This is a genomic window from Micromonospora sp. CPCC 206061 (assembly GCF_036906915.1).
Classification (GTDB): domain Bacteria; phylum Actinomycetota; class Actinomycetes; order Mycobacteriales; family Micromonosporaceae; genus Phytohabitans.
Genome location: NZ_JBAKHX010000038.1, coordinates 1 through 57,671, shown reverse-complemented (window position 1 = coordinate 57,671; position 57,671 = coordinate 1). Strand labels below are relative to the sequence as shown.

General features: G+C 71.1%; 48 protein-coding genes, 1 tRNA gene and 1 other RNA gene (1 of these 50 running past the window's edge). 23 read left to right on the top strand and 27 right to left on the bottom strand.

Annotated features, from left to right (window positions below; translation table 11 throughout):
* Window positions 1-730: the 3' portion of a lipoyl synthase gene (gene lipA / locus V6V89_RS24015; RefSeq protein WP_334621546.1), read on the top strand. The gene continues 197 nt to the left of window position 1, outside the view; 730 of the gene's 927 nt are visible here — the last part of the coding sequence; its start codon lies off the left edge, out of view; the stop codon is at window positions 728-730.
* Window positions 731-779: 49 nt separating this feature from the next.
* Here the strand turns inward: lipA and V6V89_RS24010 are convergent, their stop codons facing one another.
* Together V6V89_RS24010 and V6V89_RS24005 are read right to left on the bottom strand one after the other, a co-directional pair.
* Window positions 780-3,656, bottom strand: coding sequence for a helix-turn-helix transcriptional regulator (locus tag V6V89_RS24010; RefSeq protein ID WP_334621545.1), 2,877 nt, complete (start codon window positions 3,654-3,656; stop codon window positions 780-782).
* A gap of 41 nt (window positions 3,657-3,697) precedes the next feature.
* Entirely contained in the window at window positions 3,698-3,868 is a 171-nt protein-coding gene (locus tag V6V89_RS24005) for a hypothetical protein (RefSeq protein WP_334621544.1), read from the bottom strand.
* A gap of 133 nt (window positions 3,869-4,001) precedes the next feature.
* Between V6V89_RS24005 and V6V89_RS24000 the strand changes: the two genes are divergently transcribed.
* Together V6V89_RS24000 and V6V89_RS23995 are read left to right on the top strand one after the other, a co-directional pair.
* On the top strand, window positions 4,002-4,691 hold the full coding sequence (locus V6V89_RS24000; protein ID WP_334621543.1) for a DUF4191 domain-containing protein: 690 nt from the start codon (window positions 4,002-4,004) through the stop codon (window positions 4,689-4,691).
* A 2-nt stretch (window positions 4,692-4,693) separates the two neighbouring features.
* Window positions 4,694-5,794 (top strand): amidohydrolase family protein, encoded by a 1,101-nt coding sequence (locus tag V6V89_RS23995; RefSeq protein WP_334621542.1) that lies wholly within the window; start codon window positions 4,694-4,696, stop codon window positions 5,792-5,794.
* Here V6V89_RS23995 and V6V89_RS23990 read toward each other — a convergent pair.
* Window positions 5,779-6,180: an RDD family protein gene (locus V6V89_RS23990; RefSeq protein WP_334621541.1), complete on the bottom strand. Its 402-nt coding sequence runs from the start codon at window positions 6,178-6,180 to the stop codon at window positions 5,779-5,781. The genes V6V89_RS23995 and V6V89_RS23990 overlap by 16 nt on opposite strands.
* Before the next feature lie 238 nt (window positions 6,181-6,418).
* Here V6V89_RS23990 and glnA (V6V89_RS23985) point away from each other — a divergent pair, with 238 nt between their 5' ends.
* On the top strand, window positions 6,419-7,843 hold the full coding sequence (gene glnA, locus V6V89_RS23985; protein ID WP_334621540.1) for a type I glutamate--ammonia ligase: 1,425 nt from the start codon (window positions 6,419-6,421) through the stop codon (window positions 7,841-7,843).
* A gap of 173 nt (window positions 7,844-8,016) precedes the next feature.
* Here the strand turns inward: glnA (V6V89_RS23985) and V6V89_RS23980 are convergent, their stop codons facing one another.
* Entirely contained in the window at window positions 8,017-9,438 is a 1,422-nt protein-coding gene (locus tag V6V89_RS23980) for a pyridoxal phosphate-dependent decarboxylase family protein (protein WP_334621539.1), read from the bottom strand.
* Window positions 9,435-10,622 carry a glycosyltransferase 87 family protein gene (locus V6V89_RS23975; protein ID WP_334621538.1) on the bottom strand — a complete coding sequence of 396 codons (1,188 nt, stop codon included), beginning with the start codon at window positions 10,620-10,622 and terminating at the stop codon, window positions 9,435-9,437. Before V6V89_RS23975 ends, V6V89_RS23980 begins: the two co-directional genes overlap by 4 nt.
* Window positions 10,623-10,636: 14 nt before the next feature.
* Here V6V89_RS23975 and V6V89_RS23970 point away from each other — a divergent pair, with 14 nt between their 5' ends.
* The gene (locus V6V89_RS23970; RefSeq protein ID WP_442935203.1) at window positions 10,637-12,232 is read left to right on the top strand and encodes a hypothetical protein; all 1,596 of its coding nucleotides are present in this window, start codon (window positions 10,637-10,639) and stop codon (window positions 12,230-12,232) included.
* Window positions 12,233-12,242: 10 nt separating this feature from the next.
* Here the strand turns inward: V6V89_RS23970 and V6V89_RS23965 are convergent, their stop codons facing one another.
* Entirely contained in the window at window positions 12,243-15,182 is a 2,940-nt protein-coding gene (locus V6V89_RS23965; RefSeq protein ID WP_334621536.1) for a bifunctional [glutamine synthetase] adenylyltransferase/[glutamine synthetase]-adenylyl-L-tyrosine phosphorylase, read from the bottom strand.
* Between the two features lie 139 nt (window positions 15,183-15,321).
* On the bottom strand, window positions 15,322-16,056 hold the full coding sequence (locus V6V89_RS23960) for a type 1 glutamine amidotransferase (RefSeq protein ID WP_334621535.1): 735 nt from the start codon (window positions 16,054-16,056) through the stop codon (window positions 15,322-15,324).
* 83 nt (window positions 16,057-16,139) lie between these two features.
* Here V6V89_RS23960 and V6V89_RS23955 point away from each other — a divergent pair, with 83 nt between their 5' ends.
* Both V6V89_RS23955 and V6V89_RS23950 read left to right on the top strand, forming a co-directional pair.
* A complete protein-coding gene (locus V6V89_RS23955; RefSeq protein WP_334621565.1) occupies window positions 16,140-17,018 on the top strand; it encodes a S66 peptidase family protein in 879 nt (292 codons plus the stop codon).
* Window positions 17,019-17,113: 95 nt separating this feature from the next.
* Complete coding sequence (locus V6V89_RS23950) at window positions 17,114-17,656, top strand: SPW repeat protein (RefSeq protein WP_334621534.1); 543 nt, start codon at window positions 17,114-17,116, stop codon at window positions 17,654-17,656.
* Between the two features lie 5 nt (window positions 17,657-17,661).
* Here V6V89_RS23950 and V6V89_RS23945 read toward each other — a convergent pair whose 3' ends face one another.
* Window positions 17,662-18,357, bottom strand: coding sequence for a helix-turn-helix transcriptional regulator (locus V6V89_RS23945; protein WP_334621533.1), 696 nt, complete (start codon window positions 18,355-18,357; stop codon window positions 17,662-17,664).
* Window positions 18,358-18,558: 201 nt separating this feature from the next.
* Between V6V89_RS23945 and V6V89_RS23940 the strand changes: the two genes are divergently transcribed.
* A complete protein-coding gene (locus tag V6V89_RS23940) occupies window positions 18,559-19,050 on the top strand; it encodes a hypothetical protein (RefSeq protein WP_334621532.1) in 492 nt (163 codons plus the stop codon).
* Window positions 19,051-19,116: 66 nt separating this feature from the next.
* Here the strand turns inward: V6V89_RS23940 and glnA (V6V89_RS23935) are convergent, their stop codons facing one another.
* On the bottom strand, window positions 19,117-20,469 hold the full coding sequence (glnA, locus tag V6V89_RS23935; RefSeq protein WP_334621531.1) for a type I glutamate--ammonia ligase: 1,353 nt from the start codon (window positions 20,467-20,469) through the stop codon (window positions 19,117-19,119).
* 169 nt (window positions 20,470-20,638) lie between these two features.
* Here glnA (V6V89_RS23935) and V6V89_RS23930 point away from each other — a divergent pair, with 169 nt between their 5' ends.
* From V6V89_RS23930 to panB, 3 genes are all read left to right on the top strand, one after another.
* Window positions 20,639-21,403: a hypothetical protein gene (locus tag V6V89_RS23930; RefSeq protein WP_334621530.1), complete on the top strand. Its 765-nt coding sequence runs from the start codon at window positions 20,639-20,641 to the stop codon at window positions 21,401-21,403.
* Window positions 21,370-23,088 carry an NAD+ synthase gene (locus tag V6V89_RS23925; RefSeq protein WP_334621529.1) on the top strand — a complete coding sequence of 573 codons (1,719 nt, stop codon included), beginning with the start codon at window positions 21,370-21,372 and terminating at the stop codon, window positions 23,086-23,088. Before V6V89_RS23930 ends, V6V89_RS23925 begins: the two co-directional genes overlap by 34 nt.
* 109 nt (window positions 23,089-23,197) lie before the next feature.
* Window positions 23,198-24,028 (top strand): 3-methyl-2-oxobutanoate hydroxymethyltransferase, encoded by an 831-nt coding sequence (gene panB, locus V6V89_RS23920; RefSeq protein WP_334621528.1) that lies wholly within the window; start codon window positions 23,198-23,200, stop codon window positions 24,026-24,028.
* A 139-nt stretch (window positions 24,029-24,167) separates the two neighbouring features.
* On the opposite strand, the gene npdG is transcribed toward panB, so the two are convergent.
* Both npdG and V6V89_RS23910 read right to left on the bottom strand, forming a co-directional pair.
* Window positions 24,168-24,860 (bottom strand): NADPH-dependent F420 reductase, encoded by a 693-nt coding sequence (gene npdG, locus V6V89_RS23915; RefSeq protein ID WP_334621527.1) that lies wholly within the window; start codon window positions 24,858-24,860, stop codon window positions 24,168-24,170.
* A 42-nt stretch (window positions 24,861-24,902) separates the two neighbouring features.
* Window positions 24,903-26,321, bottom strand: coding sequence for an RNB domain-containing ribonuclease (locus tag V6V89_RS23910; RefSeq protein WP_334621525.1), 1,419 nt, complete (start codon window positions 26,319-26,321; stop codon window positions 24,903-24,905).
* Between the two features lie 82 nt (window positions 26,322-26,403).
* On the opposite strand from V6V89_RS23910, the gene V6V89_RS23905 reads away from it, so the two are divergent.
* Window positions 26,404-27,438: a hypothetical protein gene (locus tag V6V89_RS23905; protein ID WP_334621524.1), complete on the top strand. Its 1,035-nt coding sequence runs from the start codon at window positions 26,404-26,406 to the stop codon at window positions 27,436-27,438.
* A gap of 184 nt (window positions 27,439-27,622) precedes the next feature.
* On the opposite strand, the gene rnpB is transcribed toward V6V89_RS23905, so the two are convergent.
* From rnpB to V6V89_RS23875, 6 genes are all read right to left on the bottom strand, one after another.
* Window positions 27,623-28,024, bottom strand: an RNA gene (gene rnpB / locus V6V89_RS23900) — RNase P RNA component class A.
* Between the two features lie 73 nt (window positions 28,025-28,097).
* A complete protein-coding gene (locus V6V89_RS23895) occupies window positions 28,098-29,183 on the bottom strand; it encodes a bifunctional RNase H/acid phosphatase (protein ID WP_334621523.1) in 1,086 nt (361 codons plus the stop codon).
* A 46-nt stretch (window positions 29,184-29,229) separates the two neighbouring features.
* Window positions 29,230-29,970, bottom strand: a complete 741-nt coding sequence (locus V6V89_RS23890; RefSeq protein WP_334621522.1) for a zinc ribbon domain-containing protein — start codon at window positions 29,968-29,970, stop codon at window positions 29,230-29,232.
* The gene (locus V6V89_RS23885) at window positions 29,967-30,770 is read right to left on the bottom strand and encodes a Nif3-like dinuclear metal center hexameric protein (protein ID WP_334621564.1); all 804 of its coding nucleotides are present in this window, start codon (window positions 30,768-30,770) and stop codon (window positions 29,967-29,969) included. The genes V6V89_RS23890 and V6V89_RS23885 overlap by 4 nt, the downstream gene beginning before the upstream one ends.
* 90 nt (window positions 30,771-30,860) lie before the next feature.
* On the bottom strand, window positions 30,861-31,427 hold the full coding sequence (locus tag V6V89_RS23880) for a flavoprotein (RefSeq protein ID WP_334621520.1): 567 nt from the start codon (window positions 31,425-31,427) through the stop codon (window positions 30,861-30,863).
* 4 nt (window positions 31,428-31,431) lie between these two features.
* Window positions 31,432-32,664, bottom strand: a complete 1,233-nt coding sequence (locus V6V89_RS23875) for a helix-turn-helix domain-containing protein (RefSeq protein ID WP_334621519.1) — start codon at window positions 32,662-32,664, stop codon at window positions 31,432-31,434.
* Between the two features lie 248 nt (window positions 32,665-32,912).
* On the opposite strand from V6V89_RS23875, the gene V6V89_RS23870 reads away from it, so the two are divergent.
* Window positions 32,913-33,623 (top strand): bifunctional DNA primase/polymerase, encoded by a 711-nt coding sequence (locus V6V89_RS23870; RefSeq protein WP_334621518.1) that lies wholly within the window; start codon window positions 32,913-32,915, stop codon window positions 33,621-33,623.
* A 330-nt stretch (window positions 33,624-33,953) separates the two neighbouring features.
* Here the strand turns inward: V6V89_RS23870 and V6V89_RS23865 are convergent, their stop codons facing one another.
* A complete protein-coding gene (locus V6V89_RS23865) occupies window positions 33,954-35,177 on the bottom strand; it encodes a DUF1501 domain-containing protein (protein ID WP_334621517.1) in 1,224 nt (407 codons plus the stop codon).
* A gap of 373 nt (window positions 35,178-35,550) precedes the next feature.
* Window positions 35,551-37,566 carry a DUF1800 domain-containing protein gene (locus V6V89_RS23860; RefSeq protein WP_334621516.1) on the bottom strand — a complete coding sequence of 672 codons (2,016 nt, stop codon included), beginning with the start codon at window positions 37,564-37,566 and terminating at the stop codon, window positions 35,551-35,553.
* 335 nt (window positions 37,567-37,901) lie between these two features.
* Here V6V89_RS23860 and V6V89_RS23855 point away from each other — a divergent pair, with 335 nt between their 5' ends.
* Window positions 37,902-38,156 (top strand): DUF3040 domain-containing protein, encoded by a 255-nt coding sequence (locus V6V89_RS23855; protein ID WP_334621515.1) that lies wholly within the window; start codon window positions 37,902-37,904, stop codon window positions 38,154-38,156.
* On the top strand, window positions 38,153-38,605 hold the full coding sequence (locus tag V6V89_RS23850) for a DUF6098 family protein (RefSeq protein WP_334621514.1): 453 nt from the start codon (window positions 38,153-38,155) through the stop codon (window positions 38,603-38,605). Before V6V89_RS23855 ends, V6V89_RS23850 begins: the two co-directional genes overlap by 4 nt.
* Before the next feature lie 129 nt (window positions 38,606-38,734).
* Here the strand turns inward: V6V89_RS23850 and V6V89_RS23845 are convergent, their stop codons facing one another.
* The 7 genes from V6V89_RS23845 to V6V89_RS23815 all read right to left on the bottom strand — a co-directional run bounded on the left by V6V89_RS23845 (window position 38,735) and on the right by V6V89_RS23815 (window position 45,272).
* Window positions 38,735-39,331 (bottom strand): hemerythrin domain-containing protein, encoded by a 597-nt coding sequence (locus V6V89_RS23845; protein WP_334621513.1) that lies wholly within the window; start codon window positions 39,329-39,331, stop codon window positions 38,735-38,737.
* An 85-nt stretch (window positions 39,332-39,416) separates the two neighbouring features.
* Window positions 39,417-39,491 (bottom strand) — tRNA-Val (locus V6V89_RS23840).
* Between the two features lie 87 nt (window positions 39,492-39,578).
* Window positions 39,579-40,043, bottom strand: coding sequence for a peroxiredoxin (locus V6V89_RS23835; protein ID WP_334621512.1), 465 nt, complete (start codon window positions 40,041-40,043; stop codon window positions 39,579-39,581).
* Between the two features lie 87 nt (window positions 40,044-40,130).
* Window positions 40,131-40,568: a DUF3052 domain-containing protein gene (locus V6V89_RS23830; protein ID WP_334621511.1), complete on the bottom strand. Its 438-nt coding sequence runs from the start codon at window positions 40,566-40,568 to the stop codon at window positions 40,131-40,133.
* A gap of 109 nt (window positions 40,569-40,677) precedes the next feature.
* Window positions 40,678-43,026 (bottom strand): thiamine pyrophosphate-dependent enzyme, encoded by a 2,349-nt coding sequence (locus V6V89_RS23825; RefSeq protein ID WP_334621510.1) that lies wholly within the window; start codon window positions 43,024-43,026, stop codon window positions 40,678-40,680.
* A 995-nt stretch (window positions 43,027-44,021) separates the two neighbouring features.
* Window positions 44,022-44,420, bottom strand: a complete 399-nt coding sequence (locus tag V6V89_RS23820) for a hypothetical protein (protein ID WP_334621509.1) — start codon at window positions 44,418-44,420, stop codon at window positions 44,022-44,024.
* A gap of 192 nt (window positions 44,421-44,612) precedes the next feature.
* Window positions 44,613-45,272 (bottom strand): DUF6766 family protein, encoded by a 660-nt coding sequence (locus V6V89_RS23815; RefSeq protein ID WP_334621508.1) that lies wholly within the window; start codon window positions 45,270-45,272, stop codon window positions 44,613-44,615.
* A gap of 151 nt (window positions 45,273-45,423) precedes the next feature.
* Between V6V89_RS23815 and V6V89_RS23810 the strand changes: the two genes are divergently transcribed.
* Entirely contained in the window at window positions 45,424-47,067 is a 1,644-nt protein-coding gene (locus V6V89_RS23810) for an alkaline phosphatase D family protein (protein ID WP_334621507.1), read from the top strand.
* Window positions 47,068-47,070: 3 nt separating this feature from the next.
* Here the strand turns inward: V6V89_RS23810 and V6V89_RS23805 are convergent, their stop codons facing one another.
* On the bottom strand, window positions 47,071-48,645 hold the full coding sequence (locus V6V89_RS23805) for a mucoidy inhibitor MuiA family protein (protein ID WP_334621506.1): 1,575 nt from the start codon (window positions 48,643-48,645) through the stop codon (window positions 47,071-47,073).
* Between the two features lie 21 nt (window positions 48,646-48,666).
* Here V6V89_RS23805 and V6V89_RS23800 point away from each other — a divergent pair, with 21 nt between their 5' ends.
* The 7 genes from V6V89_RS23800 to V6V89_RS23770 all read left to right on the top strand — a co-directional run bounded on the left by V6V89_RS23800 (window position 48,667) and on the right by V6V89_RS23770 (window position 57,604).
* Window positions 48,667-49,071: a YjbQ family protein gene (locus V6V89_RS23800; RefSeq protein WP_334621505.1), complete on the top strand. Its 405-nt coding sequence runs from the start codon at window positions 48,667-48,669 to the stop codon at window positions 49,069-49,071.
* Window positions 49,072-49,200: 129 nt separating this feature from the next.
* Complete coding sequence (gene aceE, locus V6V89_RS23795) at window positions 49,201-51,975, top strand: pyruvate dehydrogenase (acetyl-transferring), homodimeric type (protein ID WP_334621503.1); 2,775 nt, start codon at window positions 49,201-49,203, stop codon at window positions 51,973-51,975.
* Between the two features lie 63 nt (window positions 51,976-52,038).
* On the top strand, window positions 52,039-52,491 hold the full coding sequence (locus V6V89_RS23790; protein WP_334621501.1) for a hypothetical protein: 453 nt from the start codon (window positions 52,039-52,041) through the stop codon (window positions 52,489-52,491).
* 41 nt (window positions 52,492-52,532) lie between these two features.
* Complete coding sequence (locus V6V89_RS23785; protein WP_334621500.1) at window positions 52,533-53,822, top strand: GH1 family beta-glucosidase; 1,290 nt, start codon at window positions 52,533-52,535, stop codon at window positions 53,820-53,822.
* Window positions 53,819-55,090: an MFS transporter gene (locus V6V89_RS23780; protein WP_334621498.1), complete on the top strand. Its 1,272-nt coding sequence runs from the start codon at window positions 53,819-53,821 to the stop codon at window positions 55,088-55,090. The genes V6V89_RS23785 and V6V89_RS23780 overlap by 4 nt, the downstream gene beginning before the upstream one ends.
* Window positions 55,087-56,496 carry a glutamate--tRNA ligase gene (gene gltX / locus V6V89_RS23775; protein WP_334621496.1) on the top strand — a complete coding sequence of 470 codons (1,410 nt, stop codon included), beginning with the start codon at window positions 55,087-55,089 and terminating at the stop codon, window positions 56,494-56,496. The genes V6V89_RS23780 and gltX overlap by 4 nt, the downstream gene beginning before the upstream one ends.
* Before the next feature lie 451 nt (window positions 56,497-56,947).
* The gene (locus tag V6V89_RS23770; RefSeq protein ID WP_334621495.1) at window positions 56,948-57,604 is read left to right on the top strand and encodes a hypothetical protein; all 657 of its coding nucleotides are present in this window, start codon (window positions 56,948-56,950) and stop codon (window positions 57,602-57,604) included.
* Window positions 57,605-57,671 lie beyond the last annotated feature (67 nt).

The following is a 57,671-nucleotide window of genomic DNA, read 5'->3' as shown; positions in this document are numbered from 1 at the left end:
TTGGGAAGACCGCGAGGCGACCTTCCTGATCGGCGGCGACCAGTGCACCCGGCGGTGTGACTTCTGCCAGATCGACACGGGCAAGCCGGCGGAGTTCGACGCCGACGAGCCGCGCCGGGTCGGCGAGTCGGTGGCGACGATGGGCCTGCGCTACGCGACGGTCACCGGGGTGGCCCGCGACGACCTGCCCGACGGCGGCGCCTGGCTGTACGCCGAGACCGTCCGCCAGATACACAAGCTCCAGCCGGGGTGCGGCGTCGAGCTGCTCATCCCTGACTTCAACGGCGACCCGCGCCAGTTGGGCGAGGTGTTCGACGCCCAGCCCGAGGTGCTCGCGCACAACGTCGAGACCGTGCCGCGCATCTTCAAGCGCATCCGGCCCGCGTTCCGATACGAGCGCTCGCTCGACGTGATCACCCAGGCGCGCTCCGCCGGGCTGGTAACCAAGTCCAACCTGATCCTCGGCCTCGGCGAGGAGCGGCACGAGGTGTCGCAGGCGCTGCGCGACCTGCACGCCGCCGGGTGCGAGCTGGTGACGATCACGCAGTACCTGCGGCCGACCCCGCGCCATCACCCGGTGGAGCGGTGGGTCAAGCCGGAGGAGTTCGTGGAGCTGAGCGCGGAGGCGGAGCAGATCGGCTTCGCCGGTGTGATGAGCGGCCCCCTGGTGCGCTCGTCATACCGTGCGGGTCGCCTGTATCAGCAGGCCCTGGCCGCCCGCGAGATTTAGGCAGGGTCTGCTGCCCTCGCTTCTCTCGGGCTCTCGCGCCGGAAGGCGCTCACTCCAGCAGGCCCAGGCGGTGCGCCACCGCCGCGGCCTCGATGCGATTCGCCACGTCGAGCTTCGCGATGATGCGCGACACGTGCACGCTCGCCGTCTTCGGCGAGATGTACAGCCGCTCGGCGATCAGCCGGTTGCTCAGTCCCGCGGCGACCAGCCGCAGCACCTCGCGCTCCCGCTCGGTCAGCAGCTCGGTCTCCGTGACCGTGCTGGACCGGCCGGCGGCCCGCAGCCCGACCCGCCGCGCGAGTGTGTCGAGCTCGTCCCGCAGGAGGCGCGCGTCGAGCTCTGATGCGATGGCGCCCGCCTCCTCGACCGCCTCGGCCACGACCGCCCGCTCGCCGGCGGCCGCTGCCGCCTCGGCCAGCCACAGCTGGGCGCGCCCCAGCTCGTAGGGCTGCCCATCGGCCCGCCGCGCCGCCACGGCGGCCCGCCACGCGGGAAGTGTGTCGGACCCCAGCAATGCCTCGACCTCCGCGCGGCCGGCAAGCTCGGCCGGGTGCCGTGCCTCGATGGTGGGTGCCAGGGCCTGGATCCGGGCGCGCAGCTCGTCGTCGTCGGCCAGCGCGGCGGCCCGTGCCGCCACGATGAGCATCCGCCAGACGTATCGCGGCACGTCGTCGAGGCCACCGAGTGCGACCGCCTCGCGGGCCGCGGTGACCGCGTCGGCGACGTTGTCGGCGGCGAGGGCGGCCTCGATACGCAGCTCGTGCAGCGGCAGCCCCAGCTGGTGGTCGAGGTAGGGCTTGGTCTGGAAGCCGAGGGCCCGCGCGATCAGCTCGTCGGCGCGCGGGTGCCCGCGGCGCAGCCGCAGCCGCGCGCGGATCTCCAGCCAGTGCAGCCCGAGCGTGCCGGGTGGGTCGACCCGGGCGGTCTCGGAGCAGAGCGCGTCGGCTTGGTCCCACTTGCCGAGCGCGACCAGCGCTTCGGCGTGGTTGGAGAGCAGGAAGGCGCCCTTGGACCGGCTGATGCCAACCCGTTTGGCCTCCGCGGTGCCCTCCTCGGCGACCCGGGCGGACTCGCTGTAGTTGCCCACCTCGAAGAACGCGTCGGAGATGTTGACCAGGGAGTGCACCAGCCGGTCGGCGTCGCCCGACGCGCGGGCCCTATCGGCGGCGCGCAGCATCTCGGCCATGCCTGTCTCGACCGAGATCCGCCGGCCGCGCACCCGGGCGAATGTGAGCGTGGCGGATATCCAGGACGCTTCATCGCCCAGCGTCTCCGCGGCGGTCAGCGCCTCGCGGGCGATGCTGGCGCCCATCTCCGGATCGGTGCGGCCGAGCTGGCTTGAGATGTCGGACAGCAGCCGCACCCGACTGGGGTCGTCGGGCACCCGCCTGACCAGCTCGTACGCCTTGCGCATCTCGTCGGCGCCGTTGCCCTTGCCCAGCACCCGGATCATCCGGCCACGCCGCTCCAGCAGCCGCGCGGCGCGCAGCGGCTCGGCGTCGCTGTCGACCTCGGCGAGCGCGGCACGGGTGAGGCTCATGGCCCGCGTGAAGTCGCCGGCTGTGGACGCGGCGCTGGAGGTCTGTTCGAGGAGCGCGAGGTGGTCCATGCCCAGCAGTTCGGCGGCGTCGGGCACCTGGTCCCACAGCTCGAGGACGCGTTCGAGCAGGCGGCTCTTCTCCGCGTACGCGTATCGCTCGCCCGCTGCCGTGGCCGCCGCCATCGCGGAGGTGAGCGCCCGCGCGTGGTCGTGCGCGCTGTACCAGTGGTGGGCGATCTCCGCAGGGGCGCGGCCGGCGCCCACGAGCTGCGGTCGGGCCTCGATGACCGCCGCGTACCGCGCGTGCAGCCGGGCCCGCTCACCGGGCAGCGAGTCTTCGTGCACCGCCTCGCGCACGAGCGCGTGCCGGAACTCGTATCCGCCTTCTTGATCGGCCACGACGAGCTGCGCGGCGACCGCTGCCCGGAGCGCCTCTTCGAGGGTCGTGTCGGGCACGTCGGCGACTGCGGCGAGCAGGTCGTGGCTGATGCGGGTGCCGCCCGCGGCGGCCATCCGCAGCACCCGCTGGGCCTGCTCGGGCAGCCGGTCGACCCGCGCGAGGAGCAGGTCTCGCAGCGTGTCGGGCAGGTCGGAACAGCCGCTGCCGTCGCCGATCGCGGCCAGCTCCTCGACGAAGAACGGGTTGCCCTGGGCGCGCTTGTGGATGGTGTCGACGACCGACGCCCGGGGCTCGGTGCCGAGCAGATCGGTGAGCATCTCGGCGGTGCCGTCGCGGTCGAGCCGGTCGAGGTCGACGCGCTCGACCCCACGAGCCCGGTCGAGCTCGGCCAGGTACGGCCGCAGCGGGTGCCCGCGGTGCAGCTCGTCGGAGCGGTAGGTGCACACGAGCAGCACCCGCGCGGTGCGCGCGGACCGGATGAGGAAGGCGATCAGGTCGCGGGTGGACCGGTCGGCCCAGTGCAGGTCTTCGACGATCAGGACCAGCGGTCGCTGCTCGGCCAGCCGACCGAACAGGCTCGCGACCATGTCGAAGAGGTAGCCCCTGTTGGCATCGGGGACGCGCTCGGGCCCCGCCGGGCCCAGCTCAGGCAGCAGCCGGGCGAACTCGCTCTCCTGCCCGCTGAAGACCCCGGGCCCGTCGCGGCGCAGCAGATCGCGCAGCGCGGCGGCGAAGGGCGCGAACGGCAACCCCTCCTCGCCCAGCTCCAGGCACTGGCCGGTGAGCACCTGAGCGCCGTCGCCCACCGCGACCCGCCGGAACTCCTCGACCAGCCGTGTCTTGCCGACCCCCGCTTCGCCACCGACAAGCACGGCTGCCGCCTCGTCGCCCCGCGCGCGCTTGAGCGCTTCGCGCAGGGCGGCGAGATCGGCGTCTCGGCCTACAAGGACAGTGCTGGTCGCACGGGCGGTCACGAGATCGAGCATGACACGCCCCTCCGACGATTCCGCACGCGTTTTCCCGGGACTCAGGACATCGCCGGTGCCCGGGTTGCGGCGCGTTGCCGCCGCCCGATCCGCGGCAGCCAGCGTGACCGCGGCACCTCGCGAGCAAGCCGCTCGCGGTCGGCCTCGGCGTACAGCTCGGCGGTGCGGTAGCGGTGAAGGGTCAGGACGGAGTGGACATCTGCTGTGTTCATGTCTTACACACTTCGCCTGAAGGCACCCCCGCCGCATGAGGGCGATGCCGCATATCCAGGTCCTGCGGGGTCCTTACCCGATCGTCCTACGCCGGTAAGGTACTTACTGACCGCGGCCACTAGACTCCGGGGCATGGCAAAGCCCGAGGAGAAGGTCTCGTTCGGCCAGCGGCTGAAGCAGATCGGGATGGTGTTCTCGTTCACCGCCAAACGCGACAAGTGGTTCATGCCCTTGGTCGCCGGGGCGGTGCTCATTCCCATCGCGCTGACGGTCGTCGCCGTCATCACCTGGGGCTGGCTGTGGCTGCCGGTGGGCATCCTGCTCACACTGCTCGCGGTGCTCATCGTGCTCAACCTGCGCTCCAACGCGGCGATGATGAACGCCGCCGAGGGGCAGCCGGGCGCCGCGGCCCAACTGGTGGAGAACATGCGCGGCGACTGGCGGGTGACCCCGGCCATGAGCTCCACCACGCAGATGGACATGGTGCACCTGGTGATCGGCCGCCCCGGAGTGATCCTGCTCGCCGAGGGCAACCCGCAGCGGGTGCGCAGCCTGCTCGGCCAGGAAAAGCGGCGGCTCTCCAAGGTGATCGGCAACGCGCCGCTCTACGACTACGTCGTCGGGCAGGGCGAAGACGAGCTGTCCGTCCGCAAGCTGCGGATGACGCTCATGCGGCTGCCGCGCAACCTCACGGGCAAGGACGTCAACGCGCTCGACAAGCGCATGAAGGCCCTCACCGCCCGTCCGCAGATGCCGAAGGGCGCGATCCCGAAGAACATGCGGCCGTCGAAGGGCGCCTTCCGCCAGATGCGCGGCCGCTGACCGTGGACCTGGCGGCGCTGCCGCTGGTCGACCACCACGTGCACGGCGCGCGGCGCGACGATCTGACGCGAGCCGAATTCGAAGACGCGATAACCGAGTCCGACCGGCCGGTGCCGGCGTGGATGAGCACGTTCGACTCGCCGCTCGGGTTCGCGATCCGGCGCTGGTGCGCCCCGCTGCTCGGCCTGCCGCCGCACGCCGACCCGGACGACTACCTCGCCCGCCGCCACGAGCTGGGCGCCGCCGAGGTCACCCGCCGGTTTCTCACCGCGAGCGGGGTGAAGCACTTCCTCGTGGAGACCGGCTTCCGGGCCGCCGAACTGCTCGACCCCGCCGGCATGGCCGCGGCCTCCGGCGCCGTCGCGGGCGAGGTGGTCCGGTTGGAGTCGGTGGCCGAGGAGCTAACCGGCGTCGCAGCCGCGGACTTTGCCATCCGGTACGCCGAGCGCCTGGCCGAGCGCACCGTCGCGGCGGTGGGCCTCAAGACCGTCGTCGCGTACCGGTACGGCCTGGACTTCGACCCGGCTCGTCCCAGCGTGGCCGAGGTTACCGAGGCGGCCGGCCGCTGGCTCGGCGCGGGCGGTGGCCGGCTGGCCGATCCGGTACTGCTGCGGCACGTCATCTGGGCGGGCGTCGACCGCGGCCTGCCCCTGCAGATCCACACCGGCTTCGGCGACCCCGACCTGCGCCTGCACCGGGTCGACCCGCTGCTGCTGACCGGGTTTCTCGAGCTGGTCGAGGCGCACGGGGTGCCGGTCCTGCTGCTGCACTGCTACCCGTTCCACCGGCACGCGGCGTATCTCGCGCAGGCGTACCCGCATGTGCACTTCGACGTGGGGCTCACGCTGAACTATGTCGGCGCGGCCGCCACCACCGTGCTGGCCGAGGCGCTGGAGCTGGCCCCGTTCGCGAAGCTGCTGTACTCCTCGGACGCGTTCGGCCCCGCGGAGCTGCACTACCTCGGCGCGGAGCTGTGGCGCCGCGCCCTGGGCGCGGTGCTCGGCGAGCGGGTCGACGGCGGCGAGTGGTCCGCCGCGGACGCTCGGCGGGTCGCCGAGATGATCGGGTACGGCAACGCGCGGCGGGTCTACGACCTGGGCTGAGCGTCCACGACGACCGAGCCGGCCGCCTTGTCGTGCAGCCCGCGCCGGTTGGGATCCATGATGAGCGCCGGCACCACGAGGCTCAGCAGCACGCCGCGCACCAGAGCGCGCACGACGCCGATCCGCCCGCCGTCGGAGAACGAGACGCACCGCAGTTTGGTGATCGCCATTCCGGGTGTCTGCGCGAAGAGGCCGATGAAGAACCCGTACTCGGCGATCAACACGGCCACCGGTGGCCATCCGTCGCGTAGTGGGTCGCCGAAGAAATTGGACACCAGCAGGCAGAGCACCCAGTCGATCACGAGCGCGCCGAACCGCTTCGCGAGGCTCGGCGGCTCGAATCTGCCGGCCGGTGCGGAAGGCGGGGAAACCGGTTCGGTGGCCATGTCGAGCGAGCGTAGTCCGCAGTTCGGGACGTACCGAAAGCGACCGGTCACAGAGAGACCGCGCGGGTGTATGGTCCCCTCGGATGCACTGGTGAGGACGTGCGGGTTCTGACGTGACGTAACACGGCGGAAACAATGGAGACATGGCCGGGCAACGGCACAGCCATACCGTCGCGACCAGCCAGCCATACCAGCGGCCATGCCGCCATTTAGCTCAGCGACGTGCCAGGAGGACGTGTTGTTCGCCAATCCCGAGGAACTCCTTCGGTACCTCAAAGACGAGGGCGTGAAGTTCGTCGACGTACGGTTCTGTGACCTGCCGGGTGTCATGCAGCACTTCAACACCCCGGTCGAGTCGGTCGACGAGAGCATTTTTACGGACGGTCTCGCCTTTGACGGCTCGTCGATCCGGGGCTTCCAGCAGATCCACGAGTCCGACATGCTGCTGCTGCCGGACGTCGCCAGCGCCTTCATCGACCCGTTCCGGGCGCAGAAGACCCTGGCGTTGAACTTCTTCATCCACGACCCGTTCACCCGCGAGGCCTACTCGCGTGACCCGCGCAACGTCGCCAAGAAGGCCGAGGCCTACCTGGCCTCCAGCGGCATCGCCGACACCGCCTACTTCGGCGCCGAGGCGGAGTTCTACATCTTCGACTCGATCCGGCACGACACCAGCGCCAACGCCGCGTACTACTACATCGACTCGATCGAGGGCGCGTGGAACACGGGCACCGACGAGCCGGGCGGCAACCGCGGTTACAAGACCGCCTACAAGTCCGGCTACTTCCCGGTGCCGCCGCAGGACCACTACGCCGACCTGCGCGATGACGTCGTGACCAACCTGCTGAAGGTGGGCTTCACGGTCGAGCGGGCGCACCACGAGGTCGGCACCGCCGGCCAGGCCGAGATCAACTACAAGTTCTCCACGCTGCTGCACGCTGGCGACCAGCTCCAGCTGTTCAAGTACATCGTGAAGAACACCGCCTGGCACGCTGGCAAGACCGCGACGTTCATGCCCAAGCCGCTCTTCGGTGACAACGGCTCCGGCATGCACACCCACCAGAGCCTGTGGCTGAACGGCGAGCCGCTGTTCTACGACGAGACCGGCTACGCCGGCCTCTCCGACACGGCCCGGTGGTACATCGGCGGCCTCCTGCACCACGCGCCGTCGCTGCTGGCGTTCACCAACCCGACGATCAACTCCTACCGCCGGCTGGTGCCGGGCTTCGAGGCTCCGGTCAACCTGGTCTACTCGCAGCGCAACCGCTCCGCCTGCACCCGCATCCCGGTGACGGGCAGCAACGCCAAGGCCAAGCGCGTCGAGTTCCGGGTGCCCGACCCGTCGAGCAACCCGTACCTCGCCTTCTCGGCGATGATGATGGCCGGCATCGACGGCATCAAGAGCAAGATCGAGCCGCCGGAGCCGATCGACAAGGACCTGTACGACCTGCCTCCGGAGGAGTGGGGCAACGTCAAGCAGGTGCCGGGTTCGCTGCCCGAGGTGCTCGACAAGCTGGAGACCGACCACGACTTCCTGCTCGAGGGCGGCGTGTTCACGCCCGACCTGATCGAGACCTGGATCTCGTACAAGCGTGAGAACGAGGTCGACCCGGTCCGCCTGCGGCCGACCCCGCACGAGTTCGCCATGTATTACGACGTATAACTGCCTACGACGTCTGAGACTGCGTTCGAGTCCGGGTCGTGAGGGCCGGTGCACTTCGGTGCACCGGCCCTCACGTTTGCGTGGCTCATGATTCGGCAACGGTCCGTGGGGGCGGGGTCGCGCGATGAGCACCCAGGACCGGACCATGGTCCTACGTTCCTCGGAGCACACGCCTAGGTCAGCGTTGCGAGGAGGCCCCGGACGACGGCCACGAACTCGTCGATGTCTTGCTCGGTGGTGCGCCAGTTGACGATCGCGGGGCGCAACGCCACCCGGCCGCCGTACACGGTGGTGCCGGCGAAGACGCGGCCATCGGCGATCAGCGCCTCGCCGAGCCGCTTGTTCAGGCCGTCGAGGGCCGCGTCCGGTACGCCCGGCGGGCGGGCACGGAAGCACACGATGCACAGCGGCACGTCGGCGAGGCGTTCCAGGTCGGGCGCCTCGTCGACCAGGCCGGCGAGGCGCTGGGCCAGGTCGAGGTGGCGCTCCACCATCGCCTGGTACCCAGCCCGCCCGTACGCCGCGAGCGTGGCCCAGATGGGCAGCGACCGGGCGCGACGCGACGACTCCGGCCCGAGCATCGCGTACCCGCCACCTGGGTCGTCCGGCCCTGGCAGGTACGCCGCACCCGGCATCCCGAACGCCTTGCCCAGCCGCGCCGGGTCCCGCAGGAACGCAAACCCACTCTCGTAGGGCACGTTGAGCCACTTGTGGGCGTCGCAGGCGATGGAGTCGGCCCGCTCGACGCCGCGCACCAGCCCCGCCGAGCGTGGTGACAGCGCCGCGAAGATCCCGAACGCCCCGTCCACGTGCAGCCAGGCGCCGTACCGCTCGGCGAGGTCAGCGAGCTCGTCGACCGGGTCGAAGTCACCGGCGTTCACCTCACCCGCGTTTCCGATGATCACCGCAGGCCCACCGTACGCCGCGAGGCGGCGCTCGATCGCGCCCACGTCCACCCGGCCCACGGCATCCCGGGCGTACACCTCGACGCTCTGCCCGCCGTGCCCGAGCATCTGCAGCGCCTTCCGGGCACTCGGATGCAGGTACCCGCCGGAGAGCACCGGCATCCGGGGCAACCCGGCGATGCCATCGGCCGCCACGTCGCCGCCGTGCCGCTCGCCCCACCAGTGGGTGGCCGCGGCGAGGCTGGTGAAGTTCGCGAACGTCGCGCTCGCCACCAGCGCTCCCCCGTACCCCTCGGGCAGCCCGAACAGCTCGCGCAGCCAGCGCAGCGCCACCGTCTCCACCTCGGTGGCGAACGCGGACGACGCGCGGAAGGCGGCGTTCTGGTCGAGCATCGACGCGATCCAGTCGCCGGCCAGCGCGGCAGGCGTCGAACCGCCGATCACGAAGTGGTAGAAGCGGGGACCGGCCGAGTTCGTGGCGGTGGCTGTGCCGATGCGAAGCAGCCTGCGTACGGCGGCGGCTGAGCCCTCCCCCTTGTCCGGCAGGTCTCCGGACAGGTTCGCGAGCAGCGGCGCGGTGGCGGGGTCGTGCACCGGCCGGTCGGTCAGCGCCTCCAGGTACGGCGTCGCGGCGGCGTAGACCTCGTGCAGCACGACGTCGGTCTCGGTATCCAGCAGCGGATCACTCATGCCTTCACAATGCGCTCGCGCTGCCCGCTGGCGGAGGACCAATCGGAAAGCGGCGGCTCCACCGGATCGCGGGCGGGCACGACAAACAGTAAGGCGATGCTCACCCAGACGTACGCATTGCTGCCCAGGAAACCGATCACCCCACCCGAGCCGCGCTCCCAAATCCAGACAAAGCGGCTAATAAGAAGCCCATACGCGAAAATAGCGAAGCCCAACCTGCGCCTGTCCCTGGCGGCGAGCGCCCGGTCGAACAGCACGATCAGCGCCGGCAGCAGCCACACCAGGTGGTGCACCCAGGTGACCGGGCTGATGAGGGCCCCCACGACGCCGGTCAAAGCCAGACCCGTCTTCGCGTCGGCGCCCCGCACCCGCCACGCCCACACCGCCAGCGTGAGCAGCACCAGCACGAGCCATAGCGCCCGGCTCGGATGCGTCGGGTCGAGCCGCGCCACGACGCCCTGCAACGACTGGTTCGACACGAACGACAGCGAGCCGATCCGGTCGGTGTTCCACAGCGCCTGAGTCCAGAACTCGCGCGACGAGTCCGGCGCCACCGCGGCCGCCAGTACCGTCACGCCCGCCGCCGTGCCGCTCGCGGTGAGCGCCGCGCGCCACCGCCCGGTGATCAGCAGGTACACGATGAAGATGCCCGGCGTCAGCTTGATCGCGGTCGCGAGCCCCACCCCCACACCCGCCCAGCGGCTGTCGCGCGCCACCAACCACAGCAGGTCAGCGGCCACCAGGAAGAGCAGCAGCGTGTTGACCTGCCCGAACGTGACCGTCTCGCGCATCGGCTCGAAGGCGGCGGCCAGGCACACCGCGATCGCGAACGCGTACCAGCGGGTCCAGCCCTCCCGGCGGGCGATCGAGTCGACCAGCCACCACAGCAGCAGCCCGCTCGTGACCACGGCCGCGAGCACGCTGATCACCATGGCCAGCGGCCACGACACGTACGCCATCGGCAGCATCGCCAGCGCCGCGAACGGCGGATAGGTGAACCCGTACCGGCTGTTTAGCTTGAGCCAGTCGTAGATCTCACCACCGTCGTGCACCCAGTAGTTCACCGCGCCGTAGTAGACCTGCAGGTCGAAGAACCCGTGGCGAATCATCGTGAAATAGAGGAACACCGTCACCGCGAGGGCCAGAGCCACGACGACGGTGAGGTTCCTGCGCACGGTCACCATGCTGCCAGTACCGTGTGCGCGTGCGTGTCGTGGGCCTCTTCGCCGTTCTGCTCGCGGGCGTATATCTCGCCCTTCCCATCATGGGTTCCGACCTCTCCGCCCAGGTGGCCCGGGCGGACTTCTTCGCCGCGCACGGCCTGACCCCTATCGACCTGCGCTGGTACGGCGGCACCAACCAGTTCGGATACAGCCTGGTTTCGCCGGCGGTGATGGCGCTGATCGGCGTTCGGGTGACCGGCGCGCTGTCGCTCGTGGGGTCGGCGGTCGCGTTCGCCGCGCTGCTCTTCCGCACCGGCGTGCGGCGCCCTCTGCTCGGCGGGCTGGTGGGCGCGGTCTGCATCGCCGGCAACCTGGTCTCCGGCCGCGTCACCTACGCGCTGGGCGTCGCGTTCGCCCTGAGCGCGCTTGCGGCGCTCACAGTGCCGCCTGCTGGCCGGCTCGCGTGGTTGCGGTACGGCGGCGCCGCCGCGGGAGCCCTGCTCGCCGCCGCCACCAGCCCCGTCGCTGGCCTCTTCACCGGCCTCGCCGGCGTCGCCCTCCTGCTGAGCAGGCGCCGCGACGGCGCCGTACTGGCGGCGGGCGCGGCCGTCCCGCTCGCGGTCACGTCGCTGCTGTTCGGCGAGGGCGGCTGGATGAACATCAGCCGCACCGACACGATCCACGCGGTCGTGACCAGCCTGGCAGTGGCGCTCCTCGTCGGGTACCGCCCGGTGCGCGCGGGTGCCCTGCTCTCGGCGGCGGGCGTGCTGCTCGCCGCGCTCGTGCACACGCCCGTCGGCCTGAACGCCACGCGGCTGGTCACGATGTTCGCGCTCCCGGTGCTCGCGGCGTGCGCCCGCCTGCCCCGCCCGCCGGCCGGCGCCCGCACACCCAGGATCACCGCGCGGGTGCGCATCCCCCACCGCATCCGGCCGCGCTGGGCGGCCGCCGGGCTCGTCGCGGTCCTGACGATCGGGTACTGGTGGCAACCGCCGGTCGTCTGGGCGGACCTGCGGGACGCGGGCAACCCGACCAGCGACCGGGAGTACTTCGCGCCCCTGCTCGCAGAGCTGCGCGCCCGCCGCCCCGCGGGCCGTATCGAGGTGCCGCCGACCCGCGACTACTGGGAGGCGGCGTACATGGAGGGCTTCGCGCTCGCGCGGGGCTGGATGCGCCAGGTCGACATCGCGCGCAACCCGCTCTTCTTCGAGACCGTGCCGGGCGCGCCCGGCACCGGGGTGGCGCTGACCGAGCCCGCGTACCGCGCCTGGCTCGCCGACAACGCGGTGACCTACGTGGCGGTACCCGACGCTCAGCTCTCCTGGGTGGGCCGAGCCGAGGCCGCCCTGGTCAGATCCACCCTGACGGAGGTCTGGAGCAATGAACACTGGCGGCTCTACGAGGTCCCCAGCCCGGTCCCCTTGGTCGCCATGCCCGCGACCCTCGTGTCCCACGACGCCGCGAGCCTGACCTTCGACGCTCTAGTATCGGGCGACATACCCGTCAAGATTCGCCACAGCCGCTGGCTCACCGTGACCGGTAGCGCCCGCCTGGCTCCTGATGGCGACTGGCTCGTCGTGACGGTGCCGCGGCCTGGGCGCTATGCCTTGAAGAGCTCGCTCATACCCTGAGGCGCGTCGCCTAGGAAGAGCTGAGAACGCGTTCTACAGCGGCTCTGGAGCGGCGGGTCGTGCGTAGGTAGTGGTCGAGGAAGGCGCCGCCGTCGCCGGCGTTCAGGAGTCTCACCACGCCGGCCAGGTCAACGCCATGTCTCGGGAGCTGGTCTGTCGGGCGGCCGCGGACCAGCGTGAGAGCGTTGCGCACGCGCGCGGCCAGCGTCCACCCGGCCGCCATCGCCGACGCGTCGGCGGGCGCCACCAGCCCGGCGTCGCGCGCCGCCACCAGCGCGTCGAGCGTGCGGGTGCGCCGCAGCATCGGCACCCGCTGGGCGTGCCGCAACTGGGTGAGCTGCACCGCCCACTCGACGTCGGCAAGCCCGCCCCGGCCCAGCTTGGCATGCGTGGCCGGGTCGGCGCCGCGCGGCAGCCGCTCGGTCTCGACCCGGGCCTTGATGCGGCGGATCTCGATGATCTGCTCCCGGCTCAGCCCGCCCTCCGGGTACCGCACCCGGTCGGCCAGCGCCTCGAACCGGGCACCCAGCAGCTGATCTCCGCACACGAATCGGGCGCGTAGCAGCGCCTGCGCCTCCCACACCTTCGACCAGCGCGCGTAGTACTGCTCGTAGGCCGCCAGGCTCCGCACGAGCGGCCCTTGCCGGCCCTCGGGACGCAGGTCGGCGTCGACGCCCAACGGCGGGTCGGGCGCGGGGGCGCCCAGCAACCGGCGCATCTCCTCAGCAATCGCGTGCGCCGCCCCGCTCGCCCCGTCGTCGGGTGTGCCGGTCGGCGGCTCGTACACGAAGAGCACGTCGGCGTCGGACGGGTAGCTCATCTCGTACCCACCCAGCCTGCCCATGCCGATCACCGCGAACCGCAGGCCGGGCATCGGCGGCTGCGCCGCGGTCGCCACCCGCAGTGCGGCGGCGAGGGTCGCGTCGGTGACCGCCGACAGGGCGGTGCCGACGCCGACCACGTCGAGCGGCTCGGGCGGGGCGAGCGTGCCGGCGCGGCTCAGCACGTCGGCGCTGGCGAGGCGAAACAGCTCCCGGCGGCGCAGTGCCCGCAGGGCCCCGATCGCCTGCGCGGGCTCGGCGTGCCGGTCGGCCGCGGCGGCGAACCCCTCCCGCAGCACCTCGACCGGACGCGGGGTGAGCTCGGCGTCGTCCGCGAGCAGGCGCAGCGCCTCCGGGTCGCGCACCAGCAGGTCGGTCACGTACCGGGACAGCCCCAGCGCCCGCGCGAGCCGTAGCGCCACCGGGCCCTCGTCGCGCAGCAGCCGCAGGTACCAGGGGGTGCTGCCCAGCTTCTCCGAGACCTTGCGGTAGCTGAGCAGCCCGAGGTCGGGCTCGGGCGCGTCGGCGAACTCCTCCAGCAGCACCGGCAGCAGCGTGCGCTGGATCGAGGCGGTGCGCGACACCCCGCCTGTGAGCACCTCCAGGTGCCGCAGCGCGGTGCCCGGATCGCGGAACCCCAGCACCTGCAGGCGCCGCCGCGCCGACTCGGGCACCATCCGCAACGACTCGGCCGGCACCCGGGCCACCGCCTCCAGCAGCGGCCTATAGAGCAGCTTCGCGTGCAGCCGGCGTACCTCGGCGGCGTGGGCGACCCAGTCGGCTCGGAACGCCTCGACGGCGTCGCGGTCCGGGGTGCCCGTGTAGCCGAGCGCGCGGGCGAGCCAGCGCACGGCGTCCGGGTCCGTCGGCACGGTGTGCGTACGCCGCAGCGCCTGAAGCTGGAGCCGGTGCTCGACGTTGCGCAGGAAGCGGTACCCGCGCAGCAGCGCCTCCCCGTCCGCGCGACCGACGTAGCCGCCCGCGACGAGCGCCCGCAGCCCCGGCAGCGTGCCCGGTGTGCGCAGCGACTCGTCGATCCGGCCGTGCACCAGCTGGAGCAGCTGCACGGCGAACTCGATGTCGCGCAGCCCGCCCGGCCCTCGCTTGATCTCCCGGTCCAGCTCGCGGGCCGGCACGTTGTCGATGATGCGGCGCCGCATCGCGCGCACGTCGTCGACCGCCTCGGGACGCTCGGCCGCGTGCCACACCAGCGGCGCGAGCTGGTCGATCCACTCCTGTGCGAGCGCGGTGTCGCCGGCCGCCGGCCGCGCCTTCAGCAGCGCCTGGAACTCCCACGTACGCGCCCAGCGCCGGTAGTACGCCAGGTGGCTGGCCAGCGTGCGCACCAGCGGGCCGCGGCTGCCTTCGGGGCGCAGCGCCGCGTCGACCGGCCACGCCACCTGCCGGCAGATGTCGATGAGGCGCGCCGCGATCGTGGTGCCCGCCGTGAGATCGTCGTCGGCCGCCGCCACGAAGATTACGTCCACATCGGACACGTAGTTGAGCTCGTTGCCGCCGCACTTGCCCATCGCTACGACGGCAAGCCGCGGCGTGGCGCCGGCCTCGTGCGCCGCGATGTCGTACGCCGCCGCGAGCGTCGCGTCGGCCAGGGCCGACAGCGCCTCCATGGTCTGCTCCAGGGCGCGTCCGCCGGTCAGGTCGGCCGCCGCGATCCGCAACAGCGCCAGCCGGTACGCGCGGCGAAGCGCGGGAACCGTGGGATCGTCCACTGTGAGCACACCGTCGGCGTTCGGTGCGACGCCGTCCTTTTCGGTCACCAGCGCGCTCCACTGGTCCGGGTTTGCCACCAGGTGGTCGCCCAGCGCGGACGAGGCACCCAGCACCGCGACGAGCCGCCGCCGCAGGCCCGCGTCGCCCGCCAGCGCGTCCAGCACCCGCATGGGCCCGCTCCGCCGCTCGGCCTCGGCCAGCCTGTGCAGTTGGCGCAGTGCCAGATCCGGATCGGCCGCCCGGGACAGCGCGGTCAGCAGGTCGGCCGCCACCTCGCCGGCCGGCTCCTGGACGGTCACGTCCCACAGCCCGAGCCCGCCCGGCCCGAGCAGGCCGTCGGCGCGCGCCCCGAAGCCGTACCGCGCCAGCCGGCCCTGCGCCCTCGTGGGTCTGCTCACGCTGCGTCTCCTGGCTCGCTCGCTCGCGCGGCGCTGAAGGCGACGCCTTCCCTCGCGCCACGCAGCGACTTCGTCGTGCCGTGGTCGGGGAGGTGGGCGGGCAGTCCAGGCGCCGCCGCGCCAGTTCGCTCGCTCACGCCTACTGTCCCAGGATGGGCAGCGGACGGCGAATATCCCGCAGCTCACCCAGCGCGAGCGCGGCGAACCGGGCAGCGAACGGCTGCCACACCTCCTCCACGTCCACCATGATCGCGTCGAAGGCGGCGACCAGCCCTTCGGGATCCTCCAGGTCCGGCGACGCGGCCACCCAGCTCGCGATCATCGCGGTGTCGCACTCGATGTGGAACTGCAACCCCCAGGCCTTCTCACCCATCCGGAACGCCTGGTGCGGGTATCGCGTCGAGGCGGCGAGCAGCACCGCGCCGGCCGGCAGCTCGGTGATCTCGTCGTAGTGCCACTGGTGCACGTCCGGCGCCAGCGGCACGTACCGGAACAGCGGGTCCTCTGCCGCCGCGTCCCGCCGGCCGACCAGGGCGGGGCCGATCTCCGGGCCGGACGGGCTCCGCTCGACCGTGCCGCCGTGCGCGGTGGCGAGCAACTGCCCGCCCAGGCAGACGCCCAGCGCCGGCACACCGTGCCGGACGGCCTTGCGCAGCAGCGCCTCCACATCGTCGAACCAGTCGGGGCGCGGCTCGTACGCCGACTGCTCCCCGCCCATCACCACGATCGCCACGTATCCGTCGAGGTCGGCCGGCAGCGGCTCGCCGGCGTGCGCCCGCACCACCTCGAGCCGTAGCCCCGCCTCGGTCAGCCACTCCCCCAGCCGCCGGACGTCGTCCGTCGGGTCGTTCTCCACCACCAGCGCCGTACTCACAGACCCCAACCTACTCGGGCGATACGCTCGGGCGCGTGGACAGCGGGGTGCGGGCGGCGGTGTTGCGGACGGGAGACACGGTCATGTTGGTGTCGCCGTCCGGGCCGACGCGGCCGGAGCGGGTGGCCCGCGGGATCGAGCTGTTGACCGGCTGGGGCCTGCGACCGGTGCTGGCTCCGCACGCGTACGCCCGGCACGGGTACTTCGCGGGCGCGGACGAGCTGCGGGCGGCCGACCTCAACGCTGCGTTCGCCGACCCGGGCGTGCGCGGCGTGCTGTGCACCCGTGGCGGATACGGCGTGCAGCGGGTCGTCGACGTGATCGACATGGCGGCGGTGCGGCGCGAGCCCAAGGTGGTCGCGGGGTTTTCCGACATCACCGGACTCCAGCTCGCCCTGTGGCGCGGCGCGCGACTGGCCACTGTGCACGGTCCTGGCGTGGCGTGGCTGGAAGACCGCACGCCACCGCTGTCGGCCGAGTCGCTGCGCGCCGCGCTCATGAGCACCGATCCCGTTGTCGTGAAACGGGTCGAGAGCGAGCAGACCGCGCCGGTCACGGTGCCTGGTGCGGCGTCCGGCACCCTCATCGGTGGCAACCTGAGCCTTCTCGCGTCGTCCGTCGGCACCCCGGACATGCCCGACCTGACCGGCGCCATCGTGCTTCTGGAAGACGTCGACGAAGCACCGTACAGAGTGGACCGGATGCTGACCCACCTGCGCCGCGCGGGCGCGCTGGCGGGGATCGCCGGCGTGGCCGTGGGCCAGTTCACGAACTGCGCCGACGAGTGGTCGGTGAGCGTCGCCGACGTTCTGCTCGACAGGCTGGGCGACCTGGGCGTACCGGTGCTCGGCGGGCTGCCCATCGGGCACGGGGCCGGCCAGCTCACGGTGCCCGTGGGCGTGCCAGCCGCGATGGACGCGTCGACGGGCACGCTGACCGTAGAGTCCGCGGTGTCCGGATAGACACTCTTGCGGTGGCGGAGGCCTGCCAACCGGCGCATGCTACGAGTGAGTGGAAGACTTCCACCCGCTCTCTCCGTGAGGGAGGTGGGCCTGCGATGACCGCACAGACCCCTGCACAAACACCTGCAATCGAGGAGCATCCGGACATTGCCGCCCTTCGGGCACGGTATGACCGGGTCGCCGAGACGCCGACCGCCCAGTTGGTCGACGGACTCACCCTCCTGACCGGCCTCTACCTGGCGATGTCGCCGTGGGTCGTCGGCTTCACCAGCGATTCGCCCGGCCTGACCGCGAGCAACCTCTTCAGCGGTGTCGCGGTCGCGCTGCTCGCGCTCGGCTTCGCCTCCGCGTACGGCCGGACGCACGGCATCACTTGGGTCACCGCGGTGATCGGCGCTTGGACGATCATCGCGCCGTGGGTGGTGAACGGGGCAACGCCGGACAACTCGGCGATCGCCAACAACGTCATCACCGGCGCGCTGTGCCTGCTCCTCGGCCTGGTCATGGCATCGGTCGGCATGCGTGCCGGCACGCGGCGCGGCACGCGACGGCCCGGTACCCGGCCCGACATGGGGCCCGACATGGGGCCCGACATGGGGCGCGAGATGGGGTCCGGAATGGGGCGAGGTCGGCCGTAAGAATCTCAAACGAAGATGAGCGGCCGCACGAGGTCTCCCGGTAGGTCCAGGTCGCTCGGTAACAGGCGGCGCGGCGGGGCGGGCTCGGCCGTACCGGTCACCGACTCGATCCGGTCGGTGCGGAACGCGCGCACCCCGTCGCGCAGCCGGCACCACGCCACCAGGTACCAGTACTCCCGGTTGCCCAGGTAGCCGAGCGGCTCGACGCTCCGCGTTGTGGCGACCCCGTACCGGTCGGTGTAGTCGATGCGCAGGATCGTGCGCCCGTGCAGCGCGTCGGCGATGACCCTGGGTACCACCGGCGCCGGATGCCCCACGGCGAAGTGCAGGCGCTCAGCCAGCTCTCGGGCGGCGAGGTCGTCGGCCTCGGGCAGCATCGCTCCCAGCTTGCGCAGAGCCGACGCGGCGTCCGCGTGGAACGGCGTGCCGCCGAGCCGCCGGAGCGCCACCGCGACGGCGACGGCCTCGCTGGGCGCGAGGTGCAGCGGCGGCAGAGCGCGGGACCGGTCGAAGACGTATCCGCCGGCGCGCCCGCCATCCGTGACGATCGGCAGGCCAGAACGGCGCAGGGCGTGAACGTCGCGCGCGACCGTGCGCACGCTGATGTGGAAGCGCCGCGCGAGCCAGGGCGCGCCGCGTGATCTGGGTGCCGCCGCGCGCAGCTCGGCCGCTAGGGCGCAGAGCCGGTCGGCGCGCTTCATAGACCGACGTTACGACACATGTACGAGTCAGTCCATCGGTGTTTCCTATGCCCGCGCTGGTGACGAAGCACGCTCATCACCGCAATCCGTCCACGTGAGAGCCGGATTGTCAGGCCGCTGACAGCAATGCCATGGGGCCCTTACAGACGGGCGGCTCATGGTCGATCGGGTACCCACCCATTGAGTTAGTCCGGAGGTTCGATGTCCAGGCCGATATCCAAGAAGACGATGTTCGCCGGGTTGGCCGCGGCGGGCGTGCTCGCGGTCGGGATCGCCGCACCCACCGTGGCGTTTGCGGAGGACAGCTCCGGCTCCTCGTCCACCAGCCAGCCCGACCGGAAGCAGCAGCGCGCCGAGCGCGACGCCGAGTTGGCCAGGGCCCTGGCGGCAGAGTTGGGCATCTCGGAGGACAAGGTGACCGCTGCCATCGAGAAGGTACGCGGGGAACGGAAGCCGCAGGGCCAGCCGAAGGGCACCGAGAAGAGCCAGGCCGACCGGCAGGCCAAGCTGAAGAGCCGGCTCGACGCCGCGGTGAAGGAAGGCAAGCTCACCCAGGAGCAGGCCGACGCGATCCTCAAGGCGTACGAGGCCGGTGTGCTGGGCGGCTTCGGCGGCGGCAAGGGCGGCCCTGGACGTGGCCCGGGTGGTGGCGGCGAGAAACCAGGCACCCCGTCACCTAGCGCCACCAGCTAACAGGCCCGGTGCCGCTCGCCACGCCCGTCCCCCGCGGTGCTGGCGAGCGGCACCGTCATGTGCGATCTAGAGCGCGCCCAGGTACCGCTGGCGCTCGTACGGGGTGACCTCGCGGCGGTACTGCTCCCACTCGGCCCGCTTGTTGCGCAGGAAGAAGTCGAAGACGTGCTCGCCCAGCACCTCGGCGATCAGCTCGGAACCGGCCATCACGTCAATAGCCTCCGAGAGGTTTTCGGGCAGCGCCTCGTACCCCATCGCCTTGCGCTCGGCGACGGACAGCGCCCACACGTCGTCCTCGGCACCCGCCGGCAGCTCGTACCCCTCCTCGATGCCCTTCAGGCCGGCGCCGAGCATGACCGCGAAGGCCAGGTAGGGGTTGGCGGCCGAATCCAGCGAGCGGACCTCGACCCGCGCGGAGTTGGGCTTGCCGTACGCCGGCACGCGCACCAGCGCGGACCGGTTGAGGTGCCCCCAGCAGACGTAGGCCGGCGACTCGGTGATCCGGTCGGGCAGGGCCTGCGGGAAGAGCCGCTTGTACGAGTTGACCCACTGGTTGGTGACCGCCGTGTACTCCCGGGCGTGCACCAGGAGGCCGGCGATGAACGCCCTGGCCACCTTCGACAGCTTCATCGAGTCGCTGGCGTCGTGGAACGCGTTGCGCTCGCCCTCGAACAGCGACAGGTGGGTGTGCATGCCGCTGCCCGGCTGGTCGGTGAACGGCTTCGGCATGAACGTGGCGCGCACGCCGTGTGAGAGCGCGACCTCCTTGACCACGTGCCGGAAGGTCATGATGTTGTCGGCCGTGGTGAGCGCGTCCGCGTACCGCAGGTCGATCTCCTGCTGGCCGGGCGCGACCTCGTGGTGGCTGAACTCGACCGAGATGCCGATCCGCTCCAGCGCGAGCACGGCCTGACGCCGGAAGTCGCGCGCGACCGCGTGCGTGGTGTGGTCGAAGTAACCGCCGGCGTCGACCGGCGTCGGCAGCGAGCCGTCGGCGGGGCCGTTTTCCAGCAGGAAGAACTCGATCTCGGGGTGGGTGTAGAAGGTGAAGCCCTTCTCGGCCGCCTTGGACAGCGCCCGGCGCAGCACGTGGCGCGGGTCGGCCCAGGACGGGCTGCCATCGGGCAGCAGGATGTCGCAGAACATCCTGGCGCTCTCGCCGCTGACCCCACCCTCGAACGGGAACACCTGGAAGGTGGTCGGGTCGGGCATAGCGATCATGTCGGACTCGAAGACCCGGGCGAAGCCCTCGATCGCCGAGCCGTCGAACCCGATGCCCTCCTCGAACGCGGCCTCAAGCTCGGCCGGCGCCACCGAGACGCTCTTGAGCGTGCCCAGCACGTCGGTGAACCACAACCGGACGAACCGGATGTCGCGCTCTTCGAGCGTGCGGAGCACGAACTCCTGCTGACGGTCCACTGCTAACCCCTTGTGACGCGGTGACGCGGTCGCTGAGCTGTACCGGAGTCTCCCCCCACCCCGTTACGCCGACGTTACGGCAACGCCGAACGGCGCGTGGCTCGGGGCTGGGCGCAACTCTGTCCGGTTCCTCACCGTTGATACAAAACAGACCGGGAGGGGACAATTCATGGTACGCAGCCGCGTGATCCTGGGCGGCCTGACGCTGGGCGGGCTGCTGGCCGCTGTCCTGGTGCTGGCTGGTGTCGTGCACGTCAGGGTGACCGATGGGCGGGCCGCGGACCCCACGCCGTCCCCGCGGCTCGGCCCCCTCACCGCGACCCAGCCGGAGCTGCGCGAAGCGCTGCTCGCGGCCACCGACCTGCCGGAGGGCTACCGCGAGACGTCGGCGCCCCGGACGGCGTCCGGCCCTGACCGGCGGGAGCGCTGCCGGGCGCTCTTCGAGCGCCCGTGGGACGTCACGCGGGACCGGGCCGCCGACCGCGCGCTCGGCGACTTCGCCGGCCGCCACGACGGCACGCTGCTGCGCCAGGCGCTCACGCTGTTCGGACCGGACGGCGCGGAGCGCGCCTTCGGCGAACTCCGCGCCGCGTCGGGGGCCTGCCCCGAGTTCGACGCGCGACTCGACGACGGTACCGCCGTCCGCGTTCACCTGCGCGAGATGGTGCTGCGCCGGGTCGGTGACGATGCGTACGCGGTGCGCGTCACCGCCCGCGGCGAGAGTGGCACGCGCGACGGGTACCTCGCGGTCGGTCGCGTGGGTGCCTTGCTGTCGGTTCTGCGCCACCTCGGCCCCGCCGGCGCGGTAGACCCCGATGACGTGGCGGACACGCTGCGCCGTGCGCTCGACCGCGCCCAGCCGCTGGCACAGTGGCCCGCCTCACCGGGGAAGATGGAGACATGCCGACTATGCGCATCGCCCTCGCCCAGGTAAACCCGACCGTCGGCGATCTGGCCGGCAACGCCGCCGCGGTGCGGGAGTGGAGCCGCGCCGCGGCCGACTCAGGCGCCCAGTTCGTGGCGTTCCCCGAGATGATGCTGACCGGGTACCCGGTCGAAGACCTCGTGTTCCGCGCGTCGTTCGTCGCGGCGTCCACGGCGGCGCTGCGCGACCTCGCCGCCGACCTCGCCGCCGATGGGCTGGGCGACCTGCCGGTCGTCGTCGGCTACCTCGACGCCGACGGAGGGCCACGCAACGCGCTGGCCGTTCTGCATCGCGGCGAGGTGCTCACCACGTACTACAAGCACCACCTGCCAAACTACGGGGTCTTCGACGAAGACCGGTACTTCGAGCCGGGCGACACGCTCACCGTCATCCGGCTGGCCGGCGTCGACGTCGCGCTCACCATCTGCGAGGACATCTGGCAGGCCGGTGGACCGTTCGCGGTGGCGGGGCAGGCGCGGGTCGGCCTGGTCGTCAACATCAACGGCTCGCCGTACGAGCTGAACAAGGACGACGTGCGGCTGTCGCTCGTCCAGCGCCGGGCCGTCGAGGCGGGCGCGGCTATCGCGTACGTCAACATGGTCGGCGGCCAGGACGAGCTGGTCTTCGACGGCGATTCGATCGTGGTGGCCGCCGACGGCGCCCTGCTCGCCCGCGCGCCGCAGTTCGCCGAGCACCTGATGATCCACGACCTCGACGTGCCCCCGGCGGTGCCGGACGCACCCACCGGCGACCTCGGCGAGATGTCCGTGCGACGCGTCGAGGTTCCTTCCTCGCCGCCGGCACCGGCCTCCCTTGTGGAGGGTGGCATCGCCGACCGCGTCACCGACGAGGCCGAGGTGTGGCGCGCGCTGGTGCTCGGCCTGCGCGACTACGTGGAGAAGAACGGCTTCCGCTCGGTGGTGCTCGGCCTCTCCGGCGGCATCGACTCGTCCGTCGTCGCGGCGATCGCGGTCGACGCGCTCGGCTCGGACAGGGTCGTCGGCGTCTCGATGCCCAGTCAGCACTCGTCGGGGCACTCCCGGGACGACGCGGCCGAACTCGCCAAGCGCACCGGCCTCGACTACCGGATCGAGCCGATCCAGCCGATGGTCGACGCGTTCCTCGCCAACATGTCGCTCTCGGGTCTCGCCGTCGAAAACCTCCAGGCACGCGTGCGCGGTGTCATCCTCATGGCACTGTCCAACCAGGAGGGCCACCTAGTGCTCACCACGGGCAACAAGAGCGAGCTGGCCGTCGGATACTCCACTTTGTATGGTGACTCGGTCGGCGGCTTCAACCCGCTCAAGGACGTGCCGAAGACCCTCGTCTGGAAGCTCGCCCGCTGGCGCGACGAGGAGGCCGAGCGGCGCGGCACCGAGCCGCCGATCCCGGAGAGCTCGATCACAAAGCCGCCGAGCGCCGAGCTGCGACCCGGCCAGCTCGACACCGACTCGCTGCCCGACTACGACGAGCTCGACGCGATCCTCGCCGGGTACGTCGACGGCGACCTCGGCCGCGACGAGCTGGTCGCCGAGGGGCACGACCCCGCGGTCGTCGACCGGACGCTTCGCATGGTCGACGTCGCCGAGTACAAGCGCCGCCAGTCCGCGCCCGGCACCAAAATCTCGATCAAGGCGTTCGGCCGCGACCGCCGCCTGCCGATCACGAACCGGTGGCGCGAGCGGCCAGCGTAACGAGTGTGAAATGTTCCACTAACACCTGACGGGGTCGGTGGGGCCGGTGGGACGCTTGCTCCAGAACCCGGGGACCGCGAGGGCGGCCTCGAGGCGAGAGGAGACGACGATGTCTGAGCCGGCCCTTTACGGCGGCCCTGCCACCCGACGGGTACGCACGCGCGACCTGATCGCGGCCAAGCAGCGTGGTGAGCGCTGGCCGATGCTGACCTCGTACGACCAGTACACCGCCGCCATCTTCGACCAGGCGGGCATCCCCGTTCTGCTGGTCGGCGACTCGGCGGCCAACAACGTGTTCGGCTACGAGACCACCGTGCCGGTGACGGTCGACGACCTGCTGCCGCTGGTCCGCGCCGTGGTCCGCGCCACCAAGCACACCCTGGTGGTCGGTGACCTGCCGTTCGGGTCGTACGAGGAAGGCCCGACCCAGGCGCTGCGCACCGCGGTGCGATTCATGAAGGAAGGCGGCTGTCACGCCGTCAAGCTCGAAGGCGGCCGGCGGGTCGCCGACCAGATCGCCGCGATCACCGGCGCGGGCATCCCGGTCATGGCGCACGTCGGATTCACGCCGCAGAGCGAGCACCAGATCGGCGGCTACCGGGTACAGGGCCGCGGCGACGCCGCCGAAGACGTCATCGCCGACGCGCACGCCGTAACAGAGGCGGGCGCCTTCGCGGTCGTACTGGAGATGGTGACCAGCGAGGTCGCCAAGCGAATCACGCATGACCTGCCGATCCCGACGGTCGGCATCGGCGCCGGGCCGGACACCGACGCGCAGGTGCTGGTCTGGCAAGACATGGCCGGCCTGCGCACGGGCAAGGCGCCCCGTTTCGTCAAGCGGTACGCCGACCTTGCGGGCGCGCTCACCGAGGCCACCCAACGCTTCGCGGAAGAGGTCCGCGGCGGGGAATTCCCCGCCCCCGAACACGCCTTCCACTAGTCCCACCGGCGTCCCACCGCCGCCCCACCCCGCCCTTTCGCCGATCAAGGGCAAATGCACGTGGTTGGATCTCTAATCCACGTGCATTTGCCCTTGATCGCTGCGATCTTCCTTGATCGGCGCGGCGATGCGCCGGCGGCTAGAGATCTGTCACGCGGATGCCGGCGTGGGCCTTGTAGCGCTTGTTGATGGCGATCAGGTTGGCGGTGAGCGCCTCCACCTGGTGCGCGTTGCGCAGCCGCCCGGCGTAGATGCCGCGCATGCCCGGGATGCGCCCCGCCAGCGCCGCCACCGTCGCGATCGCCTCCCGGTCTTCACCGCAGATCAGCACGTCGAGGTCGATCCGCTCGACCTCGGGATCGGCCAGCAGCGGCGCGCTCACGTGATGGAAGGCGCCGCATACGGTCGACTCGGGCAGCAGCGCCGCGCACTGCTGCACCGCGCTGCCCTCGGGGACCGGCAGCGCGTACGGGCCCTGCTTGTCGAAGCCCAGCGGGTTGACGCAGTCGACGACGAGCTTGCCGGCGAGCGGCTCGCGGAGCGCCGCAACGGTGGCCGCGTGCCCGTCCCACGGCACCGCGATCACCACGATGTCGGACCGGTGGGCGGCCTCGTCGTTGGCCGCGCCGCTCGGCGCGGCGGCCACGCCGGGCAGGGCGCCGATCTCGGCTGCCGCCTGGGCCGCGCGCTCGGCCGACCGGCTGCCGATGACCACCGGATGCCCGGCCCGCGCGAACCGGTACGCCAGCCCGCGCCCCTGGTCGCCGGTACCGCCGATGATGCCGACGGTGCGGCCGGACACGTCGGGCAGGGCGCTCGCGTCAAATGCCATGCCCAGATCCTGCCACCGCCGCGGCATCCCGCGATGTGACGTTCACCCCGTTCGCGCGAAGAGCACCCGGCGCTGCGCCGGGTCGGCGGTGACCAGCCGCACCCGGATCCGCTCACCGAGCGGCAGGTCACCCTCGCAGCGGGCCCGCACGGGCGGCTCATCGAGCGCGATCAGGCCGCCGGGCACCTTCTTCGGCCGATCGTCGACGTCGAGGACCGCAGCGCCGAACTCCTCGCCGACCCGACCGGCCAGCAGCACGGCCTCGGTGAGGTCGACGGCACCACGCTCGGCCGTCGACGCGACCCGGTCGGTGTCCGACATCACCTCGGGCAGCCGGGGCAGCGCCTCGCGCGCCCAGTCGGGCACCTCGACCCCGGCGTACAGGGCCAGGCACACCTCGGTCGCGTACCGGTCGGCCAGGCGGCGCAGCGGCGCGGTGACGTGGGCGTACGGGGCGGCGACCGCGCCGTGCCCCGGATCGTCGGGCGCCTTGCCGTCGAAGGCCGTGTACCCGGCCCCACGCATCAACTCGGCGGCGTGGTCGAGGAAGGCGGCGGCACGCGGGTCGGCGGGGTCGACGGAGGCGACCACCCGACCGACCGGCTGGCCGTCGGGCCATTCGACGCCGAGCGCGGTCGCGGCGCCGCGCAGCCGTCCCACCGACTCGGATCGCGGGGCGGGCATGGTGCGCAGCAGGCCCACGCCGCCGGTCAGCATGATGCTGGCAGCCGCCATCCCGGTCAGCAGGGAGATCTGGGCGTTGTACTCCTCGACGGCGTGTGGCGCCCGCAGGACGAGCCGCCAACCGTCACCGTCTGGCTCGATGTCCTGCTCGGGCAGCGGCAGGCTGATGGCGCCGCGTTCCAACCCGCGCTCGAAGAGAAGAGCACCGAGGGTGGGCAGTGCGGCGATCGGCTCGGCGAGCCGCCCCGCGTCGGCGTCGGCCTGTACGCCGGCGTAGTCGAGCTTGGCGCGGCTGCGCACCTTGGCGCGTTCGAGGCGTGTGGCCACAGTGGAACCATCGGCGTCGAGGTCCACCGTCCACACCACGGCCGCCCGGTCGACACCGGGCAGCAGGCTCACGGAGTCTTCGCTCAGGGAGTACGGGTGCAGCGGCACCTTGCCGTCCGGCAGGTACACGGTCTGCCCGCGGCGCCACGTCTCGGCGTCGAGCTCGCCGCCCGGCCGCACGTACGCGGCGACGTCGGCTATCGCGTAGTGGACCCGGTATCCGCCGCCTGGGCGCTCCCGCAGGCACATCGCCTGGTCGAGGTCGCGCGACGTGGGCGGGTCGATCGTGACGAAGGGAATGTCGGTGTGGTCGACGGCCGGCAGCGCGGTCGCCGCCGCGGACTCGTCGGCTTCCCGCTGCGCCGCGAGGGGAAACTGTTCGGGCAGTTCCAACTCACGGCGCAGCGCACCGAAGTCGATGCTGGGCGCCAGGATGCGTCGTGTGGCCACGGGCCATTCATACCAGCCTGGCGCCCATTTCAATCAGCGGGCGGCGGACTTACGCGCCGGCGCCTTGCGGGCCGGAGCCTTCTTGGCGGCGGTCGCCGTCTTCGCCGCAGTGGAACGCGCCGACCTCGACGTCGCCTTAGCCGCCGCTTTAGCAGTCGTCTTGGCGGGTGCCTTCTTCGCTACCGTCGACTTCGCGGCGGTAGTCCGCTTGGCCGTGGTCGGCCGCGTCGTGGCCTTGGTCGCCGCCTTGGCGGGAGCCTTCTTAGCGGTCGCCGTCTTACGCGCAGTCGTCGTCTTCTTGGCCGCGGTGGACTTGGCCGCCGCAGTCGTCTTCTTCGCCGCCGTCGTGCGCTTGGCAGTGGTCGCCTTCGCGGTCGTCTTCTTCGCCGCCGTCGCCTTGCGAGTGGTCGTCGCCTTTGACGTCGTCGACTTACGCGCCGGTGCCTTCTTCGCCGTGGTGCGGGAAGCCGGAGCAGTCTTCTTCGCGGCTGCCTTCTTGGCGGGTGCCTTCTTGGCCGTGGTGGTGGCCTTGCTGGCGGTGGCCCGCTTCGCGGGCGCCTTCTTCGCGGCGGCCTTGCTCGTGACGGTCTTCCGCGCGGTGGTCTTCGTCGCCGCCACCGTGGTCTTCGGCGCGGCGTCGGTCTCGGTTGTTACGGCAGCCGGCGCTTCGACCGCCGTCGTGGTGCTCTTGGCAGCCGCGCGTTTCGCGGCCGATGTGCTAGTGGCCTTCTTCGCTACGGCCATCTCGGTCTCCTCCTTGCGATGTGCGATACCCGCCCAACCCCAATCGGCTGGCGCGGCGGCGGTTGACGCCGAATCAGTTCTCTTCCCCGGCCCAGCGAGCATCTTCGGCTTCCCAGCCCTCATTGCGCTCGCGTACACGTTCCAGCCCGCGCTCGGCTTCTTCCGCCGACGCGTACGGGCCCAATTGGTACTTGCTAGGGCACGAGTTCGAGTCGTCCTCGACGCGGTGATGGCGCAGGCACCAGTAGTACCGGCCACCACTCCCGCTGTTGCTCATGAGATCACTGTGCACCGCGAAACGAACAAGCGCCACCTTTTCAGCAGAAAAAATGGCACCGCCTCCACAATAGACCGCGCAGGTCGAGAAGGCTAGGACGTGCCGAGAAGCCCTTCGGTCGGGTGAAAGGCCTTATTCGATAAGGGATTTACAGCGGTAAGCGAACAGAGGTACGGATGCCGAGGACACTAGGACCATCCAGAAGAATTTTCCGCCACTGACACCCGCAAGGCGTACGCCGATGCCGTCCGATCCACTGTGGCTGGCGGGTACGGTGCGACGGACGAGTCGACCTGTACGCCGGATTCTGTTGCCGGCGATGGTGTCGCCGGCCGGCGGCCATCCATCTCGGCCTGCTGTTGCCAGCAGGCTCCAGCGGCCTACCCGCAGGCATCGGGCGGGCAGCCCTCAAACGCCTGCGCGAGCCACCGCCTCGCGGTGGTGGCCCTTCTTGGCCTTGCTCCGGGTGGGGTTTACCGAGCCGTCCCGGTCACCCGGAACGCTGGTGGGCTCTTACCCCGCCGTTTCACCCTTACCGGGCCGAGGCCCGGCGGTCTGTTTTCTGTGGCACTTTCCCGCGGGTCACCCCGGGTTGCCGTTAACAACCACCCTGCCCTACGGAGTCCGGACGTTCCTCGGCGACGAGGCAGAACCTCGCCGACGCGACCGCCCGGTCGACTCGTCCGTCGCACCCACAATTCTACGCCGCCGCCCAGAGCACACCCACGTGGCCCGGCTAACGCCGACGACCGCGACTAAAGGTGGCCCGTCTCGTTAACACTGCGCACCGCGACGCCACCGTCCGCCCAGTTGTCGACGATGGACAGTCCGGCCGGGTCGAGGTACAGGCGGTGCAGCAGTGCGTCGCCGGCGGCGAGCGCGTCGCGCAGTATGAGCTTGAGCGGCGACACGTGTGAGACCACGACGACGGTCCTTTCCGGGTACGCCTTGAGGATCGTCGCCACCGCACGGCGTACGCGGGTGGCGACCGCCCGGAACGACTCGCCGCCCGGTGGCGCCACGCTCGTCGACGCGAGCCAGGCGTCCGTCTCGTCCGGCCACTGTGTACGGACCTCGGCGAACGTGCGCCCTTCCCACTCGCCGAAGTCACACTCGACCAGATCGGGTTCCACCGCCACCGGCACGTGGCCGGGGAGCGCCGCGCTGATCGCCTCGCCCGTGCGGACACAGCGCGCGAGCGGCGAGGTGACGACAGCCGCGATCGGCACGCCCATTGCCCCGACGCGGGCACCCGTGGCGCGCGCCTGCGCGAGACCCGCCTCCGACAGCGGCACGTCGCCGCGGCCGGAGTACCGCCCCTGGGCGGTCAGCTCGGTCTCGCCGTGCCGCACCAGCAGCAGGCGCGTCGGCACGGTCGCCGGCGGCTCCCACGAGGGGCGCGGTGCGCGTCCGGCCTTCTTCGGGGCACCGACTGCCTCGTCCATCGCCTGGTTGGCGAGCGCGTCGGCGTGCTTGTTCCGCTCGCGGGGCACCCACGTGTACGAGACGCTCTCGAACCTGCGCACGAGCGCCGCCGCCTTCGCGGCGAGCGGACGCAGCCCGGCGTTCTTGATCTGCCAGCGCCCGGACATCTGCTCGACGACGAGCTTGGAGTCCATCCGGACCTCGACCTCGGCGGCGCCGAGGTCGGCCGCGGCCTCCAGGCCGGCGATGAGCCCGGAGTACTCGGCGACGTTGTTGGTCGTGACGCCGAGCGACCCGGACCGCTCGGCCAGCACGTCGCTGGAGTCCGCGTCCCGGACGACCGCGCCGAAGCCGGCGGGCCCGGGGTTGCCCCGCGCGCCACCGTCGGCCTCGACGACGACCCGGCGGATACTCACAGTGCCTCCTGGTTCGCTCGGTCGCGCGGCGCCAGAGGCCCCTCGCTCACAGGCCGGACTCCGCGGTGCGCACCATGATGCGGCGGCACTCGTCGCAACGGACCACCTCATCAGGAGCCGCGGCCTTGATGCGTGCCCGCTCGCTGCCGGACAGCTCCAACCGGCAACCACCGCACCGGCCGGCCTTCAGCAGCGCGGCACCGAGCCCGCCGGAAACCTCTCGCACCTTGTCGTACAGCGCGATGAGATCTGCCGGCAGGTCGGCCGACAGCGGCTGCCGGGACGTCGACTTGAACTCCTCTTCCTTGGCGATCTCGGCAAGGGCCTGGTCGCGGCGCGCCTCGGCCGCCTCCCGCGTCTCGCGCGCCGCCCTCTGCCGGGCTTCGAGCTCGTCGAGGGTCGCCTGCGCGGTCTCGCGCTGCTCCATGAGCTCGAGTTCGGCGTCTTCCAGCTCGGTCTGCCGCCGCTTGAGCGAGGCCATCTCGTGCTGGAGCGCCTCCAGCTCCCGGGCGGGGCCGCGGCCTGTGTCGAGCCGGACCTGGTCCTTGTCTTTGCGGGCGCGCACCTGGTCGATGTCCTTCTCCAGGCGGGCGATGTCGCGGTCGATGTCGTCGACGGCAACCTGGGCACGGGTCCGCTCGTCGGTCAGCGCGGATAGCTGCCGGGCGAGTTCGTCCAGCGCCGCGTGCTCGGGCAGGGTGCGACGCTTATGCGCGAGCTGGGCCAATGCGGTGTCGATCGCCTGGAGGTCAAGCAGGCGCCGCTGGGCTTCTGGATCTGCCTTCACGGGCGGGGCTCCTTCAACGAGTGGTGCACGGTCCAGGGGTCGGTGTCGACATCCGAGACGACGGTCTCGACGTCGAGGGTGGCGCGCAGGTGTGCGGCGAGGTCGTCCAGCCATGGGCGTTCGGTGGCCCAGTGCGCCGCGTCCAGGAGCGCGGGGCCGCCAGCCGCGAGGTGCTCGCTGACCGGGTGGTGGCGCAGGTCCGCCGTCAGGTAGGCGTCGACACCCGCCGCCGTGGCGTCGGCCAGGAAGGAGTCGCCGGCCCCGCCGCACACCGCCACAGTCTCGACGACCCGATCGGGCGGCCCGGCGGCGCGTACCCCCCAGGCCGTCGGCGGCAGCGCCTTGGCCGCGGCTCGGGTGAGGTCGGCGAGCGTCATGGGCGCCGGCAGGCGCCCGATCCGACCGGTGCCCCGGCCGTCGCCGCTGTCATCCGCCGGCCGCAGCGGCCGCAGGTCGCGCAGGCCGAGCCGCGCGGCCAGAGCGTCGGACACGCCCGGATTGGCGACGTCGGCGTTGGTGTGCGCGACGAACAGCGCGACGTCGTTCTTGATGAGCTGGTGGACGATGCGTCCCTTGTACGTCGTGGGCGCGACAGACGACACCCCGCGCAGCAGCAGCGGGTGGTGGGCGACGATGAGGTCGGCGTGCACGTCGAGCGCTTCCGCGACGGTTTCGGGCACGCAGTCGACGACGCACAGCACCCGGCGCACCGGCGCGTCCGGCTCGCCGAGCACGAGCCCCACGCGGTCCCACGACTCCGCCCAGGCCGGCGGGTACCGCCGGTCAAGCTCGGCCACCACTTCGGCCACCCTGGTTGGAGTTGTTGTCACGGCGGCGAGGCTACCAGCGGGCGCACCAAGAGGGCCGCGCGTCACCGCGTTGGGCGGGCGTCACGCCTTAGGGCTGGTCTGGTGGTCGGAGCCCACCAGGGCGTGCAGCGCGTCGAGGGCCAGATGCCAGGGGAACGAGGCCCGGTGCTGCTCGCCCGTGCCCGGCGGGTGCAGGGGCAGCACGTCGTCGCCGAACAGCACGGTCACACCCCAGCCGCGCAGCCGCTCGATGCCCTCGCGGAACGCCGGGTGTGAGCCCATCGCCCAGTTCGTGTACGGCATCGCGACGATCGGCAGGCCGCGCCCCTGCGCCTCGACGACAAGGCCGAGCGCGAGCGTGTCGGCGATGCCGGCGGCCCACTTGTTGATGGTGTTGACGGTGGCCGGCGCGACGATGATCGCGTCGGCGGGCGGCAGCACGTCAGGGTCGCCCGGGTTCTTGTACAGCGTGCGCACCGGGTGGCCCGTCTGGAGGGCGAGCGCCGGCACGTCGACGAACTTGCGCCCGTCCGGTGTGACGACCACGCACACGTTCCACGACTCCCGCTGGGCGAGGGTGACCAGCCGGCCGATGTCGCGCGCGACTGGTGATCCGCACGCGATGAGGTAGAGGACGCCCCGGCTCACCCCGTCATACTCCAACCCCCATGTGCTCGGCCAACTCGGCGACGGGTACCGGCGGCGTGCCGCGGGTGCGGCGCAGGACGTCGGAGAGCACCTCTCGGGCAATGGGGCGGCACCTGATCTCCGAGGGGGCCAGCCGGTCGCCCTCCAGCAGCATCTCGCTCGCCTTCTCCACGTCGCCGATCTGCGCGTACCCCCGGGCGACGTCGATGTAGTGGTGGGCGCGGCGCTCGGGCAGCAGGGCCGCGAACGCCTCGCGGTCGATCTGCTGCTCGTGCGTCTCCACCGCGACCCGCCCGTCGCCCAGCTCGACGGCCGCGGCCACCCGGTGCAGCTGCACGTTGGTGGGGCCGAAGCAGGTCCAGAAGTGGTTCTGGTCGCTGCCCAGCTCACGGGCCGCCTCTTCGGCGCCGTGCAGCAGGTCGCGGACGGTCGCGGTGTCGCCGATGCGCGCGGCGGCCATCGCGCCGTTGAGCAGCAGCATTCCGTACACCGACAGCCGCTCCGGGGTGGCCTCGGTGTTGTCGCATGGCGCCAACCTGTTGGCGAGGTTGACGTTGACCTCCAGCGCCGGTCGCGACCGCCCGAGAGCGAGCAGAGCCGCGCCGACCCGATAGGTGGCGATGCCGGCCAGCAGGTGGTCTCCGGCCCGCTGGGACACCGCGATCGACCGGTCGGCCGCCAGCCAGGAGAGCTCGTGCTCGCCGAGCTTGCGCAGCGTCGACGAGGCGATCTGGTACACCTGCCCGAGCAGGTGCGCGGCGTCGCGGCCGGTGTCGGCGCAGCTGTTGGCCATGTCGGCGGCCTGACCGTCGCGCAGCAGCTTGGGCAGCGCGCGGGCGAGCACCCCGTACTTGGCGTGCTGGTACGTCAGCCAGGCGTGGCTGACCGCCTTGCGCATCTCGGTCAGCGGCGGCGCCTCGGGCGGGGCGAAGAAGAACGTGCTGATCTGGTCGTACCGCTCGAGAGCCGCGCGGATCTCCTCGACCTCGATCTGGTCGATGCAGTTGATGCTGTCGGAGCGCCGCTCCGGCTCCTTGCCGAGCAGCAGCGTGACGTCGACCTGGAGCACGTCGGCGATCTCGTAGACGACGGAGAACTTGTCGAGGCGGCGTACCCCACGCTCCACCTTGTCGACCCAGCTCTTGGACTTACCCAGCCGGTCGGCGAAGACCTGCTGCGACATCTTCCGGCGGGCGCGCCAATACGCGACGCGGCGCCCGATAGGCAGCTCATCCACGTCCGCCCCTCCCCTTGCGTTCACCGGCAGTGGCCTACCGGTCGAGCGCTGCGGTCCCGGGTGACGGAGGCGGTCACCCGTTGGGGCTGGTCGCACTGTGTGTGCGCTGGCTCGCTGACCGTGGCTCGTACTTTTTGATGCAAGTTGCAAAACGGCTCTCTGTTTGGAGCAACGACGCGTGTCGTAGCAAGTGACGGCGCCGGCCTTCTGATATGACGCCGGCCCTCGATGCGGGAGGTTTTATACCCATGCGGTGGAGTCCGCGACCGCCTTTCGTCCACCCGTCCGCACCGCGAGCACGGGGCCTGCAACTGACCCTCGACCGCACCCGCCTGCGCCGTGCGGCCATGCGCTACGCCGAGCACGGCTGGGACGTGACGCCGGGTGCCTGCTTCGCGGGTGAGCGCTTCGACTGCGCCCGCCCCGGCTGCCCCACGATGGGCTGCCACCCGGCCCTGGAACGCTGGGAGGAGGCCGCTTCCGCCGACTGCGCGCAGGTCGCCGCCTGGTGGCGGCAGCAGCCGCACGCCGTGCTCCTGCCGACCGGCCGGGCGTTCGACGTGCTGGAGGTGTCGGCGCATCTCGGCCTTCGCGTCTTGGGCGCGGCCCGCCTGTACGCGGGCGTCGTAGGCCCGGGACGCGGACAGGTGCGCGGCCCGGTCGCGGTGACGCCCACCGGGCGCTGGATGTTCCTGGTACGCCCAGGCGATCCGCTGCGTCCCGAACTCGACGACAGCCTCGTGGTGGTGCGGCACGGGCCCGGCTCGTGGATCCCGGCGCCGCCCACCCGGCTCCCGGAGGGCCCGGTGCGCTGGTCGGTGTCTCCGCAGGAGACGTGCTGGCTGCTGCCCGACTCGTACGCGGTGCAGGGGATGCTGGTCGACGCGCTGCACGCCGCCGCTGCGACCCGCGGGCCGGGACTGCCCCGCCAGACTTCGACGCTGCGCCGTGCCGCCTAATTTGACCAGACCACGCTGCCCGACCAGACCACACAGCCCGATCGCACACCAGCGACCGGCCGGCTCCGCGGTCGTTAAGGCTGGTAGCGCCGTACAGGCGCGAGCGGGGGTGCGCATGTTAGGTGTCAACGTAGTGGGGCGCGCGTTCGGGGTCGAGACCCTGAACGGCGTAGCCGCGCTGTCCCGGTGGGCCGGTACCCGCCCTTCGGGGTCGCGACCGGGCGGTTCGCGGCCCACCGGATCGCGACCGGCGGGCACGTTGCGGCCCCGGCTCCTGGTCACCTTTGGATCCAGCTAGTAGCCGTGCACCCGAATTCCGGTTTGGGTTTGCTAGGCGAACAGCTTCATCGGTGCGTACTGGCGCTTCGGGAAAACTTTGCGGACCTGGGCGTCGGTGAGTCCAAACTGGCTCTGCGCCACCGATCCGTACACGTTGAACAGGTTGTTGTACTCCGGCACGTCGCCGCCGTCGAGCTGGCCGAGGCCGTCCCAGCGGCCGAGCACCGAGCCGGCCAGTTTCCGGCCGGACAGCAGCGCGACCACGCCGCCGTGGCCGTGATCTGTGCCGCTGCCGTTCGCCGCCACCCGGCGGCCGAACTCGCTGGACACCATCACCGTGACCCCGCTCGCCTTGTCGCCGAGGTCGGCGAAGAACGCGGCCAGGCCCTCGGCGAGATCGCTTAGCCGGCCATGCAGGTACCCGCCGTCGGCCGTGCCCTGATCTTCGTGGGTGTCCCAGCCACCGCTGGTGATCGCCGCGATGCGCACGTTAGCGCCACCCTTGATCAGCTCGGCCACCTGCCGGAACGCGACGCCGATCCCCTCGTACGTCACGCCCGCCGCCGGCTCGGACGGTGCGGGCGGCACGCCGAGCGCGCCGACCACCGCCTTCATCGACCGCTCCACGGGGTGGTTGATGTCGCTGAAGAGACCCTCGATCGCCTTGATCGACGCAGCGGCGAACCGCGGATCGCCGTTGAGCTTCAGACCCTCGACGCTGCCCAGCGACAGCGCGCCGTTCGTGCCGACGAGCGAGCGCGGCAGCGTGCCGCCGATGCCCACGCTGCGGAACGCGGTGCCGGGGCCGAGGTGGTCGGCCAGCCGGTCGAGCCAGCCGCGCCCACCGGTCTCGCTCGGCAGCCCGCCCAGGTTGCAGGCGTCGACGGCCTGGAAGTGGCTGCGCGAGAGCCGGGTGTCGGAAGCCCCGGGAATGAACGCCAGGTGCCCGTCCTTGAGGTGCCGCTCGAGCGGCGCGAACGCGCTGGTGAGCTGGAACTCGCGGTCCAGGGCGAGGGCGGTGCGGTCGGTGAGGCGCAGGTTGGGGCGGCTCTTGCGCAGCACCGGGTCGTCTACCGGGGCGACCAGGCTCAGCCCGTCGAGCCCGCCGCTCAGGAAAACGTGCACGAGCGTGCCGTTGGCGGACGCGGCCGACGCCGACCGCCCCGCCACGACCTGACTCGTGGCGACCGCCGTCACCGTCGCGGCGGCGCCCGTCAGCAGAGCGCGGCGGCTGAGCTCAGGGTGGCGGGTGGACTCAGGATGGCGGCTGGTCATGCGCCGCCTCCCGCAGCCGCCACCAAGCGCAGGGAGCGCAGCGACTGGAGCGACTGGCGGCTACAGGGAGGCTTTGGGGCGCATGACCCGCGCGAGCGCAGGCGAGCGCCAGCTAGCTCGGTCATGCGCCGCCTCCCGCAGCCGCCACAAAGCGAAGGGAGCCGTGAGGGCGCGCCGCCCGCAGCCGCCACCAAGCGCAGGGAGCGAAGCGACCGAAGCGACTGGCGGCTACAGGGCGGATTCCAGCGCCCGAACCGCCCGCGCGCAGCGCGGGCCACGAACGCAGCGACCGTAGCGACCGGCGGCTACAGGGAGGCTTTGGGGCGCATGACCCGCGCGAGCGCAGGCGAGCGCCAGTTAGCTCGGACATGACCTACCTCAGGTGGTGTTGGGGTGAGGCGAGGATCGCACGCGCGATGGGGACTATGGCGCCGTTCAGCGTCGGGTCGACCGGCGTATCGGGGGTGAGGCCGGCGATGCCGAGGATCAGGACACGCTCCCGGATGCTGATCGACTGGAAGACGAGCCGCTTCGCGAGGGCCTCCAGGTACGGGCCGGCGGTGGCCGGCGCCGCGCCGGCGAGCTGCTCCGGTTTGACGTATGTGAACATCGACCGCCGGCCGACGATGGCGTCGCCCGCCTCGTTCCAGCAGTTCACAATGGACCCGGCCGACGTCCAGGCGACGAAGACGTCCGGGTACCCGCCGGGCGTCGGCGCGCCCATCGGGTACTGGCCCAGCTCTTCCAGTTTCTGCTGGAGCTGCCGGAGCCCGTCGGCGAACGGCGTGCGGCCGCCGCTGTCCGGCCCCGGCTGGTATCCGGCCGGCGTCCGGTGTGACACCCCGAGCGCCCGGTAGGTGGCGATGACGTACTCCAACGGCCGGCGCACCTTCTGCCCCACGGACGCCCAGAACTCCGACGAGCTCAGCAGTTCCATGAGCACCGGCTTGATCCGGCCACGGTTGACCGTGTAGCTCTTCGCCAGCCGGTCTACAAGGGACTTCGGCGGCGTGTCGGAGACGAAGCGGGTGGCGAGGCTGGCGGCGATCGCCCGCGCGGTCGCCGGGTGGCTGGCGAGGAAACGCAGGTACTCCTCGGTGGCGCGCTCGCCACCGGCGGCCGAGCCGTTCGGGTGCGAGAAGCCCATGATCTTCACGGGGCCGACGTGGTGGTCGCCCGACCGGTACGCGTACTGGTCGCCCTTGACGCCGTGGCCGGTCTGGAGCAGCGCCGCCTGCCGCACGTCGTTCTCGGTGTATCCGCCGTCGACGCCCACCGAGAACTGCTCCAGGTTTTCCCGCGCGAGGTTCTCGTTGACGCGATCCTTTGTGGACGCGTTCTGCCCGAGGTAGGTGAGCAGTGCCGGGTGCTGGTTGGCGGCCACCAGCATGTCCGGGTAGTTGTCGAGGGCGTACCGCCGGATCACGTCGCGGTCGAACGACGCCCGCTGCACCTGCGAGCCCTCGTAGAACGCGGGCACGTGCAGGAAGTCGTTCCAGAAGTCGACCATGACCTCGAAGAGCTGCCGGTCAGACCAGATCTGCCGGGCGATGGTCGCCTGCACGGCCTCCTCGTCGGCCCGGATGCCCTTCGCCTCGTGGTCGGCGCGCGCCGCCCGCAGTTGCGGGATCGTCATGCCCAGCGTGGTGAGCTCGGCGAGCTTCTTCTCGGCCGGCGTCTCCGCGATCCGCTCCGGAGCGAGCTGCACCTCGATCCACTCGTCGATGCCGAGCTGGTTGATCTCCTCGATGACCTTCGGCGTGGGGCCGAACGTCAACCGGCTGGCGAGGTGCCGGGCCGGGTCGTTGGACAGCACGGTGTCGACGGTGACCTTCGTGGCGTTCGCCGCGATCGCGGGACTGGAGAACCGGCGGCCGCCGGCGGGCGCGTTCTTCTTCAGCGCGTCGCCGGCCTTGGAGCCCATGTACGACTCGTTCTGCTCCGGGTAGGTGCGCACGGTGCTCGGCTGCTGGCCCGACGGACGGTCGGGCACGACACCCGCACCCGTGCCGGCGCCACCGCCGGTCGCCTGGCTGCGCCCGAGTACCCAGTCGACGACGCGACCACCCTTCTGGGTGCGCGTGGCGGCGGTACCGGCGATCAGCGTGCCGAGCGCGAGCAGCGCGCTGCGGCGCCCGACCTTGCTCGGTGGTACCTCGCGCGGCGCGCGGCGCGCGCGTTCCGGCTTGCGTGCCGGCTCCGCCCTGCGCGCCGGCTCCGCCCTGCGCGCTGGCTCCGCTGGGGCCCGGTGACGCGGTGGCGGCGGCTGGTACGGGCGGTAGTGATGGGAGTGGGGCTTGCGGGTTGTGCTGTCAGCGGTGGAGACGACCTGACTCTCCCACCGACCTTCCTCGTACGGTCGGCGGCGTGGCACATTCCGGTCAGCCATGTACCGTCCCGATTCTCTTCCCACTGCGGCGATACGGGACGGTAGTTAACCTTCTTCATCGGCTCAAGACGCCCACGAGGGGTCACCTGTAACGCTTAAGCCGGTGTTGCACCCCGCCACCCTCCGGCGGCTCCCGCGACGTAGCGGCGGAGCAGCACAAATCGACCCGTACGACCCAACGTCGATGACGTTGTTACGGATGACCACCACAGCGAGATTTAAGGTTCAGCTAAGAGTGCCGCGAGGTAGACCCTCACCGATATGGCACATGCCCTCGCATATCGCGCCCGTACGTGGGGTATTTCAGGCCCAACACCGGGTGGAAGGGCCGCGCCATGATCAGCGGAGACGAACAGCGTCGGCTGGACGAGATCGCGCAGCAACTGCGCACGACCGACCCCGAGTTCTTCGCCCGGATGGGCGTCGGAGACCAGGGTCGGCGGCGATGGGGGTCGACGCTGGTCGCCGTCGCCGTGCTGCTCTGGGCCGCCGTGCCGGCATTCGCGTACGCCGGTGGCTGGCTCGGGGCAAGCGTGTGCACGGTACTGATCGTGGTCGCCGGCACACTGGCGATCACGGGCAGCCGATGACCGATCTTCCGACTATCGACACGCTCCACGAGCTGGCGGCGCTCGTCGAGAAGGAAGACTCGGACCTGTACGTCCGATGGTCGAAGGGGCCGGGCGCCGACCTGACCGACCCCGATGAGCAGACCAGCCGCGACGCGCTCACCGGCGTGCCCCTGCCCGGCCTCTCCGCGAATCCGCTCGCCGTCGAGCGGTGGTGGGGCGACCGGCCGGTGCTGCTGTGGGTGGCGCGCCGGCTGTACGACTACCGGCACCTTCGGGAGCTGCGCGGTCCCGGCGTACGGCCATGGGTGCTGGCCGGTGAGGAGATCGGCCGCGGACCTGACAACGAGCCACTGGTCCGCTGCCGCCGCCCGATCGCCTGGATCGCCGAACGCGCCCTCACGGAGTCCGAACACCTGATCAACGCCCAACACTCCGACGAGTGGGGCCCGCTGGACCGCCGCACGTAGCCTTCACCAAGCTCGATGCCCGCGACCGCGTCCACCTGGTGATCATCGCGTACGAGAACGGCCTGGTCTGACGATCGAGCGAGGCGCCCCTCGCGTCGTTGCGAGAGGCGCCCCGATCACCCAGGAGGGTCAGCCGGCCTTGCGCACCGCCTCCGCCAGTTCCTCCTTGGTCATCTTCGAGCGGCCCGGCACGTCGGCCTCCTTGGCCTGCTCGTACAGCTCCTCTTTACTCATATCGGCACTCGTACCGGCGCCACCCTGGCCGGGTGGCCCGTCGAGGAATCCGTGCTCGGTCAGCACCGCCAGCCGCCGCTCCTCGAACGCCGCGCCCAACTCCACCAGGCGGTCCGCGCCGACCGATTTGGTCAGCGCCGGGAGGATCTTGGTTTCCTCCTCCTCGACGTGGTGCTTCACGGCCTCGATGAACTCGTCGAGAGTGCTCTCGAACTCCGCACTCTTCGGGTCCATCTCCTCCAGCTTGTGCATCAGCTGCTCGGCTTCGTGGTGCTCCTCCACGCCGTGATACACCTCGCCCTGCTCGGGCGGGTCCGCCTTGACGATCGCGGGGTACACCCGCTCCTCCTCGGCCCACGAGTGGGCGGACAGCCGGGCAACGCACTCCTTCAACAGGGCTGCGCGGTCACCCTTCCGCGACTTCATCTGATCGAACAACCGCTCCATCACCCGGTGGTCGTTCTTGATCAAGGTCACCGCATCGGACGCCATCGTCCCCTCCTCGCAACCTCCAGCAATGGCGGGGTTGGGGATACCCGATGGCGGGTGCGGCAAACCGGCACCGCGGCAGGATTGATGGTGGGCGCGGCAGGTTTCGAACCTGCGACCCCTCGCTTGTAAGGCGAGTGCTCTTCCACTGAGCTACGCGCCCGCACGCACGTCAGCCGGCGGCGGCAAGCTTACCTTGCCGTCACCGACCGCCACGCGCAAGCCAGATCATGCGGCCGAAGCCGCCGGATCACGCCGTCAGCTCGGCCAGCGCCTTCCGCCAGGCGACCTGGTCACGGGCCTCTCCGGGCATGTTCTGCTCGGCGAACCGCACCACGCCGGCCTTGTCGATGATGAAGGTGCCCCTGTTGGCGAAGCCACGCTCGGCGTTGAATACCCCGTACGCCTGCGCCACCGCACCGTGCGGCCAGAAGTCGGACAGCAGAGGAAACTCGAAGCCCTCCCGCTCGGCCCACACCTTGTGGCTGTAGACGGAGTCGACGCTGACGGTCAGCACCTGGACCTCGTCGTTGACGTACTCGTTGAGGTTGTCGCGCACCTCGCACAGCTCACCCTGGCAGGTGCCCGTGAAGGCCAGCGGGTAGAACACCAGGAGCACGTGCTGGCGCTCCCGGTAGTCGCGAAGCCGCACCTCCTGGTTGTTTTGGTCGCGCAGCAGGAAGTCGGGCGCCTCCGCGCCCACCTCGATCGGCATGAAGAAGCCTTTCTCTCACCCAGGTTTCCCGCACACGACGATAGACCGGCGGCGGAGCGCGCCGCCGGCCGGGACAGGGTGGCTCGGCTACTTCTTCGAACGGGCGGCGCGGGGCAGCACCAGCCTGGCGGCACTCCAGTCTCGGCCCGCGTTGACCGTCGAGGTCTGCTGTAGTCCGGCCGTGGGTGCGACCTCACTGATGTCACTCGGCTCGACGTGACCAGGCCGTCCGGCCTTGGGCGTCAGCAGCCACACCACACCGTTGTCGGCGAGCGGGTGCAGGGCGTCGACGAGCAGCTCGAAAAGGTCACCGTCGCCTTCGCGGTACCACACCAGCACCGCGTCGACGACCTCGTCCGTGTCTTCGTCGACCAGCTCCCCGCAGCGGTCGGTCAGGGCGTCGCGGAGATCCTGGTCGACGTCATCGTCGTACCCCATCTCCATGACCACCATCCCCGGCTCGATGCCGAACCGGTCCGCCAGGCTCCGAACGCCGTCGGCGGCCTGACCAGCGGTCGCGCTCACTGTCGCGTGCCTCCTCATCTCAACACTCCCGACGCCTGCCGACGTCGATAGCGCGTAGTCCACACAGTTGTGCCCTCGTGCGCAAGTGGCGCACCGAGTGGAAGGGAATTTACCGCGCCAACAGCGCCCGGGCACCCTGGGTGATGGCATCTTCCGTGACCAGAACGTGCCGAGCCGCCGGCCCAAGCGGGATGAACGAGTCAACCGAGGCGATACGACGCGCCGAGCCCACGTATCCTCCGTCGACCAGGGCTGCGACAACGCCCTCACCGACCCCGCCGGAACGCCTCGTCTCGTCGACGACCAGCACCCGGCCGGTGGCGGCGGACTCCCGGACGATGTCGGCCACTGGCAGCGGCGACAGCCAGCGCAGGTCGACCACGCGCGAGCCGACGCCCTCACTGGCGAGCCGGGCGGCCACCCGCAGCGACATCCGAACGCCGTTTCCGAACGTGATGATCGTCAGGTCTTCGGCGGAGCCCACCCCGTATACCCGGGCCCGCCCGACGGGGACGTGGCCGGCGGCCCACTCGCCCGGCGGCAGGTAGGGCGCCAGCCACTCACCGTCGCCGTCCGCGTACAGGTCGCGCGTGTGGTACAGCGCGATCGGCTCCAAGAAGACGCAGACGCTGCCGTCGACCGCCGCGCTGGCAAGGCACGACCTGAGCATCGGCGCGGCATCGTCGGCCCGCGCCGGCACCGCGACCACAAGACCAGGAACATCCCGCAGTACTGCCACCGAATTGTCGTTGTGGAAGTGCCCGCCGAAGCCCTCCTGGTACGCCAGCCCGGCGATCCGCACCACCATCGGGTTGCGGTAGGCGCCCCGGGAGAAGAACTGCATCGTGGCCGCCTCGCCGCGCAGCTGGTCCTCGGCGTTGTGCAGGTACGCCAGGTACTGGATCTCCGGGACCGGCAGCATCCCGGCCAGCCCGGTGCCCAGCGCGAGCCCCAGGATGGAGGTCTCGTCGAGCAGCGTGTCGAACACCCGGGACGCTCCGAATCTGTCCCGCAGCCCCTTCGTCACCCCGTACACGCCGCCCTTGAGCGCCACGTCCTCGCCGAAGACCGCCATCCCCGAATGGGTGACCATGCCGTCGGCGAGCCCCGCGTTGATCGTTTGGGCGAGGGTGAGCGGGCCCGCCTCCTCGGGCAGGTTGTCGCCGAACCCGGCAGCCCGCGCCGCGGCCCCCGGCCCAAGGGCGCGGCTGGAAGCGTCGGCGATGGCACGGGCCACCCGCACGGGCCGGCGCGGCGCCAGCGGCGCGACGATCTCCGCCGCCCCGTCGAGCTTGGGCTCGCCCAGCACCTCCTCGGCCACCTTGCGAACCTGCCAGCCCACCTCGTCGTACCGGGAGATCAGCTCATCGGGTGTCGCCAGGCCAGCCTCGACGAGCAATTGCCCGGTGGCGACCAGCGGGTCCCGAACGAGGTCCGCCTGGATCTCGGCGGGCGTCCGGTACGCGGTCTCCACATCGGCACCCGCGTGCCCCATGAGGCGCACCATGCGCAGATGAAGTACCGCGGGACGGCGGTGCCGGCGTACCCAGGCGGCAGCCTCCGTGGCCGCGTCGTAGGTGGCAGCGGCGTCGCAACCGTCCGCCGTGAAGTATTTGAGGCCTGGCCGCGACCGCAGTGCGGTCGCCACCCAGCCGGCGGGCGATCGGACACTGATCCCGATGCCGTTGTCTTCGCAGACGAACAGCGCCGGCAGGCGCAGGCCGGAGTGATCGCACCAGCCTGCCGTGTTGAAGGCCGCCGTCGCCGCGGCATGGTTGATCGACGCGTCGCCGAACGAACAGACCACGATCGCGTCGGCCGGCCACGGCGACTGGCCGTCGAGCTGCGGGCGCTGCAGCCGGCCCGGCGCGCCCGTGCGCCGCAGCCGCTCGATCGCGAACGCCACGCCCACCGCACGCGGCAGGTGCGAAGCGACGGTGGACGTGGCCGGAATCACGTGCAAGTCCGCGCTTCCGAAGACCTTGTGACGGCCGCCGGCGATCGGTTCCTCCGCCGACGCGATCACACCCCGCAGCACGTCACGCGCCGCGTCTCCCAGCGGGTCCGCGTCACCATTTCTGGGTACCGTGTGCCGGCCCGGCTCGCCATCGCCGCTCGCCTGGACCGCGCGGGCGCAGTAGAACCCGCCCGACCGGTAGTGCAGCAGCGCGGGGTCGGTCGGGCGGAGCGCGGCGGCGACGGCGGCGTTCCCTTCGTGGCCGGCCGAGCCGATCGTGTAGTACCCCTCACCGAAGCTGCGCAGCCAACGCGCCGCCAGATCCAGGTGCCGGCTGGTGAGCTGGGCGTCGAAGAGCCCGAGCGCCGCGTCGCCGGTGAGCGCCGTGCCGTCACGCACCGGCCCGTCCGGCGGTCGCGCCCCCGCCGACGGTGCCAGAGCGCTGATCGCCTCCCGGAACCGTTCGTCCAGATCTTGAGGGGTGGTCACGGACCACAGCATTACCGACTCGCGCCACCCGCGACCACCCACCCCGTCCCATCCCCCTTTGCCCGTCCGCCGACCGTTGTCCACTTTCCGCACCCACCGTCCACCCTTCCCTTCGTCGATCAAGGGCAAACGCACGCGGTTTGATCTCATTTCCACGTGCATTTGCCCTTGATCGACGCGGTTCTCCTTGATCGACGTCGCTGGGCTGGCAGGGACGGCACCATGCCAGCGACGGGGCAGCGCGGCGAAGACCACAGGGGACGGCCACAGGGGACGGCCACAGGGGACGGCCACAGGGGACTGGACGCAGGGAAGGCGCCAGAACCGCGCCGCGCGGCGCAGCAACAAGGCACGGCGCCCGCCGAGCGGCACGGCGCGGCACCCGCCGAGCAGCCCCCGCACAACGTCCGCCGAGCAACCCCGCGCAGCGTCCGCCGAGCGCCCCCGCACAACGTCCGCCGAGCAACCCCGCGCAGCGTCCGCCGAGCGCCCCCGCACAACGTCCGCCGAGCAACCCCGCGCAGCGTCCGCCGAGCGCCCCCGCACAACGTCCGCCGAGCAACCCCGCGCAGCGTCCGCCGAGCGCCCCCGCACAACGTCCGCCGAGCAGCCCCGCGTAGCGTCCGCCGAGCAGCCCCGCGCAGCGCCCGCCGAGCAGCCCCGCGCAGCGCCCGCCGAGCAGCGCCGGAACGGCGTCCGCCGAGCAACCCCACGCAGCCTCCGCCGAGCGGCCGGCACAGCGTCCGCGCGGCCTGCGCGACCCCGGCGGCGGCCGTACCGATCCGCCAAGGCCGCGATCAAGGGGAATCGCATGGATCAAGGGCAAACGCACGCGGTTTTGAGATCAAACCACGTGCGTTTGCCCTTGATCGACGGACCGAGCCCGGGCCCGGCCGGGCCCGGCCATCCGGGCCGGGCCGCAGGCCCGGGCGGACAGGCCCGGGACGGGTGGACGGGACGGGCGGGTGAAGCGACGGGTGGGTGGGGGGGTGGGTGGGTGCGTGCGGTCAGTCGGAGGGTGGTGGCTCGCAGGCCAGGCCGTCGCTGTCGGCGTCGAGGCCGTGCGGGTCGTCGTTCGGGTCGATCGGGAACGGCGTGTTCTCGAAGTCGACGCAGTCGAGGTCCGCGCCGGCTGGTTCTGGCGGGCCAGCGAAGCCTTCGGGCACTTCGAAAGCGCCAGCCAGGGACTGTTCCTCCGCCTCGTCGGTGAGGGCGAGTGGTTCTTCGGCGAACTGCGTGGCGGCGGGTTCGACCGGTGTCTCCGGCAGCGGCGCTGCTGACGGCATCACAACGGCATCGGAGGCGAGCCGGAGCGCTGGTGCGCTCGTATCCATGGCGGTGGCGAGGCCGAGCGTGAGGCCCAGTCCGGCTACCGCCGTGAACCATGGATGCTTGAGTGCGAACATGCGAATTATTCTCAAGTCGCCTGCGCGGGGGTTTGGGAGGAACGCAGGAAATGCTCCGTCGGCGTCGATCAGTGCCGCATAATCCGGGCCGCACGCGCCGCGCAGCAGTACCGCCGCGATCAGGGCCACGCTCGCGCCGAACCCGTACCGTGCGCGACCACCTCGGCCCACACACCCAAGCAGGTCACCCGGCTACTCGCCGGTGTGCGCGTGTGAGGCGGTGACCGGTTTCGACTGCGGCGAGCCGTGCTGGCGGAGCACGACGCTCAGCACGATCAGCGCGCCGACGGCGAGGAACTCGCTCTGCCAGTTCTGCATGGACTGGAACCAGAAGTCGCTCGTGGTCAGGAACGTCCACGCGCTGATGGGCGCGGCACCACTTTCCAGGGCCTGTTGCTCGTTGTATTCGGCGGTGCCGCCGAGCAGATGCAGCATGAACGACAGCACGAAGAGGCCGAGCAGCGCGATGGAGAGGCTGTTGCGGTACAGCACCTGTTGCCAGCCGTGGCGCCGGGCCAGGGTGGGTGACCCGGGATGGGCCTTGTCGGGGTAGTCCTCGGCGCGGTCCTTCTGGTCGATCGGTTTGGACTCCGGCGAGCCGCGCTGCACAAGGTACGCGGTGAGCAGCACATACGCGCCCATCTGGAGAAACTCGGACTCCCAGTTCTCGAACGTGGCCTCGACGAAGTGTCCGGTGCCCAGGTAGGCCCAGTAGCTGTCGGCGGCCTGGCCGTACTGGGCGAGTTCTTCGTTGCGCACATGCCACCCGAAGACGCTCTGCAGCAGGATGAAGATCAGGAACACCCCGAACATCACCAGTGCCAGGCTGTTGAACCAGACCCACTTCCTCATGAACGACTACTTCCCCGGCGCGCCGCTTCTCATACGTCTGCGCCGGTAACCAACTGTTACCGTCACGTTCAACATCAAGATCCATCAGCGGCACGGGGGCTCGCGAGGCTTCCCCAGGTTGGTGCACGTCAAGACCCTGGGGAGGTACTCGATGGCAGTCTCTCGACGGACGCTGATCGTCGGTGGCGCGGTAGGCGCGGCGGTCGCCGCGCTGCCAGCCGGAGCCGCGGTCGCGTCGTACTCCGGTCCACTTCGGACCGATCCGTTCACTCTCGGTGTCGCCTCTGGTGACCCCGACCATGACGGGTTCGTGCTCTGGACCCGCCTCGCACTCGAACCGCTCGCCGAGGACGGCCTCGGCGGCATGCCCACCCGGCCGGTCAGCGTCGGGTGGGAACTCTCCCTCGACGAACGATTCCGGTACGTCGTGCGCCGCGGCGTCGCGGTCGCTCGGCCTGAGTCGGCGCACAGCGTCCACATCGAACTGAACGGCTTGTTGCCCGGACGCGAATACTTCTACCGGTTCCGCGCCGAGAAGCACGTGTCACCGGTCGGCCGCACCCGCACCGCACCCGCACCGTGGGCGTCCGGCGGCGCGCTGGCGATGGCGTTCGTGTCGTGCTCGCAGTTCGAGCACGGCTACTTCACCGCGTACCGGCGGCTCGCCGAGGACGAGCCGGAGCTGATCCTGCACCTCGGCGACTACCAGTACGAGTATGCGAAGGACACATACAACATCCCGGGCGGCAACCCGCGCGACCACGAGGGCCCGGAGACCCGCACGCTCGCCAACTACCGGCAGCGGCACGCGCAGTACAAGGCGGATGCCGACCTGCAGGCCGCGCACGCCGTCGCGCCGTGGCTCGTGGTGTGGGACGACCACGAGATCGAAAACAACTGGGCCGACGAGGTGCCCGAGCAGCCCGACCCCGACTTCCTCGCCCGGCGGGCGGCGGCGTTCCAGGCGTACTACGAGAACATGCCGCTGCGCCGCTCGTCGGTGCCGCACGGCATCGACATGCAGCTGTACCGGCGCCTGCACTGGGGACGGTTGGCGACGTTCCACATGCTCGACACCCGGCAGTACCGCGACGACCAGGGCTGCGGCGACGGATACAAGGACTGCCCGGCCGCGGTCGACCCCGCCCGCTCGATCACCGGCGCGAAGCAGGAGGCGTGGCTGCTCGACGGCTTCCGCCGCTCATCGGCCCGGTGGGACATCATCGGGCAGCAGGTCTTCTTCGCACAGCGGGACAACAACGCCGGCCCCGCGAAGGTGACCAGCCAGGACGCCTGGGACGGGTACGTGGCGTCGCGGGAGCGGATCACGCGGGGCTGGCTGGCCGCCGGGGTGCGCAACCCGATCGTGCTCACCGGCGACGTGCACGCACACTGGGCGAGCGACCTCAAGCTCGACTACGACGACCCGACGTCACGAACGGTCGGTGCCGAGCTGGTGTGCTCGTCGATCACGTCGGGCGGCAACGGGGCCGACTCGGACCCGGCGACACACCCGTTCCTGACGATCAACCCCCACCTGCGGTTCTACAACAACCAGCGCGGGTACGTGGTGACGAAGGTGACGCGGGAGCGGCTCGACGCCGACTTCAAGGTGCTGCCGTACGTGACGACGCCGGACGCGCCGGCGTACACGCGGGCGTCGTACGCGATCGAGGACCGCGTGCCGGGCCTGCACCAGACGTACTCGCGCCCCCTCGACCCGGCCCCGTCCGCGTCGCTGCGGTCGGCTCCGTCCATCCCGGACACCGCGGAGTGGGAGACCGCCCGCCCGTAGGCCCTACTCGCGCCAGCCTGCCATCTCCACGCCTCTTGCGAGTTCGACCCGCAGGCCCATCGCCACCTCCTTGGTGTCGCCGGGCTCGAGCTCAAGCTTCCAGGTCAGGACCCCCAGCTCCGTGCGCTCCACGGGGCTGGGGTCGACCCGGAACGCCCGCACCGTGATGCCCTCGTCCCGGGACACCGGGATCTGGTCGAGCACGGTCACGCGGGCCGGCCGGGGCGTGTGGTTGGCGACCGTCGTCCGGTACTCGACCTCGCGCCGCCGGGTCGCGCCGAGCGCCGCCTTGGTGGCAGTGCGCCGGATCAGCTTGCGTTCGACTCGGATGCGGTCGTCGAGCCCGAGCGCCAGCTCGACCTCTTCGCCGGGTGCCCAGGTCTCCAGCACCGTGACGCCCACGAAGTCGGCACCGTGGAAGACCGAGGCCCGCCCGGGCAGCAGCGTGTGCGGCGAGCCGTTGACCACGGTCGCCCGCAGGTGGGCGTCGGGCGAGATGGCCGGTGCGGTCACGTAGTCGAGCTGCACCGACAGCTCCAGCACCGCGACCGTGGCCCGGTGCGCGCCCCCGTCGGCCGGCACCGCGACCGGGTGCTCGGGCCGGTAGGTGGCCGCCGCGACGCCCTGCTCGACGACGCTCGCGCTCTCCTCGACAGCGACGGCGGCGTTGGCCTCCACGGAGTCCATCGCGAGGGCCGCGCCGAAGGCGGCGCCGGGCGCCGCCGGCATCGGCGCACGTGCCCTAGACGCCGCGACGGCGCGCGCCACCGGCAGTGGGCGGAGCCGGTCGAGGTACCAGGGCTCCAGCTCGGGCACGGTCGTGGTGGTCGCCGGGCGGGCGGTGGAGAGCACCAGCTCGCACTCCGGCCAGTCTTCGCCGGTGCGCTGGGTGACCAGCCCGAACCAGGTGACCGCCAGCCGCTCGTCGTCGAGGCGCAGGTCGTACGTCGACTCCCAGCCGGCTCCGTCCACCACGTAAGACAGTTCCAACTCGACGGCCTCTCCGGCGGCGACCTGGAGCGTCACGGCGGCGACCAGCTCGTCCGGTACCCGCTTGCCGGCGATCTGGGCCAGGCGGCGCTCGATGGCGGCCTTCTGCTTGCCGGTCTCGTTGGAGCGCAGCGCCAGCTCGCGCTGCCGGGCCTTGGTCGCCGTCAACTGCTCGGCGATGGAGTCGGCGAAGGCGGCGACGGCGGCCGGATCGGTGTCCCCCGCGGCGAGCGAGCGGGCGTACGTGCCGCCGGCGCGCTGGGCGAGCGTGGTGAGGAACTCGGCGCGCTGCTCTTCGACGGCGGACGCGTCGGCGAGGCCACCCAACTCGGTGGTGAGCGCCTGGCGCTGGTCTTCCAGCTCGGTCGCGGTCGCGTCGGTGGGCCGGGCCTGGTGCCGGGTGACCACATCGACGCCGAGCACGGTGGCGGGCCCGTGGCCGCCGACCCGGAGGGAGTCGCGGTGCAGGCCGAGCGGCAGCGGTCCGATGTGGACCACGGCGGTGCCCACGGGCAGGTCGACCTTGCCGCGCCTAGTTACCCGGGCGCGGTCGGGATACACAGTCACTGCCACGATCGGGGCGTCCACGCCGTCCAAGATACTGGCGGGATGCACACAGAGGTGATCACAGTACGAACTGGCACGCGTCCGGTCGTCCGGGACATTACACGCGAAGCGGCTGCGTTCGTCGAGGGCAAGGGCGACGGGCTGCTGCACGTCTTCGTCCCGCACGCCACCGCCGGAGTCGCGATCATCGAGACCGGCGCCGGCTCCGACGACGACCTGCTCACCGCGATCGACGACGTGCTGCCCACCGACGACAGGTGGCGGCACCGGCACGGTTCGCGGGGGCACGGACGCGATCACGTACTGCCAGCGTTCGTCGCGCCGTACGCGACCCTGCCGGTGATCGGCGGGCAGATCGCGCTCGGCACGTGGCAGTCGATCTGCCTGGTCGACCCCAATGGCGACAACTCGACGCGGCAGGTGCGGTTCTCGTTGATCGAGGGATAACAGGTTGTTACCGGCGGGTACATGTGTCGCGCGTCGCGTCTGCGTGCGCTAGGCGTGACGGAACCACTTCAGACGGGGCAGGATGGAGCTTTAAGAGACCTATCCCACACAAGATATGAGGGAGCGCCTGTGGCTACGGAACGCAGTGCAGGGCAGACACCCCGCCGCCCCGCCCAGCGCCCGGTGATCAGCGACGGCCTGCCGAGCCAGCTTCTCGACATCGATCCCGAGGAAACCCACGAGTGGATCGAGTCGCTCGACGGCGTCATCGACGAGCGCGGCGCCAAACGCGCCCGCTACATCATGCTGAGCCTTCTGGAGCGTGCCCGTGAGCGCCAGGTCGGGGTGCCGCCCCTGACCACCACGGACTACATCAACACGATCCCGCCGGAGCGCGAGCCGTGGTTCCCCGGTGACGAGTTCGTCGAGCGCCGCATCCGGGCCTACATTCGCTGGAACGCGGCCATGCTCGTGCACCGCGCGCAGCGTCCGGAGATCGGCGTCGGCGGGCACATCTCGACGTACGCGAGCGCCGCGTCCCTCTACGAGGTGGGCATGAACCACTTCTTCCGGGGCAAGAACCACCCCGGCGGCGGCGACCACATCTTCTTCCAGGGCCACGCCTCCCCCGGCATGTACGCCCGCGCGTACCTGGAGGGGCGCCTCGGCGAGGACCGGCTCGACGGGTTCCGGCAGGAGCTGTCGCACGCCGGGCCGGGCGGTGGCCTGCCCAGCTACCCGCACCCGCGGCTGATGCCGGACTTCTGGGAGTTCCCGACGGTCTCCATGGGCCTCGGCCCGCTGAACGCGATCTACCAGGCCCGCTTCAACCGGTACCTGCACCACCGGGGCATCAAGGACACCTCTGACCAGCACGTATGGGCGTTCCTCGGTGACGGTGAGATGGACGAGGTCGAGTCGCTCGGCGCGATCGGCCTGGCCGCCCGCGAAGAGCTCGACAACCTCACCTTCGTGATCAACTGCAATCTCCAGCGGCTCGACGGCCCGGTACGCGGCAACGGCAAGGTCATCCAGGAGCTGGAGTCGTTCTTCCGCGGCGCCGGGTGGAACGTGATCAAGGTGATCTGGGGCCGCGAGTGGGACCCGCTGCTCGCCGCCGACACCGACGGCGCACTGGTCAACCTCATGAACACCACGCCCGACGGCGACTACCAGACCTACAAGGCGGAATCGGGCGCATTCGTCCGCGAGCACTTCTTCGGCCGTGACCCGCGCACCCGCAAGATGGTCGAGCAGATGTCCGACGAGGAGATCTGGAACCTCAAGCGTGGCGGCCACGACTACCGCAAGCTGTACGCGGCGTACCAGGCGGCCACGACGCACACCGGTCAGCCGACCGTGATCCTCGCCAAGACGATCAAGGGCTGGACGCTCGGCTCGCACTTCGAGGGCCGCAACGCCACCCACCAGATGAAGAAGCTGACGCTCGACGACCTCAAGTCGTTCCGCGACCGGCTGTATCTGGACATTCCCGACTCGGCGCTGGAGTCCAACCCGTACCTGCCGCCGTACTTCCACCCCGGTGAGAAGTCCGACGAGATCCAGTACCTGCGGGAGCGGCGCGAGCAGCTCGGTGGCTACCTGCCGTCGCGGCGCACCACCACGATCCCGCTGGCCATCCCGTCGCAGGAGCGCTTCGCCGACGTCAAGCGAGGCTCCGGCAAGCAGAAGATCGCCACGACGATGGCCTTCGTCCGGCTCCTCAAGGACCTGATGAAGGACAAGGACTTCGGCAAGCGGTGGGTGCCGATCATCCCGGACGAGGCGCGCACGTTCGGCATGGACTCGCTCTTCCCGACGCAGAAGATCTACTCGCCGCACGGGCAGAACTACACGTCCGTCGACCGGGAGCTGTTCCTGTCGTACAAGGAGGCGACCACCGGGCAGATCCTGCACGAGGGCATCAACGAGGCCGGCTCGGTCGCGTCGTTCACGGCCGCCGGCACGGCGTACGCCACGCACGGCGAGCCGATGATCCCGCTGTACATCTTCTATTCGATGTTCGGGTTCCAGCGCACCGGTGACGGGTTCTGGGCGGCGGCCGACCAGATGGCGCGCGGCTTCGTGCTCGGTGCCACGGCCGGGCGCACCACGCTCAACGGCGAGGGCCTCCAGCACGAAGACGGCCACAGTCACCTGCTCGCGGCCACCAACCCGGCCGTGGTGGCGTACGACCCGGCGTTCGCGTTCGAGATCGCGCACATCGTCGAAGACGGCCTGCACCGGATGTACGGCGACAACCAGGAAGCGATCTTCTACTACCTGACGATCTACAACGAGCCGATCCTGCAGCCGGCCGAGCCCGCCGACGTCGATGTCGACGGCATCAAGCGGGGCATCTACCGGTACTCGGCGGCTCCCGAGATCGAGGGCCCGCGCGCGCAGATCCTCGCCTCGGGCACCGGCATGCAGTGGGCGCTCAAGGCGCAGCAGCTGCTCGCGCAGGACTGGGGCGTGGCGGCGGACGTCTGGTCGGTCACCTCGTGGACCGAGCTGCGCCGCGACGCGATCCGTGCCGAGGAGCACAGCCTGCTGCACCCGGGCACGCCGCCGAAGACGCCATACATCACGGCCAAGCTGGCCGAGGCGCCCGGGCCGGTGGTGGCGGTCAGCGACTGGATGCGGGCCGTACCCGACCAGATCTCGCGCTGGGTTCCCGGTGACTACACCTCGCTCGGCACTGACGGGTTCGGTCTGTCCGACACCCGGCACGCGCTGCGCCGGCACTTCCACGTCGACGCCGAGTCGGTGGCGGTGGCGACGCTCCGCCAGCTGGCGGTGCGCGGCGAGGTGGCGCCCTCGGTACCGGCCGAGGCGGCGAAGAAGTACGCGATCGACGACGTAACGGCGGCGCCCGTCGGCGAGACCGGCGGCGACTCCTAGCCCTTCGGTCCCCGCGCGGCGCTCGGGATCCCGGGTGCCGCGCGGGGCAGGCAGAATCGCTGGATGTACTTCAACCGGCACGAGTTCGGCGCGGTCGTCGACCTCGTGCGCGGTGTGGCGAGCGCGTACGACCCCGGCGAGTACGGCGACGGCGTCGAGGTGAGGATCGAGGCGCCCGCCCCCACATTTCTGCGCGACATCTTCGGCGCCGACCCGGCCAGCGCGCACATCGCGGTGACCAAGCCGGGCGGCGAGGTCGCGTTCCCCTTTCACGTGCGGCTGGTCAGCGACCAGGGCGGCGACGCGGGGCGCCGGGTGCCGCGCCGTCCGGGCTGGGCGTCCAGCAACTCGGCGGGTCTGGCGTTCATCATGCAGAAGGCGCGGCCGGACGGCGCCTTCGACTGGGTCGACCTCGTGGCGGGGACGATCGAAGCACTCACCGCGCTTCGCACGGATGCCCCCGACACGGGCTGGCGGGCGACCGTGGACAGGACGGTATTCCGCGCGTACTGGTAAGCCGCTACAGTGCGAGGAACTTTCACGTTCAGGAGCGGCGCATGCGGTTTCCCGAGGGCTTCACCTGGGGCGTCTCGACCTCCTCGTACCAGATCGAGGGCGCGGTCAAGGAGGGCGGCCGCGGCACGTCCATCTGGGATACGTTCACCCAGCAGGGCGGGCGGGCCACCGGCGACGAAGCCTGCGACCACTACCACCGGTACGCCGAAGACGTCGGCCTCATGGCCGACCTGGGCATCGACGCCTACCGGTTCTCGGTTTCCTGGCCGCGCATCCAGCCGGAGGGGAAGGGTCCGGCCAGCAGTGTCAATCAAGAGGGCGTCGCCTTCTACGACCGCCTCGTCGACGCGCTCCTCGAACGCGGCATCGACCCGGTGCTCACGCTCTTCCACTGGGACCTCCCACAGGCCCTGGAGGACCAGGGCGGCTGGCTCAACCGCGACACCGCGCACCGGTTCGCCGAGTACGCCGACCTGGTCGGAGCCGCGCTGGGCGACCGGGTCAAGCTGTGGATCACGCTCAATGAGCCGTTCATCCACATGACCCTCGGGTACGCCACCGGCGAGCACGCCCCAGGCCACGCGCTCCTGTTCGGCGCGCTGCCGGCCGCGCACCACCAGCTCCTCGGGCACGGCCTCGCGGTACAGGCGCTGCGGGCCCGCACGACCAGCCCGATCACCATCGCCAACAACTACTCCCCCGCCTGGCCGCAGGGGGGTACCGACGCCGACCTGGCCGCCGCGGCGACGTACCACGCGCTGCACAACCGCATGTTCACCGATCCGCTGCTCGGCCGCGGCTACCCGAAGCTCGCGTACGAGGCCATCGACCTGCGGGACGGCGACCTCGACGTCATCGCCAGCCCCATCGACTTCCTCGGCGTGAACTACTACAACCCCACCGGTGTGCAAGCGCCCCTGCCCGGCGCGCCGCTCCCGTTCGACCTCGTGGCCCTCGACGGGTACCCGACCACCGACTTCGGCTGGCCGGTGGTCCCGGACGGCCTGCGCGACCTGCTCGTCGGCCTCCTCACCGACTACGGCGACGCGCTCCCGCCGATCTACATCACGGAGAGCGGCTGCGCGTACGAGGGCGTCGAGGACCCGCAGCGGGTGGCCTACCTGGACGGCCACATCGCGGCGGTCAACGCGGCCATGACGGCCGGGGTGGATGTGCGCGGGTACTTCGTCTGGTCGCTGCTGGACAACTTCGAGTGGGCCGAGGGATACACGAAGCGGTTCGGGCTCGTGCACGTCGACTTCGACACGCAGGTGCGCACGCCGAAGACCTCGTTCGCCTGGTACAGAGACCTCATCCGGGCATCGAGATGACTGCCTTCACGCCCACGCCGGTGCCGGCCGCACTGGCCGAGCCGACGGTGCGCGTCGACCGTTCCTGGATCGCGCTGATCTTCTGCGCGAACCTGGGCCTGTGGATGGCGTTCTTCACGCCGATCCAGATCCTGCTGCCGCAGCAGATCGAGGCGATCGACGCGAGCAACAAGGAGACCATGCTGGCCTGGGTCACCGGGTTCGGCGCCCTGGCCGCCGTACTCGCCAACCCCATCTCCGGGGCGCTCTCCGACCGCACGTGCGTCAGGATCGGCGGTCGCGAGTTCGGTCGGCGGCACATCTGGACCGCCGGCGGCGCCATCGCCGGCGCCGCCGCGCTGGTGCTGCTGGCGCAGCAGCACACGATCCTCGGCGTCGCGCTCGCCTGGGTCGCGGCGCAGGTCTGCCTCAACGCCATGCTCGCCTCGCTCACCGCGGGGGTTCCTGACCGGGTACCGGTCAACCAGCGCGCCGCCGTGGCCGGCTGGGTGGGTATCCCGCAGGCGCTCGGCCTGGTCGTCGGCGCGGTGCTGGTGACCGCCGTGGTCACCGGCAACGCCAACGGGTACATGGCGATGGCGGTCGCGCTGCTGGTGCTGGCGCTGCCGTTCGCCCTGCGTACCGCCGACGACCCGCTGCCGCGCGAACACCGGACGCCGCTGCGGCCGCGCGACCTCGCCGCCGGCCTGTGGGTCAGCCCCCGCAAGTACCCGGACTTCGCCTGGGCGTGGGGCACCCGCTTCCTCGTACAGCTCGGCAATGCGCTCGGCACCCTGTACCTGCTGTTCTTCCTCAAGGACAAGGTGCATTACGCCAACCCAGAAGACGGGTTGCTGGTGCTGATCCTGCTGTACACGGCCGGCATGATGGCCACCGCGGTGGTCTCCGGCAAGCTGTCGGACCGCTCGGGTCGCCGCAAGATCTTCGTCATCTGGTCCGGTGTGATCATGGCGGTGGCGGCGCTGCTGCTCGCCGCCTGGCCCACGTGGACCACCGCGCTCGTCGCGGCGGTCCTACTCGGCGCCGGATACGGCGTGTACCTGGCCGTCGACGCGGCGCTGATCACGCAGGTGCTGCCGGCGGCGACCAACCGGGCCAAGGACCTCGGCGTCATCAACATCGCGAACTCGGCCCCGCAGGTGCTCGGGCCAGCCATCTCCGCACCGATCGTGGTGTACCTCGGCGGCTATCCCACCCTGTACGCGGTCACCGCCGCGGTCACCCTGCTCGGCTCGGCGCTCGTGGTGCGGATACGCTCGGTCCCGTGACCGTACGCGTACGCTTCGCCCCTTCCCCGACCGGTATGTTCCACGTCGGAGGCGCCCGCTCGGCCCTCCAGAACTGGATCTACGCCAAGCAGCACGCCGGTGTGTTCGTGTTGCGCGTCGAGGACACTGACGCGGCGCGCAACCGGCCAGAGTGGACCGAGGGCATCCTCACCGCGCTCGACTGGATCGGCATCGAGCGTGGAAGCTACGAAGGCCCCTACTTCCAGTCCGCCAACGCGGGCGAGCACCGCGCCGCCGCCACGAGGCTGTCCGCCGACGGCCGCGCGTACTACTGCGACTGCGCCCGCGAAGACGTGCAGGCCCGCACAGGCTCGCAGTACCAGGGGTACGACGGGTTCTGCCGCGACCGGGGACTCACCGAGGGACCCGGACGGGCCCTGCGGTTCCGCACGCCCGACGAGGGCGCCACGGTCGTCGTCGACCTGATCCGTGGCGAGCCCACATTCGAAAACAAGCTGATCGAAGACTTCGTCATCGCCCGGGGCGACGGCTCTCCGGTCTTCCTCCTCGCCAACGTGGTCGACGACATCACGATGGGCATCACCCACGTGATCCGCGCCGAGGAGCACCTGCCCAACACGCCCAAGCAGCAGATGCTGTGGGCGGCTCTCGGCGTGAAGCCGCCGGTGTGGGCGCACGTGCCGGTCGTCGTCAACGAAAAGCGCCAGAAGCTGTCGAAGCGGCGTGACAAGGTGGCCCTGGAGGCGTATCGCGACGAGGGCTACCTCGCCGACACGATGCGCAACTACCTGATGCTGCTGGGCTGGGCGCCGAGCGGCGACCGCGAGATCGTGCCGTGGTCGGTCATCGAGTCGGAGTTCCGGCTGGAGGAGGTCAACCCCTCGCCGGCGTTCTTCGACGAGAAGAAACTGCGTGCGTTCAACGGCGAGTACATCCGCGCGCTTTCCGTCGGCGACTTCATCGCCGCCTGCCAGCCGTGGTTGACGGGTACAGCCACCATCCCGCCGCCGCCGTGGGAGCCGGCCGATTTCGACGCCGGCGCGTTCGCGGCGGTGGCGCCACTCGCGCAGACCCGCATCGCGGTAATGAGCGAGATCGTGCCGAACGTCGACTTCCTCTTCCTCCCCAGCCCCGAGATCGACGAGGCGTCGTGGGCCAAGGCGATGAAGGACGGCGCCGGCGAGCTGCTCGACGCGGCAGCCGCCGCGTTCAAGGCCCTGCCCTCGTGGGACGCGGTGACCTTGAAGGAGGCGCTGGAGGCGGTCGGCCTGTCCCGCGGCCTGAAGCTCGGCAAGGCGCAGGCTCCGGTACGGGTAGCGGTGACCGGCCGCAGTGTGGGCCTCCCCCTTTTCGAATCCCTGGAAGTGCTGGGCCGCGACCGCACCCTGACCCGCATCCGCGCCGCACGCCTCCGCCTCCCATAACCACGCCCGCACCCCGCACGGCCGCCCCCGCACGCGCGTCGCGGCCGCACCCCCGCACGGCCGCACCCCCGCACGGCCGCACCCCCGCACGGCCGCACCCCGCACGCGCTTCGCGCCCACGCCCGCCCCCGTCGATCAAGGGCAAACGCACATGCTTTGATCTCCGATCCGCGTGCATTTGCCCTTGATCGATGGGATCTTCCTTGATCGGCGCACCCGTACGCGGCAACGGCCGACCGCACCTTGAAACCGACCCCCCACGCGTCGCTTCCTACGGTTACGATCAGCGGCCAGCGATGACCTGGCTTTTCTCGGTCGCGGCTCGCAGATAGTTGCAAAAACGTTGTCTCCGGGTGCAACCGCAAGCGGTTCGGCGGAGTCTTTTGGGTAACACGGATGTGATTTCGGGGACCGACGCGCGGGACCATCCGTCAACGGCGGGAGGATGGGCATGGGCGCACGGGTGAGCCGGCGGTGGCTGCTGAATGGCGCTCTGCTGGCAATGTTCGCGGCGCCTCAGCTACTCACCTCACCCGCGTCCGCGGCGCCGGCCAACACACCCACCGCGGTCACGATCGCCGGTGACGGGATGACCCAGCCGATCACCGTCCCGGCCGCGGACAAGCCCGAGCTGTTCAACGCCGTGCTGGGCCAGGTGAGCTGGCTGAAAGGCAAGGGCCAGTCCAGCTCGCCGAAGCCTGACAAGCTCGGTCCGAAGTACACGGTCACGGTGCTCGTGGGCGACGCTGCCAAGCAGACGTACGACCTGTACCCGCTGGCGACGGGCGGGCCTCGCGCGTTCCGGCCGGCCAAGCAGCCCGATAAGAAGCTCAAGACGACGGCGGCCTGGTTCTACGGCCGCCTCACCATGTCGGAGACGCTACGCGCGGCCGGCGTGCCGCTGCCCGAGCAGCCCGAAACGCTGCACGGCGGCGGTGTCGGCGGCGGCGACCGGGTGTTCGACGACGACACGCTCAACCCGGGCCGCGACATCGACAAGCTCCTGACCGACCTACGCCAGATGCTGCTGTTGAACGGCGCCGTCGTGGTGATCATCACCCTCGGCCTGGCCGGCATCGCCCTCCTGGTCCGCCGCCGCACCCGCTAGGCCCGCGCGCCCACCCCTCCCACGCCACGCCGCGCCGCCCACGCCACGCCGCGCCGCCCGCGCCGCG

Excerpts from the sequence above, each read along its gene's own strand:
- V6V89_RS23785 (WP_334621500.1), top strand. The coding sequence starts at position 52,533 with ATGCGGTTTCCCGAGGGCTTCACCTGGGGCGTCTCGACCTCCTCGTAC.
- V6V89_RS23770 (WP_334621495.1), top strand. The coding sequence starts at position 56,948 with ATGGGCGCACGGGTGAGCCGGCGGTGGCTGCTGAATGGCGCTCTGCTG.
- V6V89_RS23845 (WP_334621513.1), bottom strand. The coding sequence starts at position 39,331 with ATGGCGTCCGATGCGGTGACCTTGATCAAGAACGACCACCGGGTGATG.
- V6V89_RS23865 (WP_334621517.1), bottom strand. The coding sequence starts at position 35,177 with ATGACCAGCCGCCATCCTGAGTCCACCCGCCACCCTGAGCTCAGCCGC.
- V6V89_RS23820 (WP_334621509.1), bottom strand. The coding sequence starts at position 44,420 with ATGTTCGCACTCAAGCATCCATGGTTCACGGCGGTAGCCGGACTGGGC.
- V6V89_RS23975 (WP_334621538.1), bottom strand. The coding sequence starts at position 10,622 with ATGGTGACCGTGCGCAGGAACCTCACCGTCGTCGTGGCTCTGGCCCTC.
- V6V89_RS23825 (WP_334621510.1), bottom strand. The coding sequence starts at position 43,026 with ATGCTGTGGTCCGTGACCACCCCTCAAGATCTGGACGAACGGTTCCGG.
- V6V89_RS23855 (WP_334621515.1), top strand. The coding sequence starts at position 37,902 with ATGATCAGCGGAGACGAACAGCGTCGGCTGGACGAGATCGCGCAGCAA.
- V6V89_RS23850 (WP_334621514.1), top strand. The coding sequence starts at position 38,153 with ATGACCGATCTTCCGACTATCGACACGCTCCACGAGCTGGCGGCGCTC.
- V6V89_RS23815 (WP_334621508.1), bottom strand. The coding sequence starts at position 45,272 with ATGAGGAAGTGGGTCTGGTTCAACAGCCTGGCACTGGTGATGTTCGGG.
- V6V89_RS23800 (WP_334621505.1), top strand. The coding sequence starts at position 48,667 with ATGCACACAGAGGTGATCACAGTACGAACTGGCACGCGTCCGGTCGTC.
- V6V89_RS23930 (WP_334621530.1), top strand. The coding sequence starts at position 20,639 with ATGGTACGCAGCCGCGTGATCCTGGGCGGCCTGACGCTGGGCGGGCTG.
- V6V89_RS24010 (WP_334621545.1), bottom strand. The coding sequence starts at position 3,656 with ATGCTCGATCTCGTGACCGCCCGTGCGACCAGCACTGTCCTTGTAGGC.
- V6V89_RS23810 (WP_334621507.1), top strand. The coding sequence starts at position 45,424 with ATGGCAGTCTCTCGACGGACGCTGATCGTCGGTGGCGCGGTAGGCGCG.
- V6V89_RS23925 (WP_334621529.1), top strand. The coding sequence starts at position 21,370 with ATGCCGACTATGCGCATCGCCCTCGCCCAGGTAAACCCGACCGTCGGC.
- V6V89_RS23790 (WP_334621501.1), top strand. The coding sequence starts at position 52,039 with ATGTACTTCAACCGGCACGAGTTCGGCGCGGTCGTCGACCTCGTGCGC.
- V6V89_RS24000 (WP_334621543.1), top strand. The coding sequence starts at position 4,002 with ATGGCAAAGCCCGAGGAGAAGGTCTCGTTCGGCCAGCGGCTGAAGCAG.
- V6V89_RS23955 (WP_334621565.1), top strand. The coding sequence starts at position 16,140 with ATGTTGGTGTCGCCGTCCGGGCCGACGCGGCCGGAGCGGGTGGCCCGC.
- V6V89_RS23950 (WP_334621534.1), top strand. The coding sequence starts at position 17,114 with ATGACCGCACAGACCCCTGCACAAACACCTGCAATCGAGGAGCATCCG.
- V6V89_RS23940 (WP_334621532.1), top strand. The coding sequence starts at position 18,559 with ATGTCCAGGCCGATATCCAAGAAGACGATGTTCGCCGGGTTGGCCGCG.
- V6V89_RS23860 (WP_334621516.1), bottom strand. The coding sequence starts at position 37,566 with ATGGCTGACCGGAATGTGCCACGCCGCCGACCGTACGAGGAAGGTCGG.
- V6V89_RS23980 (WP_334621539.1), bottom strand. The coding sequence starts at position 9,438 with ATGAGTGATCCGCTGCTGGATACCGAGACCGACGTCGTGCTGCACGAG.
- V6V89_RS23835 (WP_334621512.1), bottom strand. The coding sequence starts at position 40,043 with ATGCCGATCGAGGTGGGCGCGGAGGCGCCCGACTTCCTGCTGCGCGAC.
- V6V89_RS23990 (WP_334621541.1), bottom strand. The coding sequence starts at position 6,180 with ATGGCCACCGAACCGGTTTCCCCGCCTTCCGCACCGGCCGGCAGATTC.
- npdG (WP_334621527.1), bottom strand. The coding sequence starts at position 24,860 with ATGGCATTTGACGCGAGCGCCCTGCCCGACGTGTCCGGCCGCACCGTC.
- V6V89_RS24005 (WP_334621544.1), bottom strand. The coding sequence starts at position 3,868 with ATGAACACAGCAGATGTCCACTCCGTCCTGACCCTTCACCGCTACCGC.
- V6V89_RS23780 (WP_334621498.1), top strand. The coding sequence starts at position 53,819 with ATGACTGCCTTCACGCCCACGCCGGTGCCGGCCGCACTGGCCGAGCCG.
- panB (WP_334621528.1), top strand. The coding sequence starts at position 23,198 with ATGTCTGAGCCGGCCCTTTACGGCGGCCCTGCCACCCGACGGGTACGC.
- V6V89_RS23945 (WP_334621533.1), bottom strand. The coding sequence starts at position 18,357 with ATGAAGCGCGCCGACCGGCTCTGCGCCCTAGCGGCCGAGCTGCGCGCG.
- V6V89_RS23870 (WP_334621518.1), top strand. The coding sequence starts at position 32,913 with ATGCGGTGGAGTCCGCGACCGCCTTTCGTCCACCCGTCCGCACCGCGA.